The sequence below is a fragment of the Propionivibrio pelophilus DSM 12018 genome, assembly GCF_059569095.1.
The window spans coordinates 1-57,297 of record NZ_JCANUT010000015.1 but is presented as its reverse complement, the minus strand read 5'-3'; the positions used below and the strand labels follow the sequence as shown (position 1 = coordinate 57,297).

Annotated in this window: 52 protein-coding genes, 3 tRNA genes and 2 riboswitches (1 of these 57 only partly in view); of the genes, 30 read left to right on the top strand and 25 right to left on the bottom strand. The window is 63.1% G+C overall.

All coding sequences use genetic code 11. From position 1 onward, the window contains the following. The 3 genes in view from feoB to BO74_RS08730 are tightly spaced (at most 11 nt apart) and all read left to right on the top strand, a layout consistent with a single transcriptional unit that may run on beyond the window. Positions 1-378, top strand: partial view of a Fe(2+) transporter permease subunit FeoB gene (feoB, locus tag BO74_RS08740; protein WP_496441591.1) — the end only. The gene continues 1,959 nt to the left of window position 1, outside the view; 378 of the gene's 2,337 nt are visible here — the last part of the coding sequence; its start codon lies beyond the left edge, outside the window; the stop codon is at positions 376-378. 11 nt (positions 379-389) lie between these two features. Continuing rightward, positions 390-611 carry a FeoC-like transcriptional regulator gene (locus tag BO74_RS08735; protein WP_496441589.1) on the top strand — a complete coding sequence of 74 codons (222 nt, stop codon included), beginning with the start codon at positions 390-392 and terminating at the stop codon, positions 609-611. Beyond that, a complete protein-coding gene (locus BO74_RS08730; protein WP_496441587.1) occupies positions 569-1,099 on the top strand; it encodes a glutathione peroxidase in 531 nt (176 codons plus the stop codon). The genes BO74_RS08735 and BO74_RS08730 overlap by 43 nt, the downstream gene beginning before the upstream one ends. An 81-nt stretch (positions 1,100-1,180) precedes the next feature. On the opposite strand, the gene BO74_RS08725 is transcribed toward BO74_RS08730, so the two are convergent. The 6 genes from BO74_RS08725 to BO74_RS08700 form a co-directional block, all read right to left on the bottom strand. Next, a tRNA-Leu gene (locus BO74_RS08725) sits at positions 1,181-1,265 on the bottom strand. Between the two features lie 22 nt (positions 1,266-1,287). Then, positions 1,288-1,374: transfer RNA gene (locus BO74_RS08720), tRNA-Leu, on the bottom strand. A gap of 62 nt (positions 1,375-1,436) precedes the next feature. Further along, positions 1,437-1,862, bottom strand: coding sequence for an ExbD/TolR family protein (locus tag BO74_RS08715; RefSeq protein WP_496441585.1), 426 nt, complete (start codon positions 1,860-1,862; stop codon positions 1,437-1,439). Positions 1,863-1,864: 2 nt separating this feature from the next. Then, on the bottom strand, positions 1,865-2,599 hold the full coding sequence (locus BO74_RS08710; RefSeq protein ID WP_496441583.1) for a MotA/TolQ/ExbB proton channel family protein: 735 nt from the start codon (positions 2,597-2,599) through the stop codon (positions 1,865-1,867). Positions 2,600-2,602: 3 nt separating this feature from the next. Further along, positions 2,603-3,346, bottom strand: coding sequence for an energy transducer TonB (locus BO74_RS08705; protein WP_496441581.1), 744 nt, complete (start codon positions 3,344-3,346; stop codon positions 2,603-2,605). 22 nt (positions 3,347-3,368) lie between these two features. Continuing rightward, positions 3,369-4,175 (bottom strand): transporter, encoded by an 807-nt coding sequence (locus BO74_RS08700; protein ID WP_496441579.1) that lies wholly within the window; start codon positions 4,173-4,175, stop codon positions 3,369-3,371. Positions 4,176-4,339: 164 nt separating this feature from the next. Here BO74_RS08700 and BO74_RS08695 point away from each other — a divergent pair, with 164 nt between their 5' ends. The 4 genes from BO74_RS08695 to BO74_RS08680 all read left to right on the top strand — a co-directional run bounded on the left by BO74_RS08695 (position 4,340) and on the right by BO74_RS08680 (position 9,261). Beyond that, the gene (locus BO74_RS08695) at positions 4,340-6,565 is read left to right on the top strand and encodes a TonB-dependent receptor (protein ID WP_496441577.1); all 2,226 of its coding nucleotides are present in this window, start codon (positions 4,340-4,342) and stop codon (positions 6,563-6,565) included. A 7-nt stretch (positions 6,566-6,572) separates the two neighbouring features. Beyond that, complete coding sequence (locus BO74_RS08690) at positions 6,573-7,724, top strand: PepSY-associated TM helix domain-containing protein (protein WP_496441575.1); 1,152 nt, start codon at positions 6,573-6,575, stop codon at positions 7,722-7,724. Between the two features lie 251 nt (positions 7,725-7,975). Next, positions 7,976-8,863, top strand: a complete 888-nt coding sequence (gene zupT / locus BO74_RS08685; RefSeq protein ID WP_496441573.1) for a zinc transporter ZupT — start codon at positions 7,976-7,978, stop codon at positions 8,861-8,863. Between the two features lie 8 nt (positions 8,864-8,871). Next, positions 8,872-9,261, top strand: a complete 390-nt coding sequence (locus BO74_RS08680) for a VanZ family protein (RefSeq protein ID WP_496441572.1) — start codon at positions 8,872-8,874, stop codon at positions 9,259-9,261. A 36-nt stretch (positions 9,262-9,297) separates the two neighbouring features. Here the strand turns inward: BO74_RS08680 and BO74_RS08675 are convergent, their stop codons facing one another. From BO74_RS08675 to BO74_RS08665, 3 genes are all read right to left on the bottom strand, one after another. Next, positions 9,298-10,080 (bottom strand): energy transducer TonB, encoded by a 783-nt coding sequence (locus tag BO74_RS08675; protein ID WP_496441571.1) that lies wholly within the window; start codon positions 10,078-10,080, stop codon positions 9,298-9,300. Positions 10,081-10,650: 570 nt separating this feature from the next. Continuing rightward, positions 10,651-10,932: riboswitch (cobalamin riboswitch) on the bottom strand. 77 nt (positions 10,933-11,009) lie between these two features. Beyond that, positions 11,010-11,363 carry an energy-coupling factor ABC transporter substrate-binding protein gene (locus BO74_RS08670; RefSeq protein WP_496441569.1) on the bottom strand — a complete coding sequence of 118 codons (354 nt, stop codon included), beginning with the start codon at positions 11,361-11,363 and terminating at the stop codon, positions 11,010-11,012. Beyond that, positions 11,360-12,037, bottom strand: coding sequence for an energy-coupling factor ABC transporter permease (locus BO74_RS08665; protein WP_496441567.1), 678 nt, complete (start codon positions 12,035-12,037; stop codon positions 11,360-11,362). Before BO74_RS08665 ends, BO74_RS08670 begins: the two co-directional genes overlap by 4 nt. Positions 12,038-12,217: 180 nt before the next feature. After that, positions 12,218-12,459, bottom strand: a riboswitch (cobalamin riboswitch). Positions 12,460-12,690: 231 nt separating this feature from the next. On the opposite strand from BO74_RS08665, the gene BO74_RS08660 reads away from it, so the two are divergent. The 5 genes from BO74_RS08660 to BO74_RS08640 all read left to right on the top strand — a co-directional run bounded on the left by BO74_RS08660 (position 12,691) and on the right by BO74_RS08640 (position 21,944). After that, the gene (locus tag BO74_RS08660; RefSeq protein WP_496441566.1) at positions 12,691-15,012 is read left to right on the top strand and encodes a cyanophycin metabolism-associated ABC transporter; all 2,322 of its coding nucleotides are present in this window, start codon (positions 12,691-12,693) and stop codon (positions 15,010-15,012) included. Next, positions 15,009-15,479 (top strand): cyanophycin metabolism-associated DUF1854 family protein, encoded by a 471-nt coding sequence (locus BO74_RS08655; RefSeq protein WP_496441564.1) that lies wholly within the window; start codon positions 15,009-15,011, stop codon positions 15,477-15,479. The genes BO74_RS08660 and BO74_RS08655 overlap by 4 nt, the downstream gene beginning before the upstream one ends. Before the next feature lie 98 nt (positions 15,480-15,577). Next, positions 15,578-17,743 carry a cyanophycin synthetase gene (locus BO74_RS08650; RefSeq protein ID WP_496441562.1) on the top strand — a complete coding sequence of 722 codons (2,166 nt, stop codon included), beginning with the start codon at positions 15,578-15,580 and terminating at the stop codon, positions 17,741-17,743. Positions 17,744-17,760: 17 nt separating this feature from the next. After that, positions 17,761-20,361: a cyanophycin synthetase gene (cphA, locus tag BO74_RS08645; protein WP_496441561.1), complete on the top strand. Its 2,601-nt coding sequence runs from the start codon at positions 17,761-17,763 to the stop codon at positions 20,359-20,361. A gap of 506 nt (positions 20,362-20,867) precedes the next feature. After that, on the top strand, positions 20,868-21,944 hold the full coding sequence (locus BO74_RS08640) for a 3-deoxy-7-phosphoheptulonate synthase (protein WP_496441621.1): 1,077 nt from the start codon (positions 20,868-20,870) through the stop codon (positions 21,942-21,944). 212 nt (positions 21,945-22,156) lie between these two features. On the opposite strand, the gene BO74_RS08635 is transcribed toward BO74_RS08640, so the two are convergent. The 6 genes from BO74_RS08635 to BO74_RS08610 form a co-directional block, all read right to left on the bottom strand. Further along, a tRNA-Ser gene (locus tag BO74_RS08635) sits at positions 22,157-22,246 on the bottom strand. Between the two features lie 80 nt (positions 22,247-22,326). Further along, the gene (serS, locus tag BO74_RS08630; RefSeq protein ID WP_496441560.1) at positions 22,327-23,610 is read right to left on the bottom strand and encodes a serine--tRNA ligase; all 1,284 of its coding nucleotides are present in this window, start codon (positions 23,608-23,610) and stop codon (positions 22,327-22,329) included. Between the two features lie 29 nt (positions 23,611-23,639). After that, on the bottom strand, positions 23,640-24,956 hold the full coding sequence (locus tag BO74_RS08625) for a replication-associated recombination protein A (RefSeq protein WP_496441559.1): 1,317 nt from the start codon (positions 24,954-24,956) through the stop codon (positions 23,640-23,642). Next, entirely contained in the window at positions 24,949-25,557 is a 609-nt protein-coding gene (gene lolA, locus BO74_RS08620; RefSeq protein ID WP_496441558.1) for an outer membrane lipoprotein periplasmic chaperone LolA, read from the bottom strand. Before lolA ends, BO74_RS08625 begins: the two co-directional genes overlap by 8 nt. Then, a complete protein-coding gene (locus tag BO74_RS08615; protein ID WP_496441556.1) occupies positions 25,557-27,812 on the bottom strand; it encodes a DNA translocase FtsK in 2,256 nt (751 codons plus the stop codon). The genes lolA and BO74_RS08615 overlap by 1 nt, the downstream gene beginning before the upstream one ends. A 188-nt stretch (positions 27,813-28,000) precedes the next feature. Further along, entirely contained in the window at positions 28,001-28,675 is a 675-nt protein-coding gene (locus tag BO74_RS08610; RefSeq protein ID WP_496441555.1) for a Crp/Fnr family transcriptional regulator, read from the bottom strand. A gap of 157 nt (positions 28,676-28,832) precedes the next feature. Between BO74_RS08610 and trxB the strand changes: the two genes are divergently transcribed. The 4 genes from trxB to BO74_RS08590 all read left to right on the top strand — a co-directional run bounded on the left by trxB (position 28,833) and on the right by BO74_RS08590 (position 32,655). After that, positions 28,833-29,789: a thioredoxin-disulfide reductase gene (gene trxB / locus BO74_RS08605; RefSeq protein WP_496441554.1), complete on the top strand. Its 957-nt coding sequence runs from the start codon at positions 28,833-28,835 to the stop codon at positions 29,787-29,789. Positions 29,790-29,833: 44 nt separating this feature from the next. Further along, on the top strand, positions 29,834-30,388 hold the full coding sequence (locus BO74_RS08600) for a Smr/MutS family protein (RefSeq protein WP_496441552.1): 555 nt from the start codon (positions 29,834-29,836) through the stop codon (positions 30,386-30,388). Between the two features lie 144 nt (positions 30,389-30,532). Beyond that, the gene (locus BO74_RS08595) at positions 30,533-31,267 is read left to right on the top strand and encodes a response regulator (protein ID WP_496441551.1); all 735 of its coding nucleotides are present in this window, start codon (positions 30,533-30,535) and stop codon (positions 31,265-31,267) included. Further along, the gene (locus BO74_RS08590) at positions 31,264-32,655 is read left to right on the top strand and encodes an ATP-binding protein (protein ID WP_496441549.1); all 1,392 of its coding nucleotides are present in this window, start codon (positions 31,264-31,266) and stop codon (positions 32,653-32,655) included. Before BO74_RS08595 ends, BO74_RS08590 begins: the two co-directional genes overlap by 4 nt. Before the next feature lie 112 nt (positions 32,656-32,767). On the opposite strand, the gene BO74_RS08585 is transcribed toward BO74_RS08590, so the two are convergent. Further along, positions 32,768-33,100, bottom strand: coding sequence for a hypothetical protein (locus BO74_RS08585; RefSeq protein WP_496441547.1), 333 nt, complete (start codon positions 33,098-33,100; stop codon positions 32,768-32,770). Positions 33,101-33,186: 86 nt separating this feature from the next. After that, entirely contained in the window at positions 33,187-33,456 is a 270-nt protein-coding gene (locus BO74_RS08580; RefSeq protein ID WP_496441546.1) for a DUF2934 domain-containing protein, read from the bottom strand. Positions 33,457-33,770: 314 nt separating this feature from the next. Here BO74_RS08580 and BO74_RS08575 point away from each other — a divergent pair, with 314 nt between their 5' ends. The 3 genes from BO74_RS08575 (at position 33,771) to BO74_RS08565 (ending at position 37,919) form a co-directional block, all read left to right on the top strand. Next, on the top strand, positions 33,771-36,011 hold the full coding sequence (locus BO74_RS08575; protein ID WP_496441545.1) for a PAS domain-containing protein: 2,241 nt from the start codon (positions 33,771-33,773) through the stop codon (positions 36,009-36,011). A 5-nt stretch (positions 36,012-36,016) separates the two neighbouring features. After that, positions 36,017-36,661 (top strand): response regulator transcription factor, encoded by a 645-nt coding sequence (locus BO74_RS08570; protein ID WP_496441544.1) that lies wholly within the window; start codon positions 36,017-36,019, stop codon positions 36,659-36,661. A gap of 127 nt (positions 36,662-36,788) precedes the next feature. After that, positions 36,789-37,919 carry an MBL fold metallo-hydrolase gene (locus BO74_RS08565; RefSeq protein ID WP_496441542.1) on the top strand — a complete coding sequence of 377 codons (1,131 nt, stop codon included), beginning with the start codon at positions 36,789-36,791 and terminating at the stop codon, positions 37,917-37,919. 102 nt (positions 37,920-38,021) lie between these two features. On the opposite strand, the gene BO74_RS08560 is transcribed toward BO74_RS08565, so the two are convergent. Then, positions 38,022-38,675 (bottom strand): PEP-CTERM sorting domain-containing protein, encoded by a 654-nt coding sequence (locus tag BO74_RS08560; protein ID WP_496441540.1) that lies wholly within the window; start codon positions 38,673-38,675, stop codon positions 38,022-38,024. A gap of 273 nt (positions 38,676-38,948) precedes the next feature. Between BO74_RS08560 and BO74_RS08555 the strand changes: the two genes are divergently transcribed. From BO74_RS08555 to BO74_RS08540, 4 genes are read left to right on the top strand one after another with little or no spacing between them, the layout of a single operon-like run. Next, positions 38,949-40,061, top strand: a complete 1,113-nt coding sequence (locus BO74_RS08555; RefSeq protein ID WP_496441539.1) for a Glu/Leu/Phe/Val family dehydrogenase — start codon at positions 38,949-38,951, stop codon at positions 40,059-40,061. 15 nt (positions 40,062-40,076) lie between these two features. Continuing rightward, on the top strand, positions 40,077-40,985 hold the full coding sequence (locus BO74_RS08550; RefSeq protein WP_496441537.1) for a 2-oxoacid:acceptor oxidoreductase family protein: 909 nt from the start codon (positions 40,077-40,079) through the stop codon (positions 40,983-40,985). After that, entirely contained in the window at positions 40,982-42,226 is a 1,245-nt protein-coding gene (locus BO74_RS08545) for a hypothetical protein (protein WP_496441535.1), read from the top strand. The genes BO74_RS08550 and BO74_RS08545 overlap by 4 nt, the downstream gene beginning before the upstream one ends. Next, a complete protein-coding gene (locus BO74_RS08540) occupies positions 42,223-43,131 on the top strand; it encodes a thiamine pyrophosphate-dependent enzyme (protein ID WP_496441534.1) in 909 nt (302 codons plus the stop codon). The genes BO74_RS08545 and BO74_RS08540 overlap by 4 nt, the downstream gene beginning before the upstream one ends. A gap of 160 nt (positions 43,132-43,291) precedes the next feature. Here the strand turns inward: BO74_RS08540 and BO74_RS08535 are convergent, their stop codons facing one another. The 4 genes from BO74_RS08535 to ppnN all read right to left on the bottom strand — a co-directional run bounded on the left by BO74_RS08535 (position 43,292) and on the right by ppnN (position 47,593). After that, entirely contained in the window at positions 43,292-43,894 is a 603-nt protein-coding gene (locus tag BO74_RS08535) for a winged helix-turn-helix domain-containing protein (protein WP_496441533.1), read from the bottom strand. 47 nt (positions 43,895-43,941) lie between these two features. Continuing rightward, positions 43,942-45,570, bottom strand: a complete 1,629-nt coding sequence (locus BO74_RS08530) for a methyl-accepting chemotaxis protein (protein ID WP_496441532.1) — start codon at positions 45,568-45,570, stop codon at positions 43,942-43,944. Between the two features lie 99 nt (positions 45,571-45,669). Beyond that, positions 45,670-46,119, bottom strand: coding sequence for a CBS domain-containing protein (locus BO74_RS08525; protein ID WP_496441530.1), 450 nt, complete (start codon positions 46,117-46,119; stop codon positions 45,670-45,672). A 106-nt stretch (positions 46,120-46,225) separates the two neighbouring features. Further along, positions 46,226-47,593: a nucleotide 5'-monophosphate nucleosidase PpnN gene (ppnN, locus tag BO74_RS08520; RefSeq protein ID WP_496441529.1), complete on the bottom strand. Its 1,368-nt coding sequence runs from the start codon at positions 47,591-47,593 to the stop codon at positions 46,226-46,228. A gap of 279 nt (positions 47,594-47,872) precedes the next feature. On the opposite strand from ppnN, the gene BO74_RS08515 reads away from it, so the two are divergent. The 6 genes from BO74_RS08515 (at position 47,873) to BO74_RS08490 (ending at position 53,432) form a co-directional block, all read left to right on the top strand. Then, positions 47,873-48,997, top strand: coding sequence for a 2-keto-3-deoxygluconate permease (locus tag BO74_RS08515; protein ID WP_496441527.1), 1,125 nt, complete (start codon positions 47,873-47,875; stop codon positions 48,995-48,997). A gap of 27 nt (positions 48,998-49,024) precedes the next feature. Then, positions 49,025-50,458: a nickel-dependent lactate racemase family protein gene (locus BO74_RS08510; RefSeq protein ID WP_496441526.1), complete on the top strand. Its 1,434-nt coding sequence runs from the start codon at positions 49,025-49,027 to the stop codon at positions 50,456-50,458. Further along, positions 50,427-51,332, top strand: a complete 906-nt coding sequence (gene larC, locus BO74_RS08505; protein WP_496441525.1) for a nickel pincer cofactor biosynthesis protein LarC — start codon at positions 50,427-50,429, stop codon at positions 51,330-51,332. Before BO74_RS08510 ends, larC begins: the two co-directional genes overlap by 32 nt. Continuing rightward, positions 51,329-52,129 (top strand): ATP-dependent sacrificial sulfur transferase LarE, encoded by an 801-nt coding sequence (gene larE / locus BO74_RS08500; RefSeq protein WP_496441524.1) that lies wholly within the window; start codon positions 51,329-51,331, stop codon positions 52,127-52,129. The genes larC and larE overlap by 4 nt, the downstream gene beginning before the upstream one ends. After that, positions 52,126-52,785, top strand: coding sequence for a nickel pincer cofactor biosynthesis protein LarB (gene larB, locus BO74_RS08495; protein ID WP_496441522.1), 660 nt, complete (start codon positions 52,126-52,128; stop codon positions 52,783-52,785). The genes larE and larB overlap by 4 nt, the downstream gene beginning before the upstream one ends. Positions 52,786-52,868: 83 nt before the next feature. After that, positions 52,869-53,432, top strand: coding sequence for a HupE/UreJ family protein (locus BO74_RS08490; protein WP_496441521.1), 564 nt, complete (start codon positions 52,869-52,871; stop codon positions 53,430-53,432). Positions 53,433-53,478: 46 nt separating this feature from the next. On the opposite strand, the gene BO74_RS08485 is transcribed toward BO74_RS08490, so the two are convergent. Together BO74_RS08485 and larC2 are read right to left on the bottom strand one after the other, a co-directional pair. Then, positions 53,479-55,398, bottom strand: a complete 1,920-nt coding sequence (locus tag BO74_RS08485; RefSeq protein WP_496441520.1) for a sigma 54-interacting transcriptional regulator — start codon at positions 55,396-55,398, stop codon at positions 53,479-53,481. A gap of 96 nt (positions 55,399-55,494) precedes the next feature. Further along, positions 55,495-55,983, bottom strand: a complete 489-nt coding sequence (gene larC2 / locus BO74_RS08480; RefSeq protein ID WP_496441518.1) for a nickel pincer cofactor biosynthesis protein LarC2 — start codon at positions 55,981-55,983, stop codon at positions 55,495-55,497. Between the two features lie 276 nt (positions 55,984-56,259). On the opposite strand from larC2, the gene BO74_RS08475 reads away from it, so the two are divergent. Further along, a complete protein-coding gene (locus tag BO74_RS08475; RefSeq protein ID WP_496441516.1) occupies positions 56,260-56,952 on the top strand; it encodes a DUF3334 family protein in 693 nt (230 codons plus the stop codon). A gap of 33 nt (positions 56,953-56,985) precedes the next feature. Here BO74_RS08475 and BO74_RS08470 read toward each other — a convergent pair. Next, on the bottom strand, positions 56,986-57,297 hold a 312-nt coding region (locus tag BO74_RS08470; protein ID WP_496441514.1), incomplete at its 5' end, for a transposase.

Genomic DNA, 57,297 nt, shown 5'->3' with positions numbered 1-57,297 from the left:
GACAAGGACGCCGTCGCCGAGGAACAAGAGGTTTCCACCGGCACGTTCGGCGCCATGGCCGAACGCTTCGATGGTGCTGCCGGCGCCTTCGCCTACCTGCTGTTCATCCTGCTCTACTTCCCCTGCACCGCTGCCATCGCCGCGGTCTATCAGGAAAGCGGCACGCGCTGGACGATGTTCGTCGCGGCCTGGACGACCGGCACCGCCTACGGGCTCGCCACGCTCTACTACCAGGCTGCCAACTATGCCACCAACCCGCAAGGCGCCACCACATGGATCGTCGGCATCATCGCCGCGTTCGCCGTCGCCTTTCTCGCGCTGCGGCGGTACGGGCAGGAACCTCTGCCCGCCGTCATACCGCTGTCGCAAAAAGCCTGAGGAGAAGCGCCATGATCCTGTCTCGCGTTACCGACTACCTGAAAGCCCACCGCCGCGCCGCGCTCACCGACATGGCCATCGGACTCGATGCCACACCAGATGCCGTGCGCGGAATGCTCACCGTACTGGAAAGAAAAGGACGGGTGAACAAGCTCCCGGGTGGAACCGCCTGCGGCGGTGGCTGCTGCAAATGCAGCCCGGACAGCGTCGAGCTCTACGAGTGGATAGGCTGAGTCCGCTTCATTCACTGCATGCCCGGTCATTGCGCGGCGAGGAGATTTCCTTGTCGCGCTATGCCGGGCAAGTCGTATTGGTGGTCAACACCGCCAGCCAATGTGGCTTCACCTCGCAGTACGCCGGGCTCGAAACGCTCTACCGGAAATACGCCGGCAACGGCTTCGTCATCCTCGGCTTTCCCTGCAACCAGTTTGGCCGCCAGGAACCGGGCGATGCGGAAACCATAGCCGCGACCTGCGAGGTCAACTACGGAGTGACGTTCCCGATCTTCGAAAAAAGCGACGTCAACGGGCCAAACGCCCATCCCCTGTTCAACTGGTTGACCGAACGCCTGCCCGGTTTCCCCGGACGCCGGGTGAAATGGAACTTCACCAAATTCCTGATCGGTCGTGACGGAACTCCGCTACGCCGCTACGCACCGATCACGCCGCCGGAAAAGCTGGAAGCGGATATCCGTGCCGCGCTGAGCCTGCAGGGCGACTGAAAACTCGGAAACAGGAAGAAGATAAGCGAGGAAAATCCCCGTGAGGGATTCGAGATGCACCGGGTTATTCCCGGTAAATTCTGGTGCCGACGATGAGACTCGAACTCATACGACCGAAGTCACTACCCCCTCAAGATAGCGTGTCTACCAATTTCACCACGTCGGCGGGGCCATTTACAGCAATGGCATGGTGCCCAGGAGAAGACTCGAACTTCCACAGTGTTGCCACCACCAGGACCTGAACCTGGCGCGTCTACCAATTTCGCCACCTGGGCATCGCGGGAAAGCCGGGCATTCTACCGGCTTTTCTGTTTCCTGCAAAGCAATTTATGGAAATTCATGGAGTTCCCGCGACCGGCAGGGTCACGAAGCCGATCTTGCCCAAGCCGGCGCGGCGTGCAGCGCTCATCGTTTCGGCAACGGCTTCGTAGCGCGTGGTGCGATCCGCCATCAGATGCATCTCGACCCGCGCATCCCGGGCAACGGCATCGCGGAAGCGCGATTCCAGTTCGTGCCGGGAAACGACCTCCCCGGCAAGCAAGACGTTTCCATCGGCGTCTATGCTCACCCGCAGCGTCGTCGGCTTGTGCTCGGCCGGTGCGCTCGACGCTCGCGGCAGATTCACATTGACTGAATGCGTCAGCAAGGGCGCGGTGATGATGAAGATGATCAGCAAGACCAGCATCACGTCGACCAGCGGCGTGGTGTTGATCTCGGCCATCGGCGCCTGCGTACCGGAGCTGTTGAAACTACCCATCGCCATGATCAGGCGGCTCCGGCGGTGGCACGCGCGCGCATCGGATGAATCTGCGCGCTGTTCGCGACGAACGGCTTGCCGACGGTGAAGAAGGCGTGCAGGTCATGAGCAAAGGCGTCGAGGTCGGCCATGACGACCCGGTTGGCCCGGGTAAAGGCGTTGTAGGCGAACACTGCCGGCAGTGCCACGGCCAGGCCAGCGGCGGTCATGATCAGCGCCTCGCCGACCGGTCCGGCGACCTTTTCCAGCGCCGCCTGGCCGCTCATGCCGATCGCCACCAGTGCGTGGTAGATACCCCAGACCGTGCCGAACAGGCCGACGAACGGCGCCGTGGCCCCGGTCGTCGCCAGCAGCGTCAACCCGTTCTCCATGGTTGCCTGAGTGCTTTGCAGTTGCTGGCGCAGCGCCCGTTCCATCTGCTCGGCAGGATCGAAGCGTGACTGCAGGCGGCCGCTGGCCGCCTCGAACTCGCTGTTGCAGCAATGCGCCTGCGTGGCCAGCTGGGCGAACGGGCTGTCGAGGCCGGCTTCACTCAGATTGCGGATCCCGTCCGTAACGGATTGCGCCGCCCAGAAGCGGCCGACACTGCGCACCGCCCGGCGCATGCGCCACCAGTCCCACGCCTTGGCGAGGATCACATACCAGCTCGCCAGCGACATGACGAGCAGCGCGATGGCGACCGTATGCGACACACCGTCGCCGCTGGCCCACAAATGCGCCAGACCGAATGCGTTTTCCTGCATGACTTACTGCTCCAACTTGAAAATGACGGGAACCTGAACCCTGCTCGGTACAGCGACATTGCCGCGCCGCGCCGGGATGAATCTCCATTGACGAACCGTGCGCAGCGCGGCTTCATCCAGCCTTGTGCTGCCGGAAGAAACCTTGACCTCGACGCTCTCCGCCGTCCCCGCCGGCGTCACCGACACGCGCAGGACGACCTTGCCCTCCTCGCGCATGCGCCGCGAAATGGCTGGATACGGTGGCGCGGGATTGCGCAGATAGTCGGCGTCGAAACGCGCCTGCGACATGCCCTCGCCCTGCAGCGAGACCCCGGCGATCGAAATGCCGCCCGAGCCGCCTCCGCTTGTGGCCGGCGCACTGGCAGCAGCCGTCGCAGCCAGCGAACTCGACGACGGCGAAATGGCGGATTCGGCAGGCAAGGCATTGACCGTTGTCTCCGGTTGCGGATCGATAGCTTTCGCAACCGGTACGGACGCCTTGACCTCCGGTTTGCTGGCAGGACGCGGGCGTACCGGGGTCGGCCGGGGCGCTGCCGGCGAAGGGGCCAGCAGCGCGGACGTCGGCTGAGCCGCCGGCACGCCGGAAACCATCGGCAGGAGCTCGACCGTGATCGTGCGCGACTCAAGCACCGGAGCCTCGATACGGCCCAGAGTCAGCACTCCCAGCAACACCAGATGCGCGCCAACGACGATGCCGAACAAGCCACTTCGCTGCGCGAGGGTGGGCGCGGCAAGCGCTGCGCTCATACCGTCGCTACCGACTGGCTCATCAGAAGCGCCACGTCACGCCACCGGTCAGGGTATGCGTCGTCGACGTCGGACCTTCGTTGTCGATCGTGCGAATCAAACCCAGCGCCAGATCGACATCCTTGCTCGGCGAATAGATCGCACCGACTTCCGCGAATTTCGCGCGCACCGTATGGCCGTCGGCGCGTGCCGATTCGGTCCCGACATCGAGCGCCAGCTTCCACTGTTCCGAAACGTCCCACACCGGGGCCAGCGAGAACCGCCGGTAGTCAGTCCGCGGATTCTCGTTGGTATCGCGGAAACGATCGCGCCCGACACCAGCGTTGAAATGGATCGAGCCGAACGGCAGATCCTGGCTGAGGATGAAGGTCAGGCTACCGGAGGTCTTGCCGGTACCCAGCCCGTCCCGCTCGCGCGACGAACTGACCGGAATCGCCACCTCCGGCTTGATCGCCAGGCTGGTACCGGATCCCTCGCTCTCGAAGAAGCGCCACTTGGCGCCGACCACGGTGTTGCCCAAACCGCTCGCGTCATCTCCGGCAACGCGGATGCGCGACCAGGCGGTGCTGGCGTAGATATCGACCGAATCGGTCAGCCCGAAGGTATAGCCCAGGGGAACGGTGAGTACCCGTTCGGTGTCGCCGTCGACGCGCGTGCGATCCCTGTTGTATGACGCCTCGAGCTGATTGCCGCCCGCCCCCTGCGTGCCGGTGTCGTCGGTAATCAACGGCTGCAGTGCCGATGCCGAACCTGCGCCCCCCATGGCGACGGCACACAGACCAACGAAACGAAATAGCGTTTTTTTTCTTTTGCACTTCACAAATTTCACGAACCAATCTCCTGAAACAGAAAACTATAGATGACAACCGTTTTCATCTTACATGATAACCATTTTCATTGACAAGAAAAGAAATGATGTAGAGAATCCGCCGACGCATTCACCCCAGACACCCCTGACAGCGCCACCCAACCCGTTATCGAAAGATTGGAAAGATGAAACAAACCACCCCTGCTCCCTCCCGCACCTTGCGCCGCATCGCGCTCGGCGGCCTGATCGTCGGCACGCCGCTGCTAACTGCCATCACCGCGCACGCACAGGGTGCCCAACCGCTGGACAGCGCGGCGGACACCGAAGCGACGCTCGGCGCGGTGGTTGTGCAGGCCAGCGCCGACGCCTCCGCCGAAGGGCTGACGAAATCGTACGCGGGCGGCCAGGTAGCGCGCGGCGGGCGCGTCGGCCTGCTCGGCAACCGCGACATCATGGAGACGCCGTTCAGCACCACCGCCTACACCAGCGAGCTGATCCAGGACCAGCAGGCACGCAGCGTCGCCGATGTCGTCCAGAACGATCCGTCCGTCCGCGTCGCCCGCGGCTTCGGCAACTTCCAGGAAATGTACGTGATACGCGGCTTCCCGGTCGCCTCCGACGACACGGCCTACAACGGCCTCTACGGCCTGTTGCCGCGTCAGTACGTGGCGGCCGAACTGCTCGAACGCGTCGAGGTTTTCCGCGGCGCGAACACATTCCTCTCCGGTGGCGTCGGCGTCGCTTCCGGCTTCGGCATCGGCGGGACGATCAACGCGCTGCCCAAGCGCGCGCCGGCCGAGCCGCTGACGCAACTCACGGCCGGTATCGAATCGGCCGGCCAGACCTATCTCGCCGCCGACGTCGCGCGGCGCTTCGGCCCGGACGACCGCGGCGGCATCCGCGTCAACGCCGCGCGGCGCAACGGCGAAACAGCGGTCGATGGCGAGGAGCGCGAGCTCGGTGTTTTCTCGATCGGCGCCGACTACCGCGGCGACGGCTTCCGCCTCTCCGCCGACCTCGGCCACCAGAACCACCGCATCGACGAACCGCGCCCGAGCGTCACGCCGAGCGGCAGCATCCCGGACGCGCCCGACGCCAGCGACAACCATGCCCAGTCCTGGACCTATTCGCAGGAACGCCAGACCTTCGGCTCGCTGCGCGCAGAGGTGGACGTCAACGACAGCGTCACCGGCTGGATCACCGGCGGCATGCGTGACGGCAAGGAAAAAAACGTGCTGGCCAATCCGACGGCGACGGCCGACGGTACGACAAGTGCCTACCGCTTCGACAACGTGCGCGAGGACCACGTGAAGACGGCCGAGGTCGGTCTGCGCGGCAAGCTGGCTACCGGCAGTGTCGGGCACACCGTGGTCGTCTCGGCCGCCCTATTCGACAGCGAATCGCGCAATGCCTGGGCGATGTCGTCGTCGGCGGTACTGGGCGACTTGTACGACGCCGTCGATGCTGCGATGCCGGCCACCGCCTGGTCCGGCGGCACGATGAGTTCGCCGACGGTCACCGAGCGCATCCGCTCGAACAGCGTCGCCCTCGCGGACACGCTGGCCTTCGCCGACGAAACGGTGCTGCTCACGCTCGGCGCACGCCATCAGAACTTCGAGCAGAAGAGCTACAACTACAACACCGGCGCCGAGGCATCGGAATACGACGAGAGCCGCCTCACGCCGATGGCCGGTCTCGTCTTCAAGGCGACGCCGCAGGTTTCGTTCTACGCTAACTACATCGAGGGTCTGACCAAGGGTGACACCGCACCGAGCACCTACAACGGACTACCGGTCAGTAACGCCGGTACATCCCTCGAACCCTACGTCGCCAAGCAGAAGGAGATCGGCGTCAAGTACGACGGCGGCAAGATCGGTGGCAATCTGTCCTACTTCATCACCGACAAGCCGGTCGGCATGGTCGAGGACGGCACCTTCAAGGACGCCGGCCTGCAGCGTAACCAGGGCATCGAGATCACTGCCTTCGGCGAACCGCTGCGCGGCGTGCGCGTGCTCGGCGGCGCCAGCTTCCTCGATGCGCGGCTGACGAAGATGACCGACGAAAGCCTCGAAGGCAACCGCGCCATCGGCGTACCCAAGCGCCAGTTCAATCTTGGCGCCGAGTGGGACACTCCCGGGATCGCCGGGCTGACTCTGAGCAGTCGCGTGGTGCATACCTCGTCGCAGTACGCCAACGAAAGCAACACACTCAGCGTGCCATCGTGGACGCGCCTCGACCTCGGCGCGCGCTACGTGACAATAATCGCCGAACAGATGGTGACCTTCCGCGCCCGTGTCGACAACGTCACCGATCGGGACTACTGGGCCTCGGTCGGCGGCTATCCGGGCTACGGCTACCTCGTTCTCGGCGCCCCGCGCACCTTCACCCTGAGCGCCACCGTCAACTTCTGATGATCTGATGACCGCGCGTTCCCTGCGCTTGTGGACCTGGCTGCACCGCTGGAGCAGCCTCGTCTGCACGCTTTTTCTGCTGCTGCTGTGCCTGACCGGCCTGCCGCTGATCTTCACCGACGAGATCGGCGAACTGACCCGGCCGGGCCTGCATCCGCCGCCGATGGCGGCAGGTACGTCTCGCGCGCCCCTTGACGCCGTGGAAGCGACCGCCCGCGCAGCACGCCCGGGCCTCGTGCCGCTCTACTTCTTCGCCGAAGAGGACGAACCAAATCTCTGGTACGTCAAGCTCGACACTCGTACCGATACCGACGAGCGCAACGCCGTGCTGCTCGCGCTCGACGCGCGCAGCGGCGACCTGCTCGGCACGCCGGAATTCGGGACCGGCTTCATGGGGCTGACCTACCGGCTGCACGTCGACCTCTTCGCCGGTCTGCCGGGCAAGCTGTTCCTCGGCCTGATGGGCACGCTGTTCGTCGTCTCGCTGGTTTCCGGCACCGTGCTCTACGCCCCCTTCATGCGCAAGCTCGATTTCGGCACCGTGCGCCGCGATCGACCTGCACGCATCCGCTGGCTCGACCTGCACAACCTGCTTGGCATCATCACGCTGGTCTGGGCGCTCGTCGTCGGCGTCACCGGCGTGGTCAACACCTGGGCCGACCTGATTCTCAAATCCTGGCAACGTCAACAAATGGCGCAACTGGCCGCCGGCAACGCCACGCCGCTGCTGGCTGGCGAGCCCGACAGCATCCCGCCGGACCTGCGCGTGCAGCACGTCCTCGACCGCGCCCTCGCGGCGGCGCCGCACATGCGCCTGTCGATGCTCGCCTACCCCGGCACCCTGCTCGGCACACGCGAGCATTTCGCGGTGATCCTGCACGGCGACACGCCATTCACCGCTCGATTGCGCCAGTCGCTGCTCGTTCACCCCGAAACCGGTGAGGTGCTGCAGGCCAGCGCCCGCCCGTGGTATGTCACGCTGTTCCAGCTTTCGCAACCGTTGCACTTCGGCGACTATGGCGGTCTGCCGCTCAAAATCCTGTGGGCTCTGCTCGATCTGATCACGATCGTCGTACTCGGCAGCGGGCTCTATCTCTGGCTGGCGAAACAGGCCCGCAGCCACCGCACAAGCCCAATGGGGGCTGACGTTCATGGCTGAACTCTGGCGCGTCTTCCGCCTCCCGGCCCTGTTCGCTGCGCTCAACACCATTGGACTGTTGGGCGCCTTACTGAGCGATGGGATTGGCGATATGGTTTCGTGGCTGGCACTGAGCATCGTTGTTTGGTCCGCGCTGCGAATCCACAGTTCAGGACACCGTTCTGGACGCCCCCACCCTCTGCCCGTAAGATAAGCGCCACCCTCTGCCTTTCTCCACGCAGGCGGAAACCTTCGTACTGGACACAACAACAATGGATGTTTGGATCGCGCTGGGCATCACGCTGCTTGCTGGGCTAGCCACCGGCATCGGCAGCATCATCGCCTTCACCGCGCAACGCACGAATTACCGCTTCCTTTCAGTGGCCACCGGCTTTTCCGCCGGTGTCATGCTCTACGTGTCGTTTGTCGAAATCTTCTTCAAAGGTCAAACAGCCCTGACCGAGCGATTCGGCGACTACTGGGGAAACTGGGTCAACGTCGGTTCGTTCTTCGGCGGCATGCTGCTCATCGGTCTGATCGACAACCTGATTCCCGCCGGCGAGAATCCACACGAGATCCGTAGTGAGAGGGAAACCCGGCCGCTACATGACGAACACGCGCCACTGGCCCCGTCGCGAGAGGTCAAGGAGGCGTTGCATCTGGGTCACGACCACACGCACGATCACCACAAGCTGATGCGCATGGGGTTGTTTACCGCCCTGGCCATCGGCATCCACAATTTTCCCGAAGGACTCGCCACTTTCCTCGCCGCGCTCGAGAATCCTCACCTCGGCATTGCCATTGCCATCGCCATCGCGCTGCACAACATCCCGGAAGGCATCAGCGTCTCAGTGCCGATCTTCTACGCCACCGGCGACCGCAAGCGGGCGTTCCTCTACTCGCTGCTCAGTGGGCTGGCCGAGCCGATCGGCGCTGGAGTAGCCTACCTGATCCTGCTGCTCATTTCAGGCGGGCAAGGCATGGTGGTCCCGCCGGAACTGATGGGCATCCTCTTCGGCGGCGTCGCGGGGATCATGGTGTACATCAGCCTTGACGAACTCCTGCCGACCAGCCGCGCCTACGGCAAGGGACACGACAGCCTGTTCGGACTGGTCGCCGGAATGGGCGTGATGGCCGTCAGCCTTCTGTTGATGCGATAACTGCACCCATGCTGACACGAACATTACTCAACCCACGGTTCCAGGCCCACTGTACCTGGGCGGCCTACATCATCTACCTGCTGATCCTGGTGCTCGGCTCGATTCCGGGCGCCCGCCAGGAAATCGGCGAGTACGCACCTGGCGGGGTACTGCACTCCCTTGCCTACGCCGGGCTGACCATCCTGTTGTTCATCGGCCGAGGTAAGACGCTGGGCGAACGGGCGATAGGTGCGGTACTCATCGTGACGGCCATGGGCGCCGGTGATGAATTCGTGCAGAGTTTCCTTCCTTATCGCGGCGCTGCGCTGTTCGACTGGGGCGTCGATGTCACTGCATCATTGACGGCCGCGGCCGCGATGCTCGGCGTTTATCCCCGACTGACACGCCGAGTCGCGTAACGCCCCGTTTCCAGACCCGCCCCCTCCACTTGCCGTTCATTGCTCCAACCGGAAGAGCACCGGCACGAGCACCCAGCTCGCGACGGTGTCGCTGCCGCGCCGTGCCGGAAGGAACTGCCAGCGGCGTACGGTTTGCAGGGCGGATTCGTCGAGTCGGGTGCTGCCGGAGGACGCCTTGATTTCGACCTCTTCCGCATTTCCTTCGGACGACACCCGCACGCGCACGATCACCTTGCCTTCCTCGCCCAGTCGCCGCGACCGGGCTGGATAGGGCGGAGAGGGATTGTTCAGGTAACCGGCGTCGAAGCGGGCCGGAGTCAGGGGCCCGTTTCCTCCCCCCGGGGAGACTCCCGGGCCGGCCGCCGTTTTTCCGGCAGCGAGCCCCCCCGCACCGGAGTCCGGACCGCCTGAATGATTGCTTTCGCCTCCCGAACCATTTTCACGGACGGGGGACGGCGCCAACGACGGAAGCGACGGAGCCCTTGGGGAAACAGGCACCGGACGGGGCATTGTTTCGAGCGGCGACTGCCGCCCCTCGACTCGCTGCGTGAAAGGCTTGCGAACCACGACCGGCGCCGGGGCGGGAACGCCCCCCCGTGCTGGAGCCCCCACAACCCCGCCCCCCGACGACGGCTCTGTCGCCGAGCCGGAATGTCGCACCGGAGCAATCAGAGCGGCCATGATCGCAGGCTTCGCGGGCTGCAAGGAAGGCTGAACTCGCGACGGGAATGCAGCGAACAGGAGCGCATGGGCGAGCAACGAACTCGCCAGCGCCCACACCGGAAGCGCCTCTATTGCATGATCATTCGTGAAGCTCACGGATCGCGCCTCTCCGGTGCTCCGGGCTCCGAGCTCCGGGCTCCGGGCTCCGGGCTCCGGGCTCCGGAAGATACTCCGCAAGGCAAAGGACAACGCCGGCGGCCATGCCCCAAAGCGCCAACACGGCGAGGAAGGCTATGCGCAGCATGTCGGGGCTACGGAACGTAGGGAAATCGGCAGAAACACGCCGAGAACAACGAGGAAACTAGGCCCTCCTTCTCTTCGCCGTTCCACCGGAATGGGCGCCGCGTCCACCACCGCCGCCGTCATGTCCAGTGAAGCATTGGCGGTTTCTGCGACATTGATCGGGAATGCGCGTCCCGACAACAGCCGGGCAACGTGCGGGATTCGTGACATTCGGGAGAGAGCGCCGACGCTGTCGCGAAACTGGATGCTGCGTAACGTGCAGGACTCGCGCTGCATGATCAGACCTCTTTAAAACCACTTGATCCGACCTTCTGCCCGGCGGGCGGAGAAGAGGATCGGGAGAGGAAAAGCACAAAACCCCGGTCGATTTCTGGCCGCCCCCCGCACCCCACGGAAGGTCAATTGCACACGCCGCCTAACTGCTCGCGGCACCTGCATCAGGCCGGTCTCCGGGCTTGCGGGTGAATGCCGGAACCGGCATCCGGTGCTTCGCCTTCCCGGGCCGTTCGCGCACGTCATGACTGACGCCACGTGGCGGCCCAGTGACTGGCTCCGTCCGGGGAGGAGAAGCCATGAAGCACTTTGACTCGCTTACCGTTGCGGGGGCAGCCGGGGCATTGCGGCGGATTCGTTATTCGCCGCGCACCCCGTTCCCGTTTAACCCGTCAACGACGCTGAGCGGGCACCTGCTGCATTGTTGCGATCGCCCGGGCCAACTGGCTCGGACGTCGCGGCATTACGTTTCTACTGCGTTTCTACGCTCGTGGAACAATCGACGCGTATCAGGACTCACGCTTCGATTTCTTCTTTTCCGCCTCTTCCATTTCGCGACGCATCTTCTCGCGCATGCGCGCGCCGCCGATGTAGTAGCCGATAAACCCGGCGCCCAAGGCTGCCTGCAAGGCAAAAAGCATCGACGCGATCTCGCCGCTGGCCGGTTCGAGCAGCGGTTCGAACCACGGCTGATAATCCGGCCGGATTTCGGCAATGACGCCCTTGGCCTGATCGTCGGCACCGCCGAAAATCGCCACTTCCTCGCCATCCGGCCCGGCCGCCGGACGCTCGACGATCCACAGCGGCACCAGCGCAAGGAACACCACGCCGAGAATCAGCAAAATGTTCTGCGTCCGTTTCATGCCCGTACCTCCTGCGGCTCGGCCAGTTTCATGTCCTGCAACTCCTTCGGGTTGAAGCGGGCCAGCGCATTGAAGACGAGCACCGTCAGCAGGCCTTCGCTGATCGCCAGCGGGATCTGCGTGACCGCGAAGATGCCGGCGAACTTGGCCAGCGACGCGGCGAAACCGCCGGCCGGGTCGGGGAAGGCCCACGCCAGCTGCACCGAGGTGGTGACGTAGGTCATCAGGTCGGCAAGGCTTGCGGCGAGGAAAACGCCCACGGCCAGCGAGGCGCCGAGCGAACGCGCCAGCTTGAACACGCCGTAGGCGACGAACGGTCCGACGATGGCCATCGAAAAGATGTTGGCACCGAGCGTGGTCAAACCGCCGTGGGCGAGCAGCAGCGCCTGGAAGAGCAGGACGACCGCGCCGATCGGCGCCATCGCCGCCGGCCCGAACAACAGTGCGCCGAGGCCGGTTCCGGTCGGGTGCGAGCAACTGCCGGTCACCGAAGGAATCTTCAAGGCCGAGAGAACGAAGGAGAAGGCGGCGGAAACGCCGAGCAGGATGCGCTGCTCCGGGTTCGCGGCGACGCGCTTCTTGATTGATTGGACGCCCCAGGCAACAAATGGCAACGAAGCCACGCTCCAGCCGATGGCGTGTTCGACGGGCAGGAAGCCCTCCATGATGTGCATTATGTTTCCCTCGCAAAACAACGCTGCAGCGACAGTGCTGCAATGACACGCGTGTTCGACGGGGAAGAATGCAGGCGCAATAAAACGATAGCGCGAGCGCTGGAAGCCTGGAATGCGAGAGTAAAGACCTGGAACTGCCCTGCTCGCCGCCAGACGGCCGGCTTCACCCCACCCCGGGGAACACCTAACCAATTCTGGGCCGGTCTTCTGACTCGCCTTCGTCCTCCTCCGGCGCCTTCCCATGCGCATACAGATACGCCGCACAGTGGCATTTGCCGGAATCGTCAGGCCTACAGCAGCGGGGGGCTGTGCCGGAATGGCTGCACCAAGGGTACAAAAATACAAAGGTACAGAATCACCGGCTTCCCGTTTCACCCGGCTCCACTGTCGCGAAGCTGGGCACCCAAAACAGGAGGCGATTCTATGCCCCGTTTTTGCCGATGACAAGGAAAAAGGGGGAAACTGCACAAATCCGAAACGGCAGCCTCTTGCCGACATCGACACCCGGATGTGCGTTTTTTACATCAGGTCATCGGATTTGCCTTTCGATCGTTACGAGATTTCAACAAATCACCGCCGGCATGACTCGTTATACTCCGGCAATTCCGCCAGCCGCCTCCAGCGGTCACAAAAAACGCGACGAATCAAGGACCATGACCCCGAGCCCTGCCACGCCGACCTCCCCCCAGGCCATTCTCCCGACACATTCCCAGATCCCCTTGCCCGAAGCCTGGCAGCCCGTCGTCGAGGCGCAACTCGCGAAAGAGGAGAGGCTCCTGAGCTGGCTGGAGATCGACCTCAATACCAACCTGCACTTTGCCAAGGGAGTGGTCGCCCTGACCGACCGCAGGTTGCTCGCCCGCACCGGCGACAGCCCGGAATGGCAGAGTCACCCGCTGCGCGAGGGATTGCGTCTGACGCGACGCGACCATGCCGGCGTCGGCAGTCTCGAACTTTTCGACGCCACCGGCCGGCAGGCGCAGTGGCGCTATACCCTCGGCCAGGACGTCGCCGCCGGGCGGCTGATCGACCACGTCAACCGCCAACTGGATTTCGTCGTCACCGGGATCGCTCCGGCACCATCGGCGCAGGCCGTCTGCCCGAAATGCGAAACGCCGCTGCTCGCCGGACAGGATGAATGCCCGGTGTGCAGCAAGGAAGAGCTGACGCCGCCTTCGACCTGGACCCTGTTCCGCCTGTGGCGCTTTGCCCGCCCGTACCGCTGGCAGCTTCTCGCCGGCTTCCTGCTCTCGCTGGCGACCACGGCGGCGACGCTGGTGCCGCCGTACATGACCATGCCGCTGATGGACAAGGTACTGATCCCGTACCAGAACGGCAAACCGATCGACACGGGCCTCGTCACGCTCTACCTCTCCGGCCTGCTCGGCGCAGCGCTGCTGGCCTGGGTGCTTGGCTGGGCGCGCACCTACATCCTCGCCCTCGTTTCCGAGCGCATCGGCCGCGACCTGCGCACGACGACCTATGAGCATCTCCTGAAGCTCTCGCAGGAATACTTCGGCGGCAAGCGTACCGGCGACCTGATGGCACGAATCGGTTCGGAAACCGACCGCATCAACATCTTCATCTCGCTGCATTTCCTCGACTTCGCCACCGACGTGTTGATGATCAGCATGACGACGCTGATCCTCGTTTCGATCAACCCGTGGCTGGCGCTGGTCACGCTGCTGCCGCTGCCGGTCATCGCCTTCCTGATCCACACCGTGCGCGAGCGACTGCGCACCGGCTTCGAGAAGGTCGACCGCATCTGGGCCGAGGTCACCAACGTGCTCGCCGACACCATTCCCGGCATCCGCGTGGTCAAGGCCTTCGCCCAGGAGAGCCGCGAGGCCGCGCGCTTCCGCGCCGCAAACCAGCACAACCTGGAAGTCAACGACAAGGTCAACAAGGTCTGGTCGCTGTTCGGCCCCACGGTAACGCTGCTCACCGAGGTCGGCCTGCTGATCATCTGGGGCTTCGGCATCTGGCAGATCTCGCGCAACGACATCTCGGTCGGCGTACTCACCGCCTTCCTCGCCTACATCGGCCGCTTCTACACCCGCCTCGACTCGATGAGCCGCATCGTTTCGGTGACGCAAAAAGCTGCGGCGGGGGCCAAGCGCATCTTCGACATTCTCGACCACGTCTCCAGTGTGCCGGAGCCCGCCACGCCGGTGCATCTTCCCGCCGTCGCCGGACGCATCGAACTGCGCAACGTCGGCTTCCGCTACGGCACGCGCAGCGTCACGCGCGACATCAGCCTGACCATCGAGCCGGGCGAGATGGTCGGCCTGGTCGGCCACAGCGGTTCAGGCAAGAGCACCATGGTGAACCTGATCTGCCGCTTCTACGATGTCTCGGAAGGGGCGATCCTGATCGACGGCGTCGATATCCGCTCGGTGCCGGTCGCCGAATACCGCAGAAACATCGGTCTGGTGCTGCAGGAGCCGTTCCTGTTCTTCGGCACGATCGCCGAGAACATCGCCTACGGCAAGCCCGGCGCCACGCGCGAGGAGATCATCGCCGCGGCGCGCGCCGCGCATGCGCACGAGTTCATCCTGCGCCTGCCGCACGGCTACGACTCGCTGGTCGGCGAACGCGGCCAGGCGCTCTCGGGCGGCGAACGCCAGCGCATCTCGATTGCTCGCGCGCTGCTCATCGATCCTAAGATCCTGATCCTCGACGAGGCGACTTCCTCGGTCGACACGACGACCGAGAAGGAAATCCAGAAGGCGCTCGACAACCTGGTGCGCGGCCGCACCACGATTGCCATCGCCCACCGCCTGTCCACGCTGCGCGAGGCCAATCGTCTGGTGGTTCTCGACCGCGGCAGCGTCGTCGAGGTCGGCAACCACGATGAACTGATGGCCAGGGAAGGCCATTACTACCGCCTGTACCAGGCGCAGGCCCGCAACGTCGATACCGAGGGCGGCTCGGATCTCGAAGCAGGCGGCGATGACAAGGGAGACCGCGAATGAACACGACGCCTGACTTCCACCTCCACCGCGACAGTTTCGGGAAACTGATCTTCACGGGCAGCGACGGCGAGACGCACGAGGCCGTACCGGTACGTGCCTTCCCGATCGGCGCGCCAGACAACGGCATCGCGCTGGTCGATCCACACGGCCATGAACTGGCGTGGATCGACACGCTCGCCGAACTGCCCGCCGAGTTGCGCCAGTTGGTTGAAAGCGAACTCGCCAGCCGCGAATTCATGCCGGTCATCGAACGCATCATCGACGTCTCAAGCTACGCCACCCCGAGCACCTGGACGATCGTCACCAATCGCGGCGAGACGAAGCTGATCCTGAAGGGCGAGGAGGACATCCGCCGCCTCGCCGCGCCGGCGCTGCTGATTGCCGACAGCAACGGCATCCAGTACCTGATTCGCGACCGCGGCGCCCTCGACGCGCACAGCCGGAAAATCCTCGACCGCTTCCTTTGACACCCCGGGTCAGCCGAATGGCGCCTGCCGCGTTATTCGGCCCATAATTGCCTGTCCATTCTTACCTTCGCAACTCACTGCCCCGCGCAGGAAAACACATGACAAAAAAAGACATCATCTTCCGGGAAATCCGCCATCTGCGCGGACCGAGCATGTGGACCTACCGTCCGGTCCTCGAAGCGATCGTCGACATCGGCGACCTCGAGGACTGCCCGTCCAACACCATTCCCGGCTACTACCAACGCCTGAAGGCGATGCTGCCATCCCTGTACGAGCACCGCTGCAGCTACGGCGAACCCGGCGGCTTCCTGCGCCGCGTCGAGGAAGGCACCTGGCCGGCACACATCCTCGAACACGTCACGCTTGAGCTGCAGAATCTCGCCGGGCTGCCCGGCGGCTTCGGCAAGGCGCGGGAGACTTCCGAACGCGGCGTGTACAAGGTCATCGTCCGCGCCTGGGAAGAACAGGTCACCCGCGCCGCGCTGCATGAAGCGCGCGAGCTGATCATGGCGGCGATGGAAGACCGCCCCTTCGACGTCGACGCCGCCGTCGAACGCCTCGCCGACCTCGCCGACTCGCGCTGCCTCGGCCCCTCGACCGCAAGCATCGTCGATGCTGCGGACGACCGCGACATTCCCTGCATCCGTATGCTGGAAACCGGCAACCTGGTGCAACTCGGTTACGGCGCCGCCATGCGCCGCATCTGGACAGCCGAGACCGACCGCACCAGCGCCATCGCCGAGGGCATCTCGCGTGACAAGGACCTGACCAAGAGTCTGCTGCAATCCTGCGGTGTGCCGGTGCCCGAAGGACGCGAAGTCGACAGCGCGGAAGACGCCTGGGACGCGGCCGAGGACATCGGCCTGCCGGTGTGCGTCAAGCCGATCGACGGCAACCACGGCCGCGGCGTGTTCATCGACATCCACAGCCGCGAGGACGTCGAGATGGCCTACGGCATCGCCGTCGACGAAGGCAGCGGCGTGCTCGTCGAACGTTCGATCCCCGGCTCCGAACACCGCCTGCTGGTCATCGGCGGCAAGCTCGTCGCCGCCAACCGCGGCGACGTGGTGAAAGTCACCGGCGATGGAAAGCACACGGTGCGCGAGCTGATCGATCTGCAGATCAACTGCGACCCGCGCCGCGGCTCGAGCGAGAACCATCCGCTGTCCAACATCCGCATCGATTCCGCGGCTCGCATCGAACTCTCGCGCCAGAAGCTCGACGCCGATTCGATTCCCGAGGACGGGCGCGAAGTGCTGATCCAGCGCAACGCCAACCACGAGTTCGACGTGACCGACGAGGTGCATCCGGATACCGCCGAAATCGCCGCGCTCGCCGCGCGCATCGTCGGGCTGGACATCGCCGGCATCGACCTCGTCTGCGAGGACATCTCGAAGCCGCTGGCCGCACAGGGCGGCGCCATCGTCGAGGTCAACGCCGGCCCCGGCCTGCTGATGCACCTGAAACCCGGCGTCGGCAAGCCGCGCCCGGTCGGCCAGGCGATCGTCGACCACCTCTTCCCGAACGGCAGCAGCGGCCGCATTCCGGTCGTCGGCATCACCGGCAGCTACGGCAAAACGACCGTCGGTGAACTCCTCGCACGCCTGCTCACGCTGTCCGGAAAACACACCGGCCTGGCCTGCAGCAAAGGCGTATTTTTCGACCGCCGCCAGTCCGAGAAAGGCGACTGCGCGCGCTGGGAATACGCCAATCGCACCCTGATGAACCGGGCCATCGAAGCCGCGGTCTTCGAGAACGGCACCGACGCCATCGCCACCGAAGGCCTGGCCTACGACCGCTGCCAGGTCGGCATCATCACCAACATCGAGGCGGCCCGCCACACCGGCCGCAACTACATCGACACGCCGGGACAGGTGTACAACGTCATGCGCACCCAGGTCGACCTGGTACTCAGGAACGGAGCAGCCGTCCTCAACGCCCGCGAGCCCGACCTCGTGGAAATGGCCGAGCTGTGCGACGGCGAGGTCATCTACTTCGCCTACGATCCGTCGCTGGCGGTCATCACGGAGCATCTCGAAAAAGACCGGCGCGCGGTCATCGTGCGCTACGGCCAGATCATGCTGGCCTGCGCCGAGGGCGAGATTTCGCTGGCCAAGCTCAAGGACGTCCCCCTCACCGACGGCGGCAAGGACGTCGCGCAGACCGAGAACGTGCTGGCCGCCGTCGCCGCGGCCTGGGCGCTCGGCGTATCGCAGGACGTGATGCGTACCGGCATCGAAACCTATTTCATCGAACAGCAATAACGCGAGGAACACGAACAATGGACGTATCACGCATCCGCGCGCTGCGCGGCCCCAACCTGTGGAGCCGGCACACCGCCATCGAAGCCATCGTTTCCTGCAGCGAGGCCGAGCGCGACATCGCCAACATCCCGGGGTTCGAAGCCCGTCTGCGCGCACGCTTCCCGGAAATCGCCCTGCTCCAGCCGGTCGTCGACGGCGACATCAACAGCATGGCGCACATGCTCGAGTTCGCCACGCTCGGCCTGCAGTCACAGGCAGGCAGCCCGGTCACCTTCAGCCGCACCGCGCAAACCATCGAAGCCGGCGTCTATCAGGTGGTGGTCGAATACAGCGAGGAAGAAGTCGGCCGGCTCGCCCTCGAACTGGCGCAGGCCTTGTGCCAGGCGGCGATCGACGACACGCCGTTCGATCTGTCCGACGCGCTGCACCGCCTGCGCGAACTCGACGAGGACGTGCGCCTCGGCCCGAGCACCGGCTCGATCGTCTATGCCGCCGTTGCGCGTGGAATCCCCTTCCGCCGGCTGACCCAGGGCAGCCTCGTGCAGTTCGGCTGGGGCAGCAAGCAGCGGCGCATCCAGGCCGCGGAGAGCGATCTGACCAGCGCCGTCGCCGAAGCGATCGCGCAGGACAAGGAACTGACCAAACGCTTGCTTCAATCGGCCGGCGTACCCGTGCCGACCGGCCGTCCGGTCAAGGATGCCGACGATGCGTGGGCGGCCGCCTGCGAGATCGGCATCGAGAACGGCGTGGCCGTCGTCGTCAAGCCACAGGACGGCAACCAGGGCAAAGGTGTTGCGGTCAATCTGACCACGAAGGAGCAGGTACTCGCCGCCTACGCCGTGGCCTTCAAGATCAGCGACGACGTGCTCGTCGAGCGCTTTATCAGCGGGCAGGACCACCGTTTCCTGGTCGTCGGCGACAAACTCGTCGCCGCCGCCCGCCGTGAGCCGCCGATGGTGCTGGGCGACGGCGTGCATACGGTCCGCGAACTGGTCGACCAGGTCAACGCCGACCCGCGCCGCGGCACCGGCCACGCCACCTCGCTGACCAGGATCCGCTTCGACGATATTGCGCTCGCCCGCCTCGCCGAGGAGGGCCTCACCGCCGAATCGGTCCCGGCCAAGGGCCAGCGCGTGATCCTGCGCAACAACGCCAACCTGTCGACCGGCGGCTCGGCCACCGACGTCACCGACGACGTGCATCCGGACTTCGCCGCCCGCGCCATCGCCGCCGCGCAGATGGTCGGCCTGGACATCGCCGGCGTCGACATCGTCTGCAAGAACGTCCACCGTCCGCTGGAAGAACAGGGCGGCGGCATCGTCGAACTCAACGCTGCGCCCGGCCTGCGCATGCACCTGCAGCCGTCGTACGGCAAGGGCCGCGCGGTCGGAGAAGCGATCATCGCCAACATGTTCGCCGACGGCGACGACGCACGCATCCCGCTGGTCGCCGTCGCCGGCACCAACGGCAAGACAACCACCGTGCGCCTGATCGCCAGCATCCTTGGCAACAACGGACTCCGCGTCGGGATGACCAGCACCGATGGCGTCTATGTCCAGGGCAAACGCATCGACACCGGCGACTGCAGTGGCCCGAAGAGCGCGCGCAACGTGCTGATGCACCCCTGCGTCGACGCCGCCGTACTCGAAACGGCGCGCGGCGGCGTGCTGCGGGAAGGGCTCGGCTTCGACCGCTGCGACGTGGCCGTGGTCACCAACATCGGCAAGGGCGACCACCTCGGCCTGTCCTACATCAGCACCGTCGAGGATCTTTCGGTAGTCAAGCGCGTCATCGTGCAGAACGTCAAGCCGGACACCGGCTACGCGGTGCTCAACGCCGCCGACCCGATGGTCGCGCGCATGGGCGACGCCTGCCCGGGCAAGGTCATCTACTTCGCCTGCGACCGCAATCATCCGGTGATGGCCATGCACCGGGCCCAAGGCAAACGCATCGTCTTCCTCGACGACAAGGAAATCGTCGCCATGGAAGGCGGGGTGGAAGAGCGCATTGCACTGAAGGACGTTCCCGTTACCGTCAATGGCGCCATCGGCTTCCAGATCGAGAACGCCATGGCCGCCGTCGGTGCCGGCTGGGCGCTGGGACTCGGCTGGAGCGTCATCCGCGCCGGACTCAAGTCGTTCGTCAATGACGCGGCGACGGTTCCCGGCCGCTTCAACCTCTTCGACTACCGCAGTGCCACGCTGATCGCCGACTACGGCCACAATCCCGACGCAATCCGCGCGCTGGTGCAGGCGATCGACGCGATGCCCGAGAAGTCGGGCAAACGCCGCTCGGTGGTCATCAGCGGTGCCGGTGACCGGCGTGACGAGGACATCCGCGAGCAGACCGAAATCCTCGGCGATGCCTTCGACACGGTGGTCCTCTATCAGGACCAGTGCCAGCGCGGCCGCGCCGACGGCGAGGTGCTCGCCCTGCTGCGCGACGGCTTGAAGGACGCCCGACGCACGCGCGACGTGAAGGAAATCCGCGGGGAATTCCTGGCCATCGACACGGCGCTGGCCGACCTTAACGCCGGCGACCTCTGCCTGGTTCTGGTAGACCAGGTAGATGAAGCGCTGGCGCACATCGCAAAAAGAGTCGCCGAAGCCTCAAAGTAATTTATCCCGGATTGTCCATTCGCCATTTCCTATGGCTGTTTGCGATCTCGGGCGGGGGTTGCTGGGCCGCTTTGTTCCGCGCGTGACGCGCGGGCATTCTTTTTTTGCGTCGCCTGTCCGAAAAATACTTAAACGAGGCATCGACAAACTGTTGGTTTAAACCGATGTGGTAATGGATTCCCGGTTGAAAATAACGCAGCACGCCCTCAACCTCCGCCGGAAATCCCTGTCCCGCCAACTGGAGTGAATGAATGGCACATTGCCGCACCCCAGCTCCTGCCAGGCTGCCGCGAAGACCTTTTCAAGCCGAAACCAAGCAGTACTTGCCGACCTCAACCCGCAGACCATGGTGATTGCCCCCCTGCCGTCAACTGGCCAAGCGCGACGAGACAACGCTAAAATCCCGCCACTCTGCTCACACCATACGAGTTCTCGGCACAGGCTCCCAAACGCAATTCAGAAGGTTACGCGCCCTGCCGCCAAATAATTCTCGGGAAGAAACCGCCATCGCAAATCAGTCTGGGGCCGTAATAACGCCCGTCGAAATCCAGAACGCACAACCGCTCACCCCGGAGGTCGCGCACATGGTCGGAGCTTCGCGTGAAACCGTGAGGCGCATTCTCGATCGTGCAGACCACAGACTGATGGTTGTTGTGGGTCCGTGCACGATCCATGATCCGGTCGCGGGACTCGACTACGCACGGCGACTGAAGAAACTGGCGGACGAGGTCAGCTCGACGCTCTTCCTCGTAATGCGCGTTTTTCTCGAAAAATCACTGACAACCAAGGGTTGGAAGGGGTACATAAACGACCCTGACCTGAACGAGTCCTTCGATATCAACAAAGGGCTGAAAAAGGCGCGCACTTTTCTGCACAAGGTGAACGAGATCGGCTTGCCCGTCGCAACCGAAGCCGTCAGCCCCCTTTCGCAGCAGTACTACGGCGACCTGATCACCTGGACCATCATCGGCGTCCGCTCCATCGAATCACAAACGCACCGGGAAATGGCTTCAGGACTACCCACCCCCGTTGCATTCAAGAATGGCACCAATGGCAGCCTCGACAATGCCATCAATGCGATTCTTGCCACTCGATTACCGCACAGGTTTGTCACCGTCGATAACCATGGCCACCCCTGCACGGCCCACACCATCGGCAACCACTATGGACATCTGGTGTTGAGAGGCGGCGATGGAAAGCCGAACTACGACGCGGCCAGCGTTCAGAATGCCGAGCGCGCCATGCGCAGCGCCGGACTGCTAGACAGCATCGTTGTTGATTGCTCTCACGCCAACAGCTTCGGCAAGCCGGAACTACAGGCATCGGTCCTGGCCAACGTAATTGGTCAGATTCACGCAGGAAATCGGTCATTGATCGGTGTCATGCTCGAATCGAATTTGTTGGCGGGAAATCAGCGAATTGCCGACAGTCGCCGGCTACTAGACTATGGCCGCTCGATTACAGACCCATGCATTGATTGGAAAACGACTGAATCGGTGCTTCGCAGTGCAGCCCAATCGCTGCAAACCGCGCTGGAAAAGCGAACAAACCGCACTCTTCCTCAGCGACTCCCGCCGATATAAGTGCCCCTTCTCTCAAACGCGGAGCAACAACGTGCAATGTTCAGTTGATCATTAACAACGCTGGACACTCGACACCGGCACGTCCGGAGGAGATGTCACCGACGACCGTGTCTCACGCCGTGTCATTCAATCGCACCGTACATTTGGGGGGGGGGGCTTATTGGGGGGTAAAAACAAAAAAACGCCGTAAAGGCGCTTGATTGCTTGATACTTGGCGGAGAGGGAGGGATTCGAACCCTCGGTAGGCTTGCACCTACGCCTGATTTCGAGTCAGGTACATTCGACCACTCTGCCACCTCTCCGACAGAGCGCCGAATTCTAGCACAGCTCTTTGCGCTGGCACGCATTTCACCCCTATTTCTTTCACTATTTTGTCGTTTTCTCACGCAGCCGTGATCTTTTCCGCGCCTCCCATATAGGAACGCAACGCCATCGGCACGGTGATACTGCCATCGGCGTTCTGGTAGTTTTCCAGGATTGCCACCAACGTGCGGCCAACGGCGAGGCCCGAGCCGTTCAGGGTATGCACCAACTCGGTCTTGTTCTTCTCGTTGCGGCAACGCGCTTGCATGCGCCGTGCCTGGAAGGCTTCGAAGTTCGAGCAAGAGGAGATTTCGCGGTAGGCATTCTGCCCCGGCAGCCACACTTCGAGGTCGTAGGTCTTGGCCGAGGAGAAACCCATGTCGCCCGTGCACAGCACGACACGGCGGTACGGCAGGTCGAGCTTTTCGAGGATGGCTTCGGCGTGGCGCGTCAGTTCCTCGTGCGCTTCGTTCGACTTCTCGGCAGCGACGATCTGCACCAACTCAACCTTGTCGAACTGGTGTTGTCGGATCATGCCACGGGTGTCCTTGCCGTAGGAACCGGCCTCGGAGCGGAAGCACGGGGTGTGGCAGACGAGCTTGAGGGGCAGTTCACCCTGCGCCAGGATTTCGTTGCGGACGATGTTGGTCACCGGCACTTCGGCGGTCGGGATCAGGTACAGCGGGTCGGCGTCGGCGCGCGGAATCTTGAACAGGTCGGCCTCGAACTTCGGCAACTGGCCGGTACCGTACATGCTGTCGGCGTTGACCAGGTACGGCGCATAGACTTCGGTGTAGCCGTGCTCGGCAGTATGCACATCAAGCATGAACTGCGCGAGGGCACGGTGCATGCGGGCGATCGGCCCCTTCAGCAGCGAGAAGCGGGCACCGGCGATCTTGGCCGCCGTGGCGAAATCGATCTGGCCAAGTCCTTCGCCGAGGTCGACGTGGTCCTTGACCGGGAAATCGAAGGTACGCGGTGCGCCCCACTTCTTGAGTTCAACGTTGTCCGTTTCGGACTTGCCGACCGGCACGCTCTCCTGCGGCGTGTTGGGAATCGTGGCGATGAAGGTCTCCATTTCCTTCAGCAGCTCGCCCAGACGTTGCTCGTTGGCGTCGAGTTCTGCCTTCAGCGCGGCGACTTCGGCCATTACCGCCGAGGCGTCCTCGCCCTTGCTCTTCAACTGGCCGACCTGCTTCGACAGGGTGTTGCGCTTGGCCTGCAGGTCCTGCGTCTGCGTCTGCAGTGTTTTGCGCTCGGCTTCGAGCTTCTGGAAGGTAGCGACGTCGAGCGTGTAGCCACGCGTGGCGAGTCGTTGGCAAGCCGCGTCGATATTGGTCCGCAGCAATTGGATGTCTAGCATGGTCGGTCCTTTGAGTTTTTCAGTTCTTGCTATTTCTTTGCGTTCTTCAGTGCCTGGCGGTCGAGTTCTTGCAGGTGCGCCAACTTCTCGCCGATCTTGATTTCCAGCCCGCGGTCGACCGGCTTGTACCAGGCGATCGACGGCATGCCGTCGGGAAAGTAGTTCTCGCCCGCCGCGTAACCGCCCGCCTCATCGTGCGCGTAGCGGTAGTCCTTGCCGTAGTCGAGTTCTTTCATGAGCTTGGTCGGCGCATTGCGCAAGTGCAGCGGCACGGGCCGGGAACCGTCCTTGGCGACGAACGCCCGCGCGGCATTATACGCGACGTAGGCAGCGTTCGATTTGGCGGCCATGGCCAGGTAGATCACCGCTTCGGCCAGCGCCAGCTCGCCTTCGGGCGAGCCGAGGCGTTCGTAGGTTTCCGCGGCGGTGCCGGCCACCTGCGCGGCGCGCGGGTCGGCCAGGCCGATGTCTTCCCAGGCCATACGCACGATGCGCCGGGCCAGGTAGCGCGGATCGGTGCCTCCGTCGAGCATGCGACAGAACCAGTACAGTGCGGCGTCCGGATTCGAGCCGCGCACCGATTTGTGCAGCGCCGAAATCTGGTCGTAAAACGCTTCGCCGCCCTTGTCGAAGCGGCGCAGGCTCTGTGCCAGAGTGTTGTCGATGAAGGCGCCGTCGATGTGCGTGCGCTTGGCCGTGGTTGCGGCGGTGCGCGTCTGTTCGAGCAGATTGATCAGGCGCCGGGCGTCGCCGTCGGCCTGACCGATCAGCCGGTCACGCGCATCGTCGTCGAAGGTAAAGCCCTGCAGCGCCTTGGCGCAGGCGCGCTCGAACAGCAGCCCCATCTCGTCCGTCGACAGCGGGTTGAGCACATAGACCGAGGCGCGCGAAAGCAGCGCGGAATTGACCTCGAACGACGGGTTCTCGGTCGTCGCACCAACCAGCGTCAGCAGGCCTTCCTCGACGTAGGGCAAAAAAGCGTCCTGCTGCGCCTTGTTGAAGCGGTGAACCTCGTCGACGAACAGGATCGTCGGCCGTCCGCGTTGCGCGCGCACCGCCTCGGCGTGTGCGACGGCCTCGCGAATGTCCTTGACCCCGGAAAACACGGCCGATAGCGCGACGAACTCGGCGTCGAAGGCGTCGGCCATCAACCGCGCCAGCGTGGTCTTGCCGACGCCTGGCGGCCCCCAGAAAATCAGCGAATGCAGCTTTCGCGCTTCAAAGGCGAGGCGTAGCGGCTTGCCCGGACCGAGCAGGTGCTGCTGGCCGATCACGTCGTCGAGCGTCTTCGGCCGCAGCGCCTCGGCGAGCGGAACCGCGTGCTCCTGGGCGAACAGATCACTCACCGATGACATCTGCGCCGGCGGGCGGCGTAAAGCGGAACTGCGCAGCCGGCAATGCCGGGTTGAGCTGCACGTTGGAGAAAGCCAGCGAAGTCGTCTGGCCGAAATTGTCGAACAGTTCCATGGCTTTCAGCTCATCGCCGGAAAAACCGAGCTGCAGCTTCTCGAAGCCGCTGTCTGCGGACTTGGGCGTTGCCTCCAGCCATTCCAAGCCCTCACGCTCGCCGAGTTCACGCAGGTTGAAGTTCTTCTCCAGGTTGTTCGAGCCGATCAGCAGGGCCGCCGGCGTGCTGCCCAGCGCGGCGTCCATTTTCCTGACCGTCACCTGGCGCAGGTCGGGATCGTACATCCAGATCTTCTCGCCGTCGCCGACGAGCAACTGGCTGTAAGGCTTCTCGATCTGCCAGCGGAACTTGCCCGGCCGCGAGATCATCATCACCCCGACCGACTGCTGCGGACGTTTGCCATTTTTGGCGACGACGATCTGCGCGAAATCGGCGCGGAGCATCTTGGTCGTTTCCAGAAAACGGTGCAGCTTGTCGATCGCTCCCGCGTGGGCCGAAACGGCCAAGCACATAGCCAGCGAGAAAAAAATACGTTTCATCAACCTTCTTCCCTGCGCGCGAGGACTTCCCGTCCGCCACGCGCGTCCATTGCCGACACGAGGCCGGCCTTTTCCATCGCTTCGATCAGCCGCGCCGAGCGGTTGTAGCCAATGCGCAGGTGCCGCTGCACCAGCGAAATCGAGGCGCGGCGGTTTTTCAGTACAATCTCGACGGCCTGATCGTAGAGCGGATCGGATTCCGGGTCGCCGCCGTTCTCGCCGTCGCCATTTCCGTTGCCGCCCTCCTCCTCGTCGAAGCCGGCTCCGGAGAGTACGCCCTCGACATAGTCGGGTTCCCCGGACTTTTTCAGGTGATCGACGACGTGATGCACTTCCTCGTCGGCGACGAAGGCACCGTGCACCCGGGTCGGATAGCCGGTTCCCGGCGCGAGGTAGAGCATGTCGCCCTGACCGAGCAGCGCTTCCGCGCCCATCTGGTCGAGAATCGTGCGCGAGTCGATCTTCGACGACACCTGGAAGGAGATGCGCGTCGGGATGTTGGCCTTGATCAGCCCGGTAATCACATCCACCGACGGCCGCTGCGTGGCGAGGATCAGGTGAACGCCGGCGGCCCGCGCCTTCTGCGCCAGACGCGCAATCAGCTGCTCGACCTTCTTCCCGGCGACCATCATCAGATCGGCCAGCTCGTCGATGATCACCACGATGTAGGGCATCGGCGTCAGCGGCTCGGGCGTTTCCGGCGTCAGCGACAGCGGGTTGGGCAGCTTGTTGCCAGCCTTTTCGGCGTCCTTGATGCGGTGGTTCAAGCCAGCGATGTTGCGCACGCCCATTGCCGACATCAGCTTGTAGCGCTTTTCCATCTCGCCGACGCACCAGTTGAGCGCGTTGGCCGCCTGCTTCATATCGACCACGACCGGCGCCAGAAGGTGCGGGATGCCTTCGTAGATCGACAGCTCCAGCATCTTCGGATCGACCAAGATCAGGCGTACCTTGTCCGGTTCCGACTTGTAGAGCAGCGACAGGATCATCGCGTTGATCCCCACCGACTTGCCGGAACCGGTCGTACCGGCGACCAGCAGGTGCGGCATCTTGGCCAGATCGACGACCACCGGATGCCCGCCGATGTCCTTGCCGAGCGTCATCGCCAGCGGCGACGACATGGCGTGGTACTCATGGCTGGAGATGATCTCGGAGAGGCGCACGGTCTGCCGCTTCGGATTGGGCAGCTCCAGCGCCATGCACGACTTGCCCGGCACCGTCTCGACGACACGAATGGAGACCATCGACAGCGAACGCGCCACGTCCTTGGCCAGATTGACGATCTGCGAACCCTTGACCCCGACGGCCGGCTCGATCTCGTAGCGCGTGATCACCGGCCCCGGATAAGCGGCCAGCACCTTGACCTGCACGCCGAAGTCGGCGAGCTTGCGCTCGATCAGGCGCGAGGTGTATTCCAGCGTCTCGGCGCTGACCACTTCGGTTGTCGCCGCCGCAGGCTCAAGCAAATGCAGCGGCGGCAGCATGCCGCCCACAATGGCCTCGGGGAACAGCGGCGTCTGGCGCTCGCGTTCGATGCGCTTCTCGACCTTCGCCGGCACCGGCAGTTCCGGCGGTGGCGCCTGGATGATGATCGGCTCGCGCGCTTCCTCGCGCTTCTTTTCATCCTCGACCACCGCTTCGCGTTCGCGCGCGACTTCGCGTCCGATGCGCCGATCCTTCCAGCTGTCGATCAGGTTGCGCGTACCGAAAATCAGCCGCTCGATGAGGGCGCCGAGACGTTCGGCCGCGGAAAGCCAGGACATCCCGGAGAAGATGCTCCAGCCGAGCGCCCACAGGGCGATCAGCGCCAGCGTCGCGCCCGTGTAGCCGAAGTAGCGCACACTCAGGCCGCCCAACCCCCTGCCGAGGACGCCCCCTGGCGCCAGCGGCAATTGCGCCTGGTGCGAATAGAAACGCAGCGCTTCGAGTGCGCTGCTCGACACGATGACCAACAGGAAACCGGTCAGCGCAATGTACAAGGGGCGACGATCCGCGTGCCGGAACCCGTCCAGCCTGCGGTAGCCCCACCACACCATTGCCAGCATGAGCACCACCCACCACCACGCCGACAATCCGAAAATGTAGAGCAGCAAATCAGCCAGCCAGGCACCGCCGCGCCCGGCGGGGTTGTGCAGGATCGGCGTGGCAACCGCGTGTGACCAGCCCGGATCGGCGCGGTGAAATCCCCACAGCGCCAGGCTCAGAAACGCCGCCACGGCAACCAGCGCGATCCAGCGTGATTCCTGCAGAAGCATGCCGATCTTCTCGGGAAGCGGACTCGGTGGTTCGGAGGTTCGGCCAAGCCGGGACGAGGATTTGTACTGCGCAGCCATCAATATCTGTTTCTGTTGCGACGGGGACAAAATGCGATTATAGCCGGCACCGGCAACATCCTGCGTTCGCGCGCAATCCGCCCGCATAAACACCCACACAACGCGGCGGATCAGTCCTCATGCAGGATTACACGCCCGCCGTCGACGTGGAGATAACCGCTCTGTTCAAGATCCTTCATCACCCGGCTGACCATCTCACGCGAAGCGCCGACCATCTTGGCCATGTCGAGTTTGGTGATCTTGCGCTTGACGACGCGCACGCCGTTTTCCTTTTCGGAGAACTCCAGAAGCAATTTGGCGACCCGGCCGTAGACGTCCATCAACGCCAGGCTTTCGATCTTGTGGTTGGCCTCGCGCAGGCGCAACACCAGGCTTTTCATGATGTTCAGGCACAGATCGACGTTTTCGGAGAGAACCCGCATGAAATCGGTCTTGGCAATGATCAACAGGTCGCACGGTTCGTTGGTCACCACGTCGGCCGAGCGCGGCGAGCCGTCGATCAGGCCCATTTCGCCGAAGCACTCGCCCGCCTCCAGAATCGACAGGATCACTTCCCGCCCGTCAGCATCGCGGTTCAGCACCTTGGCACTGCCGGTAACGATCACAAACAGGCTATCGGTCTCCGCGCCGACGAACACGATCGTCTTGTGCCGCGGCACCTGGCGCAGCACGGCAATCCGTGCAATCTGTTCCAGTTGGGCGTCGGAAAAGCCGGCGAACAGGGGAATCGTCTGCAACAATGCCCGCACCGGATGTCCGGCGACCGCGTCATTGACTCCCTGCATGCGCTCCTCCCTCTTTATCGAATCGCACTCATCATGATAATCATCGATTTTTACAGTCGAATTATAGGCGCCAGCGCCGGGAGCATTCAGTACATTAGAAAATGCTAATTTATTTCAGGCTATAATCGAGCGTCAATTTCAACGAAAAGGAACCGACATGTCGCAAGCACGTCACTGCAAGCTGCTCATCCTCGGCTCGGGCCCGGCCGGCTACACGGCTGCCGTCTATGCGGCACGCGCCAACCTCAAGCCGGTTCTGATCACCGGCATGGCCCAGGGCGGCCAACTGATGACGACCACCGAGGTCGACAACTGGCCGGCCGCAGCCGAAGGCATCCAGGGTCCGGAACTGATGCAGAAGTTCGAAGAGCATGCCCGGCGTTTCGATACCGAGATCATCTTCGACCACATCCACACCGCGAAGCTGACCGAGAAGCCCTTCACGCTGATCGGCGACTCGGGCACCTACACCTGCGACGCGCTGATCATCGCCACCGGCGCGTCGGCGCAATACCTCGGGCTGCCTTCCGAGGAAGAATTCTCCGGCCGCGGCGTTTCGGCCTGCGCGACCTGCGACGGCTTTTTCTACAAGAACAAGCCGGTGGCGGTCATCGGCGGCGGCAACACCGCCGTGGAAGAAGCGCTTTACCTCGCCAACATCGCCAGCCACGTCACCCTGGTGCATCGCCGCGACAAGCTGCGCAGCGAAAAGATCATGCAGGACAAGCTGTTCGAGAAGGAAAAGGCCGGCAAGGTCACCATCAAGTGGAACTGCACGCTGGACGAAGTGCTCGGCGACCAGACCGGCGTTACCGGCATGCGTGTGAAAAACGTGCAGACCGGCGAAGCCGAGGACATTCCGCTGCTCGGCGTGTTCGTCGCCATCGGCCACAAGCCGAATACCGACCTGTTCGTCGGCCAGCTGGAAATGGAAAACGGCTATCTGATCACCCAGGGCGGGCACCACGGCAATGCGACGGCCACCTCGATTCCCGGCGTCTTCGCCGCGGGGGACGTGCAGGACCACATCTACCGCCAGGCCTGTACCTCCGCCGGCACCGGCTGCATGGCCGCGCTGGACGCGGAGAAATACCTCGACAGCCTGGAGGGATAACACCGCCGGGAAGCCCTTGCGCCGCACCTTGCAGGACCGTCAGGATGAGCCAGCGCCAGCAGCCGACGCCGGAGGACATCGCCGCGTTCCAGGGCGCCGTGGCCGACGCCACGCCGCTCAAGGCGCCGGCGCGTGTGCTGCACGAGCGCCCCAAGCCCAGCCCGCGACCACGACAGCGGGAACTCGACGAGGCCGCGGCCGTCGTCGAGTCGCTGCACGGCCCGTTCGAGATCGACGACCTGCTGGCCATCGGCGATGCTGATTCCTTCCTCCGCACCGGCCTGCCGCGCAGCGTGCTGCGCGACCTGCGGCGGGGCCGCTGGACGATCCAGAATCACACCGACCTGCACGGCCTGAACCGGCACGAGGCGCACGAGGAAGTCTCGCGCTTCCTCGCCGAGTCCCTGCTCGCCGGCAAGCGCTGCGTGCGCATCGTGCATGGCCGCGGCCTCGGCTCCCCCGGCCGCGAAGGCATCCTGCGGCAGTTCGTCAAATGCTGGCTTTCGCGCAGCAAGGACGTGCTGGCGTTTTGTCATGCGCCAGCCTTCGACGGTGGCGAGGGCGTGCTGTGGGTCTTGCTTCGGGCTCCCGGTCGTTGACGGAACAGGCATCGGTCGATTCGACCAGGCGGAATGAATCGCAGCGTTGCAACCACCTGCAGCGTTACACTGGGTTACACACCGGGCGCCACGTTCCGGAAAAAGGCGCTTTAATGGGCGAATTCCACTCGCAAGCCTCCACACATGGACAAGACGGACTGCATCCTCATCGTTGACGACGACCTGGAAATCCGGCGGTTGCTCGTCGACTACCTCGCCCGCAACGGCTTCGAAGCCATCGCCGCGCGCGACGGTCGCGAAATGTGGCAGGCGCTCGAACGGCACGCCATCGACCTGATCGTGCTCGACCTGATGTTGCCGGACACCGACGGCCTGACGCTATGCCGCGACCTGCGCGCCAAGCCGGGAAAACCGAACCTGCCGGTGCTGATGCTGACCGCCCGCGGCGAGGAGACCGACCGGATCATCGGCATCGAAATGGGTGCCGACGACTACCTGGTCAAGCCGTTCAATCCGCGCGAACTGCTCGCACGGATCAAGAGCATCCTCCGCCGCACGCGCGCCCTGCCGCCCAACCTGGCGCCTGACAGCGCGCGCTACCTCGCTTTTGCCGGATGGACACTGGACACCGCGGAACGCCTGCTGACCGCGCCCGACGGGGTGGCAACACCGCTCTCGGGCGGCGAATACCGCCTGTTGCGGATCCTGCTCGACCATCCCAACCGCGTGCTCACGCGCGACCAGTTGACCGAAATGATCCACGGCCGGGAAGCCGAGCCGTTCGACCGCGCCATCGACGTGCAGGTCAGCCGCCTGCGCCAGCGCTTGCGCGACGACAGCCGCGAACCGACGCTGCTGAAGACCGTGCGCGGCGAAGGCTACGTCCTCGCCGCCGCCGTGGAGCGACAGGAAAGATGATCCGCTCCCCGGCATCCCTGCTGCCCTCCAGCCTCTTTGCCCGCATGGCGCTGATCCTGCTCGCGGGGCTGCTGGCGGCGCAATCGCTGAGTCTCTGGCTGCACTGGGGCGAACGTGCCGAAGTCGTCACGGAGGCACGCGGCCTGCACATGGCCGACCGCATCGCCGACGCCATTCGCCGCCTTGAGGCCGACCCGACACCGGAGCATCGGCGCGCCGTCGCGCAGATGCAGTCGAACGACTTGCGCGTCTCCTTGATCGACGAGAGCGAGGCCAACCCGGCTGCGCCGCGCGGCCAGATCCAGTCCACCATCGCCGCAAGACTTGGCAGCGGACGCGAAGTCCGTTCGCCCGGCGGAATGGGCGGCGGCATGATGGGCCGGGGGATGGGCTACGGCGCAGGGCAAGGTATGGGCTATGGCATGGGCCGCATGGCACAGGACACCACCGCGCGCAGTTTCGACGTGCGTCTGGACGACGGCCAGTGGGTACGCATCACCGCCACGCTGGTTCCCGACGCACCGGCACTGCCGCGCGACTTCTACATTCACCTGCTCCTCTCGCTGGCGATCGTCGTCGCCGTCGTCATGCTGGTCGTCCGGCAGGCGACCCGGCCTCTGCGGCATCTGGCACAGGCCGCCGACAATCTCGGCCAGAATCTCGACGCTCCCCCGCTCGTCGAGGCCGGATCGACCGAAGTGCGCACCGCGGCGCAAGCCTTCAACCGGATGCGCGACAAGCTGCGCCGGCTGATCGACGAGCGCTCGCGCGCCCTGGCCGCGGTTTCGCACGATCTGCGCACCCCGCTGACCCGCCTGCGCCTGCGCAGCGAACTGATCGACGACGACCGCTTGCGCGAACAGATGACCGCCGACATCGACGCCATGGCGCAAATGATCGACGCCACGCTCGACTACCTGCGCGGATTACGGGAGAACGAACCGGTCCGCCCGATCGACATCAACGCCCTGCTCGCCAGCCTGGCCGAGGATTTCGCTGCGCTCGGCCGCACGATCGCCATCGAGGGTCTCGCGAACGACGCATATAACGGCCGACTCTCGGCCTTGCGCCGGGCGATCCAGAACCTGATGGACAACGCGTTCAAATACGGCCAGAACCCGCGCATCGTCGTGAATGACGATGCAGTCACCCTCTGTATCAGCGTCGAAGATGAAGGCCCCGGCATCCCGCCGGAAGTCCTGGATCGTGTCACCGAACCGTATTACCGCCCCGATGCGGCACGGGCCACCGACACTGGAGGCGTCGGTCTCGGCCTGTCGATCGTCAGGGATGTCGCGCTGCTTCACGGCGGCGAACTGATGCTCGCCAACCGCCCGCGAGGTGGGCTCACCGCCTCATTGCGCCTGCCTAGAAAGTTGCCGGTGTAGGCAAACAGGAGGCCGGCCACACCCCGTCATCTGCACTTTCGGCGGGCATTGTCTTACAGGACAGAACATTGAGCCGCCATCCCTGCGGCCCTCAACAAGCGGCCCGATGGCCTTAATTGATCATCGCGCTGACGCCGTTCACTGGCGAAGCTTGCAGATCGGCACAGCGCCGGACGGCGACAATCACCGACGTAAACCCGAACAGCAGGCAATGCCAGTTGCGCGATGCAGCCATGGCATCGAGCGTCTTGTCGAAACACACCAGGAACCCCCAGTCATCGTCGCCCAGCCCCGGCATCTGCGGCAGAGGCATGATCGCGGTGATCTTGCCGAACGTGCTGGCATACTTGCCCAGCTGCCCGGTAATTTCCTCCGCGGAGCCCAGTCTTCCAAGCGACTCGATTTCCGGTGATGGTCTGAGACGTTCCCAGTTAACGTGTGTCATATTCAACCGCTCCAGAGAACCATCAACGCGACAGGGCGGGACAGTCGAGACCGTACGCCGCCCGGACAAGGGTCACACCAAGGGAGTTACACCGCGACGCAGGCTACCTGCCCGCCCGAGGCGGCATCGAACTCGCGTTCGGCGGCCAGCCAGTCCTCGACCTCGTTGCCCGGCGCGAAGCCGCGCTGCGCGGCCTTGAAGTAGGCGGCAACGGCGATCAACTCCTCGCGCAAGGCGCCTTCGACGACCTGAGTGAGTTCTGAGAGTTCGTTGACTTCGGCGACCGCTGCAGCTTGCTCCTTGGCCTTGGTTTTTCTGGTTTTTCCCGTCGTTGGCTTCGTGCTTTTTTCCGCCATGCTTTTTCTCCGTAGAAAGGGGACATCGATAGCCGGAAAACCGGGAGGCGGAGATCTCACCGCCACAATCGATCCCGATGCGTTTTCCAACAAGGCAACGTTATCAAACTGCTCAGGCCGTTCAATACGTGACACCGCGTATAACGCGTGCCAAGCAGGTAAAGCGGTGTAAGGGAATGGCACCCCATTGACCACCCTCCGCGAATGTTCCAGCTTCAGGATAAAATCGGTCGCAGGCGATGCAAACGCCCCGGGAGGGAAAATTGGTCGATCTGTCACGCAAGAAACCGCCGCGGGCCGAGTCTGCGAAAAACATGCCCGCCCCCGCCAACCGGCCGCCACTGAACGAGAACCTGTACCACCCACTGGTCGAATATGCGCTGCCCGACGCGCTGTTCGTTCACGACGCCGCCGGCCGCTTTGTCGATGTCAATCAGCGTGCGTGTGAAAGCGTCGGTTATACGAAAACCGAATTGCTGACGATGGGCGTGACCGACATCGAGCGCGATTTCGATTTCGCGGCGATACAGATGCAATGGAAACGCCTGCGCCCGGGAATGACGATGGTGCTGTTCGGGCGGCAACAGCGCAAGGACGGCAGTTGCTTCCCAGTCGAGATTCACTGCGGCTGTCACAACACGGGCGGATTGCGGCTCTATATTTCCGTCGTCCGCGACATCACGCGGCGTAAGCAGGCGGAGGAGGCGCTGCTGCGCAGCGAGGAGCGTTTCCGCGAAATTTTCCGCAACGCCTCGATCGGCATCGCCATTTCCGGCTGGAACGGACGTTTACAGCAATGCAATCCCGCTTTTTGCCGCCTGACCGGCTACACGGAAGACGAACTCCGGACAATCGCCTTCAGCTCCCTGGTTCATCCCGATGACCGGGAGGCCAACCTCGCCGAAGTCGAACGCCTCAAGCGCGGCGAAGTGCCGCATTTCCAGTTTGAAAACCGTTACCTGCGCAAGGATGGACAGATCGTCTGGGCGCACAAATACGTCTCGGTCCTGCCCGGAGACAACGGCGAACCGGCTCACTTGATGGCGCTGGTGAACGACATCACCGAACGCAAACGGACCGAACTGGCCCTGGCCGAGCGGGAAGCGCAGTACCGGGCAGTGATCGAGACGGCCGCCGACGGCTTCTGGATGCTCGACGAGACGGGCCACATTCTCGCAACGAACGAAGCGTACGCGCGGCGCTCCGGCTATAGCCAGGGCGAGCTTCTGGGCATGAGCATCGCCAACCTGGAAGCACAGGAATTGCCCGGTGAAGTGAAGAAGCACGTTGCGCGGGTCCGGCAGCATGGCAGCGACCTGTTCGAGACCTGGCACATCACCAGGCACGGCGAGCCCTGGCCGGTCGAAGTCAACACCTCGTACTGGCCTGCCGCCGGCGGTCGGTTTTTCGCCTTCCTGCGGGACATCAGCGAGCGCCGGCAGGCGGCGATCGCCCTGCAGGAAAGTGAAGCGCGCTTCCGCGCCACGTTCGAGCAGGCCGCCGTCGGCATCGCCCACGTCTCGACGGAAGGCCGCTGGCTGCGCGTCAACCGCAAGCTCTGCGAAATCCTCGGCTATTCGCCCGAGGAACTGATCTCCCGGGAGTTCCGGGTCATCACCCATCCCGAAGACATCGACGCCGACCTGGGGCTATTGCATCGGATGCTGGCCGGCGAGATACCGACGCTGTCGCTGGAAAAGCGCTACCTGCACAAGAACGGAAGCACCGTCTGGACCAAACTCACCGTGGTGTTGACACGCACGGCGAGCGGCACCCCGGATTATTTCATTTCGGTCATCGAGGACATCAGCGAGCGCAAACAGACCGAGGCGGCGCTGCATGCGCTCTATGCCGAGATGGAACAGCTCACCCATTTCCAGATCGCCAACCAGACCGCCGCGGCCTTCGCCCATGAATTGAACCAGCCGCTCAACGCCGTCGCCTCCTATTCCGAGGCGGCGCTGCGCCTGTTGCGCGCCGGCAACCCCCGGCCGGAGCGGCTGATCTACGCCATCGAGAACAGTGCGCAACAGGCGCAACGGGCGGGCCGCGTGGTCCGTGAATTCGTGGCGTTCATGACCGAAAAGGAAGTACAGACCGAGCCGCACGACCTCAACGATATCGTCCGCCACGTGCTCGCCCGGGTGGAAAAGGACGGCTTCGACGCCAACCGCCTTCAGGTCGATCTCAAACCCGACCTCAAGCCTGTCATGGCCAACCGTCTGCAGGTGGAGAAGGTGTTGATCAATCTCGTCGAGAACAGCATCGAGGCCATGCGCGACGCGGGGGTCGATACGCAAACCATCGCTGTCACGGTCCGGACCAGTGCCGATACGACCATGGCCCAGGTGACGGTCACCGACAAAGGCCCGGGCATTGACCGGGAAACACTGCGCCGCATCTTCGATCCGTTCTTCACCACGAAGGCCAAAGGGCTCGGCATGGGCCTGGCCATCAGCCGCACGATCATCGAAGCACACGGCGGCCAGCTCTGGGTCGATTCGGAACCCGGCACCGGCGCCACCTTTCATTTCACCTTGCCTTTCGCGGAGTGAGCAGAATGAGCGAACCGACCGTATTCATCGTCGATGACGACCCCGCCGTCCGCGACAGCCTCGGGCTGCTGCTCGAAACCACCGGGCTGGCGACCGACTGTTACGACAGCGCCGAGTCCTTCCTCGCCGCCTACGACGGCAAACGCCCCGCTTGCCTGATCCTCGACGTACGCATGCAGCAGATGAGCGGACCGGAACTGCAAGGCGAACTGATCCGGCGGGGGTTCAATCTGCCGATCATCTTCCTGACCGCCCACGGCGACATTCCCATGACGGTGCGGGCGATGAAGGCCGGTGCGAAGGATTTCCTCACCAAGCCGATCGACGGCACGGAATTGCTCGAACGCGTGCACGCCGTGCTTGAGGACGAAAAGAGCGTCGCCAGCCAGCGCAAGACCTATGACCGGACCTGCCGCTGCCTCGAGGAGCTGACCCAGCGCGAACACGAAGTCATGACGCTCGCCCTCGCCGGCCACACCAACAAAACCATCGCCCGGCAACTCGGCATCAGCCATCGCACGGTTGAACTGCATCGCTCGCACATCCTGCAGAAGACCGGGGCCGCCAACATGCTGGAACTCGCGCAACTCGCCAGCCACTGCGGCCTCACGTTCGCCAACGGCGGCGAACCCAATTCCGGACGAAACTGAGCCCGCGCGAATTCGCCCTCAGGCGAGATCGCCGGGAACCACGACGAATGGCGACCGGTCAGCACCGGTAGTGATATCAGCCTCCGGTGCCGCAAGGCACATCATCCGATGTCCGTGAGAGTGCCCCATGTCTGCAGCGAAAAATCTCCGCCGTCTATTTGTCCTGTTCGTAGTGTTCGCGCTGGGCGGCTGCGCCAGCCAGAACGCCCATTACGACCCGCAGAAAGCGCACCACCGCCCGGAGGGATTTTCCAACCCCGACGCCCCGCCCCGCGTAATTCCCTGGTACGAGGCCATCATTCGCCGCTGGCGCGGCGACTTCGAGCCGACCTCCGAACCGGAAGGAGGCTACACGGCGTTTGCCCGGAAATGGCAGGGCGCGGTCAACCACGCCCTGCTCGCCGGGCGCCATGACGCGCCGGTCATCACCTGGCTGGGCCACGCCGGCATGCTGCTGCAGGTCGGCGGCAGGAACATCCTTCTCGACCCGCATCTCGGCGACTATGCCGGCCCGGTCAGTTGGCTGTCCTCGCGCCGGCGGATGCCCGCACCGCTCTCCGTCGCCGAACTGCCGCCGATCGACCTCGTGCTGATTTCGCACAACCATTACGATCACCTCGATCACGCCACGGTGACGGCGCTGGCCAAGCGGTTCAAGACGCGATGGCTGGTTCCGCTCGGACTCAAGCGCTGGTTCGACGCGGAGGGCATCAGCGGCGTCGAGGAAATCGACTGGTGGGACAGCCGCGACGCCACACCGCTGAAGATCACCCTGGTTCCGGCGCAGCATTGGAGCAAGCGCACCCCGTTCGACACCAACGCCACGCTGTGGGGCGGGTTCGCCGTCGAATGGACAGCCGCATCGCCGGGAGCGCCGTGGCGCTTCCTGTACACCGGCGATACCGGCTACTCCCCGGTATTTAGCCAGATCCGCCAGCGTCTGGGGCCGGTCGATTTCCTGGCCGTCCCGGTAGGCTCCTACCTGCCGCGCGACTTCATGCGCCCGCAGCACGTCAATCCGGACGAAGCCGTGCAGATTTTCCGCGACCTCGACGCCGGCCTGGCGCTCGGCGTGCACTGGGGCACGTTCGAACTGACGCAGGAAGCGTTCGACCAGCCACCGAAGGATCTGGCACAGGCGTTGGAGGAGCGCGCCGTTTCACCGGAGCGTTTCTGGATGTTCAAACATGGCGAGAGTCGGCGGATCACTCTGCCGCCCCGTCCGACAGATCCCATAAGGGAGGATCAACGTCGATAAACAGCGAACGCGCTTACGCGTAAAAAATCCCTCCGGCCGACGGGCATGAGGGATTTCTCATCGACACGTCAGCTACGTGAGGACGTAGCTGGGTGCAAAAAATCAGGCGCTACGGCGACGCGAGACAGCAAGCCCCAGAAGTGCGGCACCAAGCAGCCCCATGGTCGCCGGCTCGGGAACCTGACCGTCCGGGTTGGTGGAACCAAATGTAATGTTGTCGTAACCAACCTGATTCACGGTGCCGCCGAAATCAATCGACATCGCAGTGCCGCCAAATGCAAGAGAACCGATCGCCCAGTTGCTGAAATCACCACTGGGATCTCCGGTTCCAGCGCCCAACACCGAAAGATCGATCGTACCAAGCAGGTTACCCGTGGCATTCAGACCGTCGTAAACATTTACCAACCCACCGTAACTGACAGTTGTGTAGTAGAACGAGAAGCCTGTAGTGAAGCCCGGCGCATAGTTCAGAACGGCCGACCCCGTCAGGAAGAACAGGATCGTGTCCGGCGTCGGCTCGTTTCCGAAGTTACCGGTTCCACCTGCGTCAGAATCGATGATCCCCAAGGCGTTGGAATTGAAAGCCACTCCGTAGTTAACCCCGGAGTTTCCCTGGCTGTCCGTCCCACCGTTGTAGAAGCTATTGACGGAAGCCTCGTTTCCAACACCTTCGAAATCCAGGGTAATAACGGCCGACGTAGCGCTGGCAGCGTAGAAGGACAATGCAACAGCAGCAGTGCTTAGGATTTTTTTCATAATGATCTTTCAATAACAGGTTGGCTTTGGTCAAACAGAACCCGGAAACCCACAGCAAAAACCAGGCCACAATAAATACTAAGCGCATATTCCATATGGAATTCAATTACTTGAACAACAAATGACAATGGGCAACCGCTGCGCCACTCCATGCTTGTGTAAAGAAAGCCGACACTCATATCTTCAGCGTACCCACTCGCCAGAACTCATAGAAGAAGCACCAGGACAAGTCATAAACTAGAGTGAAAGCATCCCGCCCCGGAAAGGCATGCCATGGACAGCGCATTCGGATTCGCCGACGATCTCGGTCCGGCCAAGGTCATCGTGGTTCATGAGCCCACCTGCGCGCTGAAAGCCGTGCTGGTGGTCGACAACGTCGCGGCGGGGCCGGCGATCGGCGGCCTGCGCATGGCGCCGGACGTCAGCGTCGAGGAATGTGCCCGTCTGGCGCGGGCGATGACGCTGAAGAACGCGGCGGCCGGACTGGCGCATGGCGGCGGAAAATCGGTCCTGTTCGGCGACCCGCGCATGCCGCGCGCGGATAAGGAGCGCTTGATCCGCGCCTTCGCCTGCGCGCTGGCCGATGAGCGCGATTACATCTTCGGACCGGACATGGGCACCGACGAGCAATGCATGGCCTGGGTGCACGACGAGATCGGGCGTGCGGTCGGTCTGCCGCGCGAACTGGGCGGTATCCCGCTCGACGAGATCGGCGCCACCGGCTGGGGCTTGGCGCGCGCCACGGAGGTGGCGTTGCAGTACACCGGCTTCCCGCTGGCCGGCGCGCGGGTGGCGATCCAGGGCTTCGGCGCGGTGGGCCGCCACGCCATGCGTTTTCTTGGCGAACGCGGCGCCGTGCTGGTCGCCGCCGCGGATACCGGCGGCACGTTGCACGACCCGCGCGGCATCGACATCGCCGCGCTGACGGCGCTGAAAAAAGGCGGCCGCAGCGTCGTCACACACGAACAGGGCGAGGCGCTGACCGGCGCGGCCATCCTCGACGTTGCCTGCGACATCTGGATTCCGGCCGCCCGTCCGGACGTGATCAACGAGGGCAACGCGGACCGGCTGAACACCCGACTGGTCGTCGAGGGCGCCAACATTCCGGCGACGGACGCCGCCGAACGCCGCCTGCATCAACGCGGAATTCTCTGCGTGCCGGACTTCATCGCCAACGCCGGCGGGGTCATCTGCGCCGCGATCGAGTACCACGGCGGTACGCAGAGCACGGCCTTCGCGGCCATCGAGGAGAAACTGCGGCGCAACACCGACGAGGTATTGGGCAGGGCCCGCGAACTTGGGGTGACGCCACGCGAAGCCGCCGTGCAACTCGCTGCCGGGCGCGTGCGCAAGGCCATGGCCAGCCGCCGCTGGGGTGTCTTCTAGAAGAGGGGCAACGGCATGTTCCGCATCCGTTTTCATGGCCGCGGCGGACAGGGCATGAAGACCGCCAGCCGGATTCTCGGCAGCGCATTCTTCCATGCCGGCTACGAGGTGCAGGACGCGCCGCACTACGGTGCGGAACGGCGCGGCGCGCCGGTGTCGGCGTACGTGCGTGCCGATCGCCGCCCAATCGACGAACGCGGCATCGTTCGCCGCCCGGATCTGGTGGTCGTTGCCGACGACAGCCTGCTGGCCGTCGCCGCCCGCCCGATTCTCGCGGGACTCGACAGCCACTGCGTCCTGCTCATCACCAGCCATGAGGCGGAAACAGTCTGGCGGGATCGGCTGAACATCGCGGGCACGGTGCTGACGCTGCCACCCGCAGTGCTTCCGGCAGAAGTGCAGCGCTATTCCGGTGTCTCCTGCGCTGGCGCTGCCGCCCGCCTCGTCGGCGTGCTGGACCACGAGGCGTTGACTGAGGGCCTCCACGCCGAGCTGACCGGCTTCGGCGACAAGGCCGTCTCCGACGGTCTGTTGCTGGCTGACGCGGTCTGGCAGGCGATGGCGCCGCATGCCGGCTGCGTAACAGAAGAAGCCGAGCCGCCGGCAGGCGGCCACACGCGACCGGAATGGATCGACCTGTCGTCCGACCCGGTCGACGCGGCTACGCCCGCCATCCACGCCGGGGCGACCAGCGCCGCAGTCAATACTGGCCTGTGGCGGACCCAACGCCCGGTGATCGATCACGAGCACTGCAACCGCTGCTGGTGGATCTGCAGCGAGTTCTGCCCCGACAGCGCCATCACTGTGGCCGCCGACGGCACGCCGCAGATCGACTACGACCATTGCAAGGGCTGCCTGATCTGCGTCGCACAATGTCCGCCGCACGCCATCCGCGCCATCCCCGAACACGGAGCGAAACCATGACCCGCCGGTTGCTCAGCGGCAATGCGGCCGCCGCTTGGGGCGCCCGTCTGGCACGCGCCGATTACGTGCCGGCGTTCCCGATCACGCCACAGACCGAGATCATCGAAACACTCGCCAACTGGCTTGAATCCGGTGCCATGCCCGGGCGGCTCACGCTGCTCGAATCGGAACATTCGATGCTCACCGCAGCCTGCGCCGCGGCGGTCGCCGGCGTGCGCGTCTTTACCGCCACGTCCAGCCAGGGGCTGCTTTACGCGTTGGAGATGATCTACGCCGCGCCCGGGCTGCGCGCGCCGTTCGTGCTGGTCAACGTCTCGCGCGGCGTGCAGACGCCGATCACGCTGGAACCGGACCACACTGACGTGCTGGCGGCGCGCGACAGCGGCTTCCTGCAACTGCATTGCGCGACCTGCCAGGAGGTGCTGGACAGCATCCTCATCGCCTACCGACTGGCCGAGCACCCCGACGTCCGCCTGCCGGTCCTCGTCAATCTGGACGGCTTCTACCTGTCGTTCACCCGCGAGCCGGTGCTGCTGCCGAGCGCGGAGCAGGCCACACGCTTCCTGCCACCGTTCGCGCCGGAAAACCTCCGCTTCCGCGCCGGCCAGCCCGTGGCGGAGGGCGCGGCCGTACTCGGCAGCGCCGCGTACAGCTATTTCCGCTACCAGTCGCACCTCGCTGCACTGGCGGCCCTGCCGGCGTTCGAGGCGATCTGCGGGGAGTTCGGCACGGTATTCGGCCGTGCCTATTCCGCAGTGGAGGCCTACCAAATGGAGGATGCCGACGACGTCTTCCTGATGATCGGCTGCTTCGCCACCAAGGCCCGGGCCGCCATCGACCACCTGCGCGACGCCGGCCGGCGCGTCGGGCTGCTGCGCCCGCGCTTGACCCGCCCGTGGCCCGAAGCCGGGTTGCAGCGCTGGCTGCTCGGACGGCGAACGGTGATGGTGGTCGACCAGAACCTGTCGATGGGCAAGGGCGGCGTCCTGGCCACGGAGCTGGCATCGAGCCTCTACGGAAGCCCCGACGCCCCGCGGCTGCTCAGCTTCATCGGCGGCCTTGGCGGCCGCGACATCAGCGCCGAGGAGTTCTACGAGATGGCGGCAATCGCGCAACGAAGCGCCGAGACCGGCGAAACGCCGCCGCCCCGCCTGCTCTACACCGCCGACGAACTGCGCGAGGTGCGCAAGCTGCAGGCAATTGCCCACAACGGCCCACGCCGCGCTGGAGAGACGTCATGACTGACACGGCCTTCGCCCACCTGAAGAACCTGCCGAAGGCCCGCCAACTGGCTGGCGGCACGCCGATGTGCGCCGGCTGTGGCGGACTGCAGGTGCTGCACCAGGTGCTGGACGTCCTCGGCGAAAACACGGTGGTGGTCAACGCCGCCGGCTGCATGACCCTGCTCGCCAACTATCCGTACACGCCGTTGCGCGGTTCCTGGCTCTACACCGCGATGGCGTCGGCACCGGCCGGCGCGCAGGGCGTGCGCGACGCGCTGGATATCCTCCTCGAGCGCGGCATGCCGCTGGCGCAGGATCTCACCGTCGTCGTCCTGTGCGGCGATGGCGCGGCCGGCGGCATCGGCCTCTCCGCTGCGTCGGCCGCCATCGAACGCGGTCTCGACTTCATCTATCTCGTTTACGACAACGAAGGCTACGGCAACACCGGCCAGCAACAATCGGCCTCGACGCCGCACGGCGCGCACACCGCCACCTGTCGCGATCTGCGGGGCTGGAAGAAGGATCTGTTCGCCATCTGGAGCGCTCACCGCCCCGCCTACGCCGCCACGCTGATTGGCAGCGAACCGCTCGATCTGGCGCGCAAGGTGGAAAAAGCGGCGACGCTGAAAGGACCCCGCCTGCTCCTGGCGCTCGCCCCCTGCCCGACCGGCTGGGACTTCGATCCCGCGGAAACCGCCGAAATCGGCCGTCTGGCGGTCAGGACCGGGATCTGGCCATTGAAGGAATACGCCGACGGCCGGGTGACGCACACCCGCGCGCCACACGAGCGCTTGCCGGTGGATGATTACCTGAGCCGACAGGGACGTTTCCGGCACCTGTTCGAACCACAGCGCGATGCCGTCCAGCTCGGCGAAATCCAGGCCGCGGTGGACGCCTACTGGAACGAAAACAAGGACTATTGATTCGGCGAGACAATGTTCGAAGTCGTCGCCCCGGCGAAGGCCGGGGGCCAGTCGGCTATTGCTCTCCGATACTGGATACCGGCCGACGCCGGCATGACGAGGTCTTCATACTTCATCGTGCCGAAGCAATAAGCAGACGAGCCGGCAACCGGCTCAGGAATTACAACCGCGCCAGTTGGACGACAAGACCGCGATCCGCCGACAGGGCCCGGCCCTTCTCGCGGAAGCGCTGATTCTTTTCGGAAGCCGACAGTGGCGCGGGCTTGGGCGCAGCGGCGGCGTAACCCGCCGCGTGCACGGCAGTCATCGGCCCGGCGCGGTTGCGTGCCCAGTCGCAGACATGAATCCGCTTCTGCTTGACCAGAATGTCCATGTAGCGTGCGTTCTTGATCGTGTTCGGCGACAGGCCGGTTGCCTCCGCCAGCTCGCGATACGTCATCGGTCCGTTTTGTTCCAGTGCGGCGACGATGCGGTTCATCCCCTCCGAATCGCGATCCTCGTCCTTGAACACCGGCCGCGGCAGATCCGGACGGTCGCCCAAGCTGAACAACGGTGTCACAAAGCCCTTGCGCGTCTTGCGCCAGCCGCTGACGTGAATCAGCCGTTTGGCCCGCAGCGCTTTCAGGTAACCGCCGCACGCCAGGGTGGTCAGGCCGACGAAAGCCTCACGCGACAGGTCGCTCGCCGACATGCCGGCCTTTTCGGCCAGCAGGGCAAGGATGCGCTGCATCGCGGGACTGGTGGTTGGGTGCGGAACGATCATGCGCGCATTTTCCGGTGTTCATTCATCTGCCACAAGCCCGCCCTGAACTAAATGCGAAAACGTGCCACCAGTTGTTGCAGGCCGTGCGCAGTCTGCGACATCGATTCCGCAGCCAGCGACGTCTGCTGGGCGATCGAGGACGCCTCATCGGCCTGGGTGGCGACCTCCTCCACTTTTTTCGCGACATCGTTCGATGCGGACGCCTGTTCGTGCAGTGCTTCGTCCACCTCGGCAACAATCTGCGCGACCTTGCGCGCCATCTCCTGCAAGCTGGCGATGGCCTCGCCGGCTTCACGGGCGTCGACAACCCCCGCATCGACCAGCGCCACACCGTGACGGACCTCGGCCACAACATCGTGCGTGGACTGCTGGATAGCGCCGATCGTCGTGGCGATTTCGCCGGTGGAAACCGCCGTACGTTCGGACAGCTTGCGCACTTCATCGGCCACGACGGCAAAGCCGCGGCCCTGCTCGCCCGCCCGCGCTGCTTCAATGGCGGCATTGAGCGCCAGCAAGTTGGTCTGATCCGCGATGTCCTTGATGACGCCAACGATATTGGAGATCTTCTCCGATTCGCCTTCGAGCCGGTCGATCTGCTCGGCCGCTCCGCGAATGACCTCCGCCACACTGCCGATCCGCTCAATCAGTTTTTCGATCCGGTCATGCCCTTCCTGCGCCCTCCGATCCGAATCCCGCGCAAACCGCGCCGCCTCGCCGGTGCTCTCCGAGACATGGTTGATCGATACCGTGACCTCTTCCACGTTCGCCGCGATCGCCGAGGCGACCGAGCTCTGCACGCTCGCCGACTCCTCCATCTGGCGTACCGAGCCGTGCAGATCCGTCGAGCAGGACAGAATCGAATCGGCGCCGTCCCGGGTCTCCTGCATCGCGCGACGCAGTGCCTGTTGCATCTCGGTCATCGCCTTGACCAACTGTCCCACCTCGTCCTTGCTCGGCGCCGGCATCAGCCCGCCCAGTTCGCCACTGGCGATCTGCTGCGCGGCCCCGACGCTCTCGGCCAAGCGACGGCTCAGGCTGCGCGCAACCATCACGGTGGCGGCAATGGCAACCACGACACCGGCAAGCAACGCCAACAACCCCGCCCTCATCGCCATACCGACATCCTTGTCCGCCTGTTCCGCGGCTTTTTCGGAGCCGCTCCGGTTCAACTTGACCAAGGCGTCCACCTGATCGCGCACCTCATCCGCGGCCTTGACCCACGTCGTCCGGCGCAGATTCTGGGCGCCGTCCATGTTTCCGGCCTTCGCCAAGGTGACCGCTTCCTGCACCGTGCCGCGATAGGATGCGACGGCAGCCACCGCCGCCTGATAGATCTTCCGCTCCTCCTCACTGGAAATCAGTGGCTCGTACTTTTTCAGCGCCTCCGTCAGCGATGCATCGAGCGAATTGAGCGATTTTTCAATCTTTACGCGTTCGTCGTCATCGCCCGCCAGCATCAGTTCCAGGCTGCGTACCCGGTAACGCAGACGCAACTGGCTGATTCCCGCCGCCTGCTGAACGGCAGGCAGCCAGTTGCTGGCAATTTCCGCGGTAGCCTGACCCACCGAGCGAATCTGGAGAAGACAAAAAACAATCGCCGCAATCAGTACGCCTCCGCTCACGAGAAAATTGAGCATGAGCTTCGCGCGCAAGCTGATATCGTTGATTTGTGGCATAGAAAGACACTCCCAAAATGTGCGGCCCGGATTCTATTACTTTCGGCATAAGCCGCCGAAACTTGAGCAGCTCGCGCCTTTATTATGTTCCGACCCGTTTCAACGCCGACTGACAGCCTCCTTTTGCTGCTCCTTGCGCAGCAGGCCGGACAGCTCATAGAACTCCTCGGCGAGTACCGCCAACAGGTCGTCGAGTGTCACGATGCCGACCAGGGCGCCGTCCGCGGCGACCACCGGCATCCGTCGAACCCCCTTGCCGCGCATGAATTCGATCGTCTCGAAGACACCGGTTTCCTCCCCGACGGTCGCCAAACCGGGCAGCATGATGTCGCCGATGGTCAGTGTTTCGGGGTCGAGGCCCAGGGCGACGATCTCGACCACCACGTCCCGGTCGGTAACGATGCCGATCGGCACGCTTTTCCCCTCGCGCTCCTCGACGACGACCACGTTGCCCACATGGTGCTCGCGCATCAGCCGGGCGGCGTCCTGCACCGTCTCCTCGACCTGCGCAATGACGACGTCGCGACAACAGATTTCACCGATTGCCATGATGCCCTCCCTCTCGACCATTGGTTTGCGGGAACATCCATGCGCCGCAACTTCCTCGGCGCAATTTCATTCTAGTCAGGCAATCGGCCGGCTTCCACGACAACCGTCAACGCACCACGCGGTAGCAGGGGTTGTACTCCTTGCCCGGCAGCTTCATGCGCTGTTGCGCCACGAACGAAGCCAGCAATTCGTCGAGCGGCTGCATGATCGCCGCGTCGCCGTGGATCTCGAACGGCCCGTGCCGTTCGATCTCGTGGATGCCATCGGCCTTGACGTTCCCCGCGACGATGCCCGAGAACGCCCGGCGCAGCGCGGCGGCAAGGCGATGGCCCGGCTGGTTGCGGTGCAGGTCCAGCCCGCGCATCGCCTCGTGCGTCGGTCGGAACGGTTGCTGGAACTCGCCATCGACGTGCAGCAGCCAGTTGAAGTGATAGGCGTCGTGGCGGCTCTTGCGAAAGTCGCGCACCGTTTGCAGGCCGGACTTCAGTTCGCGGGCCACGCCCGCCGCGTCGTCGATGACGATCTTGTACAGGCGCTGCGCCGCGCTGCCCAGCGTTTCGCCGATGAAGCGGTCGATCCGTTCGAAGTAGCCGGCCGCGCTGCGTGGCCCGGAAAAGACCACGGGCAACGGCAACCCGGCGTTGTCCGGGTGCAGCAGGATGCCGAGCAGGTAGAGGATTTCCTCCGCCGTCCCGACGCCGCCGGGAAAGACGACGATGCCATGGCCGACGCGGACGAACGCTTCCAGCCGCTTTTCGATGTCAGGAAAGATGACGAGCGCGTTGACGATCGGGTTCGGCGATTCCGAGGCGATGATTCCCGGCTCGGAAAACCCGAGGTAGCGCCCGCCGATGCGCTGCTTGGCGTGGGCGATCGCCGCGCCCTTCATCGGCCCCTTCATCGCCCCCGGCCCGCACCCGGTGCAGATGTCCAGCCCGCGCAAACCCAGTTCATAGCCGACGTACTTGGAATAGTCGTATTCCTCGCGCGAGATCGAATGCCCGCCCCAGCAGACGACCAGATTGGTATCTTCCATCGGCTCCAGGATGCCGGCGTTGCGCAGGATGTGGAAGACGGCATCGGTCACGGCCTCCGGCGTCGCCGCGTCGAAGCGCGAATTGCCGCGGATTTCGTCCCAGACGTAAACCACGTCGCGCAGGACGGCGAAAAGATGCTCGCGGATGCCGGCGATCATTTTCCCGTCGACAAAGGCGCTGGCCGGCGCCCCCTGGATGTCCAGCTTGATGCCGCGCTCGCGGCGCAAAAGGCGGATGGCGAAACTCTCGTAACGTTCCAGCAGTTCCTTGCCATCGTCGAGTTCGTTGCCACAGTTGAGCACGGCCAGCGCGCAATTGCGGAAGAGCTCATGCAGCCCGCCCTGGCTGCGATCGAGCAGGCTGGCGACTTCGGCACGGGAAAGGACTTCCAGCGTTCCGCTGGGGGAAACCTGGGTATCGACTACGTCGTGGGACATATTTTTTGTATCTCTCTCTATTTTGAAAACTCAGCGACAGTAAATGCACAGCATCAACCGCCATCGGCCTCGCCTGAGGCAAAACACATCAGAGCCCCGTGCATTTTCCATCACTCACCTCAACGCTTCCTGCTAAAACCTAATGAAACCAGCAACTTAGCAAATGGCACTGTTATTGCTGACAGCCTTGCCTAAGCCCGGAAGACATATTCGGGTGGGTATTTGCTTTTTGCTTTTAATGCAGGCCTGATCATATTTAACCCAAAAAACGAGAAAGGGATGGGAATTATGCAAATCAAACGAACGATAGAGAAAGTTCCGGGCGGGCTAATGGTAGTTCCACTCTTCCTTGGTGCACTTCTCAACACCATTGACCAGATGCACATTCCGTTCATCATGGATTTTCTGAAGTCGCTGGGAGTTGCTCAGTTCAAGCCTGGCATCTATGAGTTCTTGCGGATTGGCGGCTTCTCGCAATGGTTGTTCAAGGACGGCGCCCTATGCCTTATTGCCCTTTTCCTGTTCTGCTGCGGCAGCCAGATGAACCTGCGCGTCGGCGGCATCGCGATGAAGAAAGGCATCCTCCTGACGGCAAGCAAGTATTTCACCGGTGTTGGCGTCGGATTTCTCTGGGGCTATCTCTCTGGCGACATGATGAACGGCTTTCTCGGTTTGTCTGCCGTGGCCATCATCGCCGCGATGACCAATGGCAACGGCGGCATGTATGCCGCATTGACCGGGCAGTATGGCAACCGCTCGGACGTGGGGGCCGTGGCAGTTCTGTCTCTGAACGACGGTCCATTCTTCACACTCATGGCACTGGGAATGTTGGGCGCAAACTTCCCGATCATCGCCTTTGTCGCAGTTCTCTTACCGATCGCTATCGGAATGCTGCTTGGAAACCTCGATCAGGACATTCGCGATTTCCTGAAACCCGGCGAATATCTCCCGGTGCCCTTCTTCGCTTTTGCACTGGGCGCGGGGATGAATTTCGCCACCTTCTTGAATCCTAATGTGGTCGTGGCCGGACTGACGCTGGGCCTCATGACCACCGTCCTTACCGCTTTGACCGGCATGGTGGTTTTCCGCCTGTTTGGCGAGAAAAGCCGGATTGCCCCGGTAGCAGAGGCATCCACGGCCGGAAATGCGGTTGGCACCCCGGCAGCAATCGCCGCTGCGGCTTCTGTGGCCATGGGGGCCGGCATGATGACGGCAGCCGAGGCGCAGGCCTACAAGAGTCTGGTGGAAATCGCCACGCTGCAGGTTTCGATTTCCACACTGACCACGGCCATCCTTTGCCCGATCGCCGTCATTCTCGTGGACAGATGGCAAAAGAGCCGCGGAATCAACGCGAAGGATGAGCCTTTCGAGATCGATGCAGTACCCGCCCAGCAAGAGGCCTGACGGAAGATAAAACCCACTGGCGGCGGCTTGCTGCCGCCAGAAACACATGGCTCGCCATCGAAAAAAATCAGCAGAAAAAGGCAATCCGGTCCTACCGAACTACGCATAACCGGAGAACAATCAAACACTCCGCTCTGCGGAAAAAACTGGAATTGGAGACATCGCGTAATGAGTCATTTGGTCGATATCGCCTACGGACGTAGTCATTTAGACGTGCACCTGCCGCCCAACGTCAAACCGACTGTAATCCGCAAGGTCGTTCTGCCGAAACTCGCCAACCAGCAAGGCGCCGTTCGGCAGGCACTGGAAAAACCAGTGGCCGCACCGCCCTTGGCCTGGCTGGCCGAGGGACGAAAGAGCGCCTGCATACTGATCTGCGACATCACGCGCCCCGTCCCCAACAAGCTGTTCCTGCGCCCGATGATTGAAACGCTGATGGCGGCCGGAATTGCACCGGCGAACATTTCAATCGTGGTAGCCACCGGGTTGCATCGTCCCAACGAGGGAGACGAACTACTGGAGTTGGTTGGCGACCCTTGGGTGATGAACACAGTGCGCGTGGAAAACCATTTCGCCCGCAACGATGCCGACCACATCGATCTCGGCGCGACGAACCGCGGCACACCGGTCAAGATCGATCGACGCTTTGTCGAAGCCGATCTGCGCATTGTGTCCGGCCTGATCGAACCCCATTTCATGGCAGGCTGGTCGGGCGGACGCAAGGTCATCGCTCCGGGAGTTGCACATCACGAAACAATCCGCACATTTCATTCTGCACGTTTCATGGAGGACCCTCTGGCCGTTCAGTGCAACCTGGCGAAAAACCCGTTGCACGAAGAGCAGCTGGAAATCGTGCGCAAAGTTGGCGAAGTGTACGCCATCAACACCGTACTGGATGAAGACCGCGATCTTGTTTACGTAAACTTCGGCGAGGTTATCGCCAGCCATCTCGCGGCTGTCGAATTCATCTCTGACGCGACGATCATCAAGGTACCGCGACGTTTCAAGACGGTTGTAACCTCATCGGCCGGTTACCCTCTCGACAAGACGTATTACCAGACCATCAAAGGGATGGTCACGCCGATGGACATCCTGGAACCCGGCGGCACCCTGATCATCGCTTCGGAATGCTCGGAAGGTTTTGGATCAAGCGAATTCCGCGAAGCGCAGAGCAAGATGGTTGACCTCGGGCCGGAACGCTTCCTGGCCACCCTGAAAGCAAAGACCTTCGCCGAAATCGACGAATGGCAGACGGAAATGCAACTCAAGCCGATGCGCATCAGCAATGTACAGTTGTACACAACAGGACTGAGCGACGAAGAACGACGCATTACGGGCGTGGAAATGGTTAGCTCCGTCGAACAAGCCATCGCCGAAAGCGTGCTGCGGCATAACGACCCCGAGGTAGCCATCATTCCCGAAGGGCCCTATGTTATTCCGGTGTGTGCGCATCGTGACTGAGTACAGCCATATCCACCTCGATGCTGTCGGCGGACTTGCCGGCGACATGTTTGTCGCCGCCGTGCTCGACGCGCTGCCCGATCTGCGCCAACGCGTTTTTGCCGACCTGGCCGCAGCCCTTCCTCCCCACTGCGGCCAACCGACACTCAGCGAAGGTTTGAGCAGCGGCATTGCCGTATGCCGCTTCACCTTGAAGGAAGCCCACGAAGATCATCACGAAGAAGAAAATCTCGCCGGACACAGACACGACCACGCGGTCTTCTATCCCGAGATTGCTTCGTGCATCGCACGTTCCAAGTTACAACCCGGCACGGAAGAGCACGCTCTCGCCATCTTGCGACGGCTCGCCGAGGCCGAAAGCCGGACACACCGGGTTCCTGTCGAAGAGGTCCATTTCCACGAAATCGCCGACTGGGATTCGCTGATGGACGTAGTGGCGGCCGGCAGTATTTCTGCCGCATTGGAACATTGTTCATGGAGCGTATCGGAACTGCCACGCGGCAACGGCCTGATACGCACACGCCATGGACTGCTCCCTGTTCCAACGCCGGCCACCGTGGAAATACTGCGCGGCTTTCGCTGGCGGGACGACGGCATCGGAGGAGAACGCGTCACCCCAACCGGAGCCGCCATTCTTGCGCACGTAGCAAAGACGAACCAGGTCGCAGCGGCGCACGGGACGCTATGCGCCGCCGGAACCGGCGCTGGCACACGCGAACTGGCGGGCATGCCGAACATTCTGCGTGCGCTCGTTTTTTCTTCGTCCCGGGTGGAAATCAAGGCGCCATCGGTCGGGGTCACCAGCGCACACAGCCAAGTTCCCGCCAAACACAATCATCGACACGAGAAAAAGCAGGCCAAGGAACACACATGATTGCCATTCAGGAAAAGCTGGCTCGTCTGGTAGCCGTACTTGACACACATGACGATCTCGCTATCGCCGTCAGCGGCGGGCTAGACAGCATGGTTCTCGCGCATGTTGCCCACACCCATTCACGAACCGCCATGACCGCAGTTCATGCCGTATCGCCAGCCGTCCCCCGGAGCGCAACGGAACGCGTTCAGGCGCACGCCGCGCACCACGGCTGGAACCTGTCACTCGTCGACGCCCATGAACTGGACGACCCGAACTACCGGGAAAACCCCGTAGACCGCTGTTTCTATTGCAAATCTCGACTGTACCTGCGCATTCAGACCCTTACCGGACTGCGCATCGCGTCCGGCACCAACGTCGACGACCTCAGCGATTACCGCCCCGGACTGGAGGCGGCGGCCCGTCATGAAGTACTGCACCCCTTCGTGGAGTCTGGACTGTACAAGTCCGACATTTATGAAATCGCGAGGCTCTTTGGTCTGCGCGATCTCGCGGCCTTGCCGGCTCAACCTTGCCTCGCCAGCCGTATTGAGACGGGCATCCGCGTTGACGGAAGTGCCTTGCGCTTCATCGAAACGGCCGAAGCAGCACTGAACGATCTCTTGCCCGACGCCGGAGCGATACGTTGCCGGATTACCGCAAAAGGAGTCTTTGTCGAATGCGAAAGATTGCCAACGGGTAATGACCAGAGCCGTGTCGAACAACTGCTCCAGACCTTGTGCGATGAGAAATGCAGGAGTTTCGCCGGAGTTCGACCCTACCGGCGCGGCGCCGCCTTTCTGCGAATCGCAGCATGAGCGAGTTCGAAATGGACTGGGAGAGGGAGGCGAGAACCGGAATAGCGGAAGCGGTTTTCTGCGAAAACAAGACGCCAGAGCAAATAGCAGCGATTCTGACTGCTGCCGGGGAAATGCCCCTTCTCCTGACCCGGATTGGTGTGGAAAAACATTTTTCGCTCCCCGAGGCATTGCGCGAAAAACTCGATCACGATGCCGCATCGCGCACCGCCTTTCACTGTCTGGGTGAAAAACCGAACATACGCGGGCCAGGCATCGTGTGCGCCGGCACATCGGATCTACCGGTCGCGCGCGAAGCGCAACGCACATTGGCGTTCCATGGCTACGCAGCACCAATCGTGAGTGATGTCGGCGTAGCCGGACTCTGGCGATTGATGAAGCGATTGCCGGAGATTCGTACCTTTTCCGTCGTGATCGCCATCGCCGGGATGGAAGGCGCCTTGTTCAGCGTCCTGTCGGGACTCGTCGACGCCCCGGTCATCGCCGTCCCGACGTCGATCGGTTACGGAGTTGCCGAACGCGGGCAAGCCGCCTTGACCAGTGCGCTGGCTTCGTGCGCCCAAGGCCTGGTCAGTGTCAATATCGACAACGGATTCGGTGCCGCGTGTGCCGCCTTGCGAATGATCGGCTGCCGGCCATCTATCCAGCCTGGATAGCTTCATCAAACGATGGATCCAACCCTCAGTAATTTTATTCGCCGCACACCCCTCATTGATCAACAAATTCCAAGGAGCCACTCATGACAAAACGTATCGCCATCCTTCTGCTCGCGACGCTCCCTCTCGCCGCCTTCGCCCACACCGGTCATGGCGAACAAGGTTTCGTTGACGGATTCACCCACCCCTTCCTCGGCCTCGACCACCTGCTGGCAATGCTGCTCGTCGGCGTCTGGAGTGTGCTGCATGCACGCCACGTCTGGCTGGCGCCGGCCACGTTCGTCATGCTGCTCGCCGCCGGTGCCGCACTCGGCCAGCATGGCCTCATCGTGCCGCAACTGGAACCGCTCGTCGCCGCCTCCGTACTGGTGCTCGGCGTAATGCTCACACTACCGTTCCGGCTCGGTCTTTCTGCGGCACTGGCCGTCATCGGCGGGTTCGCCCTGTTCCACGGCATGGCGCACGGCGGCGAACTGGAACAAGGCTCGACGATCATGGCCGGCATCGTCCTCGGCTCGGCCGTGCTGCATGGTCTTGGCATGGGCTTCGCCCACTTCGTACTGAAGAGTCGCCCAATGCTCGCTCTGCGTCTCGGCCAATTCGTCGCCATCGTTGGCAGTGGCCTCGTCCTGTCTGCCGTTTTGTAAGGATGCTCCAACGACGGTTCCGAACGGCGCTATCGACCGCGAACCTTTACTGTTGCTTCAGCCAACGGTTCAAGGTCGTGCGGTCGACGCCTAGCCGCTTCGCCGCGTGAGTCTTCGACTGGCCTTCCTCGACCAGAATCTTGGTGACCACTTTCAGGCGGATGTCGTCCATGCTCCCGGTCGTCAATTGGCAGTTGCGGCAATTGGCAGTCTTCTCGCTACGCGGTGAAAAAAGGTCGGCCAGAACCGGAACGGCATGGTCAAGGCGGACGACCGGGGTTGTCGCGATGATTGCCAAGCGCTCCATTACGTTGCCGAGTTGGCGGAAGTTCCCTGGCCAATCGTAATCTAGCAACAGACGGCGTAAATCAGCGTCGAGATCGATGGCGATCTTGTTATGGACGCGCGCATAGCTGCGCAGCAATTTCAAAGCGCTGGGGATAATGTCGTTGCGGCGCCGGCGTAGCGGCAGCATATCGATCTGGAGCACGTTCAGGCGGTAATAAAGATCCTCGCGAAACGCTCCCGAGCTCACCATGTCTTCAAGGTTGCGATTTGATGCGGCAACGATTCGAATATCCACAGGGATCGAACTCTCGGAACCGAGTCGCATGAGTTCTCGCTCTTGAATGACTCGCAACAGCCTTGTCTGCAAAAGTTTGTCTAGCTCGCCAATCTCGTCAAGGAACAATGTCCCCTGGTGCGCCAACTCGAACAACCCCTTTTTTCCCTTGCGCAATGCGCCAGTAAAGGCCCCCTCGACATAGCCGAACAATTCACTTTCCAGAAGACTGGGCGGCAGTGCACCGCAGTTGACGGCGACGAAAGGCCCGTGTGCTCGATGGTTCGCGTTGTGAATACCCTGCGCGAGCAGTTCCTTGCCGGTTCCGCTTTCACCCGTGATCAGGATCGTGGCATCGGTCTGCGCATATTTATGCAGTAGTGCCAGTCGCCCCTGCATCTCCGGCTCGTGCGTGACGTATTCGTCGAGGGTATGGCGCGCCGTAAACCGGCTCTTGCGCTGCTCCTGATGGCGGACTTTCTGTTCAAGCGTATAAATCCGCTCAACCTGCTCAAGCGCGAAAACGATGCTCGTGCAATCGCCTTCGCGGTTAATCGGGTACAGATAGCAGACCATGTTGCCCTGACTTGTCTCCACCACCTGCCCGACTTCCCAGATCCGGTCGGCGATCGTGTCGTGCGCGATGACCAGGGCCGGATCGATCGCCTCGATCGGCAAACCGATCATTTCGGCCCTGCTCATCTTGAAGAGCGTGGTGGCCGCCTGATTGGCATGCGTGATCAAACCCGAGTGATCAAGCGAAAACACCGCCTTCTCGAACATGTCCAGCACGGTCGACAAATGGTCGCGGTTGGCCCGCTCCAGCCGCATCGCGTTGAGCAGCGTTATGGCATTTTCCAGCGCATCCCTGACGCTCTCCGTCCCCGACGTAACCAGGCGAAACTCAGCGCACAAGGGGGCAAAGCGGCTTTGCGGAATGGTATCGCCGATCATGACGTCGATTGGCTCTCGCGCAAGCCGTTCGCTCACCATGCTCTGCAATTTTTCGTACTGATCGACATCCGTCTGCTCGAAAAGGATCGAGTGCGAGGGAATCTTCAGCGTATCGGCAACCCGCGTACAGTCACGCATTATGTCGGCATAGCCGACTATTCCGACGCGACGGTTTTTTCCAACCAAATCGGCCAGTACGCCGAGGATGTCGTAAGCGTTTATCTTGATATCGACGACGGGAATGCGCGTATGTCTGCGGATCAATTGCGCCGTCTTGCCCCGGCTAACCAACACCTGATACCCCTTCTCCTCGAGCTTGGGCAGAAGCGTCAGGGCATCCTCAAGATTGGCGGTTTCGATATCAAAATCGCCACTGACGAGACTCCGGGTCGCCTGAGCGATTTCGGAAAGCGCCTTGTAGGGCGCAACCAAGCAGATTTGGGCGGTCATGATCGTCAAAGAATGATCTGCAGCTTTTCCTGCAGAAACCGTACCTGGCAAGACAAGAGGGCAATCCTAACAGTTTTGCCTCGTCGAAACGAGTTGCTACTTATCGTCCGGCTGTTCCCCGAGAACCTTCAGCCTGCGTCTTTCCGACAAACCTTCACAATCATCCAGATCATCGCTTTCGACCTTGCAGGAGAACGATCCATCAGGGCGCACAACCCGCTTGCGGCGCAAAGTGCGCCCCTCAAACAAGAGAGACTCATGACTGCGTTCCAGGCAGTAACGTTGCTCACGATGCCAGCGCATACCGATCGTCGATGTCTCGACAAAACATGCGCGACTCACCACCTCAAGCGCCTCGGGCGCAATCAACAAACGAAAATCGATGACCGGACGCCCTTTCTTGCCCTGCCGGTTCCCGATACTGAGATCCAGCACGCCTTGGAGCGCGCGTAAACGATCCGCGGCAAGGCCGATTTCCTCGCCACTCATATCGTCAACATCGAAGCTGAGGACGATCACCTCGTCAGCGCCTCCCGTCCGCATACGCTTGTCCGCATCACGATGAATGTGGCCGCAATCTTTCATGGCATCAGGAATAATCGGGTGGAAAAATGGGGATGACCGCCTCGTCAGACGACGGTAGCGAGCAGACGAATCATAGCGTAGTCCGTCTGGACATCTTTCCCAAAACGAGTACTCCACTCATAGAGCGCTACGCCCTCACTCATTCATGGTCGGGCAAAGGCAGGATCGTGGAGAAAAACAACCTCGATTTCATCTATTTCCCCACGCACGCCCCAACCTTTTCCAGATCACCTGTGCTATAGATAATTCGATTCCCCAACAACAAGCGATAACACCATGAGCCCAATAGAAAAAACCGTCGTGTTCGGCACCGAGGATGTGCTCGTCAGCCTGTGCGATTCGGTCACCAAGGTTCTCACCCTGGCCACGCACAGCCAGATCCGCTATTCGGCGATGGTGCAACGGATCAGCAAGACCTGCCTGAAGCCGGACATCGGCTGCTTCGTGCTCTTCGACGGCGGCTTCTCCGGGCTGGTGATCATCAATTTGTCGGCGCAGGCGGCGATGGAGTTGTACACCAGCTACATGCGCAACATGGGCATTCCGGAGGACAGTCTGGCCAGTTCCTTCACCTCCGACGAGGTGGCCAACGTCATGGGCGAGCTGATGAACCAGATCGTCGGCGACTTCACCGGCAAGGTCGGGCGCGAACTGCAGACGCACATCACCCAGAACCAGCCGAAGATGCTGGCGATCAACAAGCAGGTGATGCTCAGCGTCGACGCCAACCTCGACCAGGCCGAAGCGCGGCGGGTCACCTTCTACACCGGCGGCGGCAACATCTTCTACCTCGAACTGGCGATCGACCGCACCGAGTTCATCAAGCTGTACGACTTCGAGCCGAACGAGGCTCCCGACCCCGACGCACTGATCGCGCAGGCCGCCAACGGCGGCGCCGTGACCGGCGAACGGCCGGACGTGCAAAGCAATGACGACAACGACGAGCTCCTGAAGTCGCTCGGCATGTAACGATGTAACTATTGATCAGGCCCGAATAAGTTTTTACGCGGCATAGCGAACCTGTTTGTCCTGAAAGAAGGCCTTGATGCGTTCAGGCGAACGCTCAAGTTCGGTCATGTGCTGGGTCGCGGCGGAGCGGAGTTTGGCTTTGGTACGGGCTGGGACTTTTGACCCCATCGCCTGTTTGAGATCGGCATTCAATCGTTCCTCGGGGTTTAATTCCGGGCTGTAGCTCGGCAGGTAAAACAGTTCGATCTGCTCGGCGTGTTCGGTCACCCATTTTTTCACCGGCTTGCTGTGATGGACACGCAAGTTGTCGAGGATCAGGAAGACCTTCTTCTTGCCGGCGTCTTT

Excerpts from the sequence above, each read along its gene's own strand:
- BO74_RS08615 (WP_496441556.1), bottom strand. The coding sequence starts at position 27,812 with ATGCTTCTGCAGGAATCACGCTGGATCGCGCTGGTTGCCGTGGCGGCG.
- BO74_RS08560 (WP_496441540.1), bottom strand. The coding sequence starts at position 38,675 with ATGAAAAAAATCCTAAGCACTGCTGCTGTTGCATTGTCCTTCTACGCT.
- BO74_RS08555 (WP_496441539.1), top strand. The coding sequence starts at position 38,949 with ATGGACAGCGCATTCGGATTCGCCGACGATCTCGGTCCGGCCAAGGTC.
- BO74_RS08490 (WP_496441521.1), top strand. The coding sequence starts at position 52,869 with ATGACAAAACGTATCGCCATCCTTCTGCTCGCGACGCTCCCTCTCGCC.
- BO74_RS08515 (WP_496441527.1), top strand. The coding sequence starts at position 47,873 with ATGGGAATTATGCAAATCAAACGAACGATAGAGAAAGTTCCGGGCGGG.
- BO74_RS08485 (WP_496441520.1), bottom strand. The coding sequence starts at position 55,398 with ATGACCGCCCAAATCTGCTTGGTTGCGCCCTACAAGGCGCTTTCCGAA.
- BO74_RS08735 (WP_496441589.1), top strand. The coding sequence starts at position 390 with ATGATCCTGTCTCGCGTTACCGACTACCTGAAAGCCCACCGCCGCGCC.
- BO74_RS08525 (WP_496441530.1), bottom strand. The coding sequence starts at position 46,119 with ATGGCAATCGGTGAAATCTGTTGTCGCGACGTCGTCATTGCGCAGGTC.
- BO74_RS08565 (WP_496441542.1), top strand. The coding sequence starts at position 36,789 with ATGTCTGCAGCGAAAAATCTCCGCCGTCTATTTGTCCTGTTCGTAGTG.
- BO74_RS08570 (WP_496441544.1), top strand. The coding sequence starts at position 36,017 with ATGAGCGAACCGACCGTATTCATCGTCGATGACGACCCCGCCGTCCGC.
- BO74_RS08530 (WP_496441532.1), bottom strand. The coding sequence starts at position 45,570 with ATGCCACAAATCAACGATATCAGCTTGCGCGCGAAGCTCATGCTCAAT.
- BO74_RS08580 (WP_496441546.1), bottom strand. The coding sequence starts at position 33,456 with ATGGCGGAAAAAAGCACGAAGCCAACGACGGGAAAAACCAGAAAAACC.
- BO74_RS08670 (WP_496441569.1), bottom strand. The coding sequence starts at position 11,363 with ATGAAACGGACGCAGAACATTTTGCTGATTCTCGGCGTGGTGTTCCTT.
- ppnN (WP_496441529.1), bottom strand. The coding sequence starts at position 47,593 with ATGTCCCACGACGTAGTCGATACCCAGGTTTCCCCCAGCGGAACGCTG.
- larB (WP_496441522.1), top strand. The coding sequence starts at position 52,126 with ATGAGCGAGTTCGAAATGGACTGGGAGAGGGAGGCGAGAACCGGAATA.
- BO74_RS08705 (WP_496441581.1), bottom strand. The coding sequence starts at position 3,346 with ATGAGCGCAGCGCTTGCCGCGCCCACCCTCGCGCAGCGAAGTGGCTTG.
- BO74_RS08595 (WP_496441551.1), top strand. The coding sequence starts at position 30,533 with ATGGACAAGACGGACTGCATCCTCATCGTTGACGACGACCTGGAAATC.
- BO74_RS08730 (WP_496441587.1), top strand. The coding sequence starts at position 569 with ATGCAGCCCGGACAGCGTCGAGCTCTACGAGTGGATAGGCTGAGTCCG.
- larE (WP_496441524.1), top strand. The coding sequence starts at position 51,329 with ATGATTGCCATTCAGGAAAAGCTGGCTCGTCTGGTAGCCGTACTTGAC.
- BO74_RS08655 (WP_496441564.1), top strand. The coding sequence starts at position 15,009 with ATGAACACGACGCCTGACTTCCACCTCCACCGCGACAGTTTCGGGAAA.
- BO74_RS08665 (WP_496441567.1), bottom strand. The coding sequence starts at position 12,037 with ATGCACATCATGGAGGGCTTCCTGCCCGTCGAACACGCCATCGGCTGG.
- zupT (WP_496441573.1), top strand. The coding sequence starts at position 7,976 with ATGGATGTTTGGATCGCGCTGGGCATCACGCTGCTTGCTGGGCTAGCC.
- BO74_RS08545 (WP_496441535.1), top strand. The coding sequence starts at position 40,982 with ATGACCCGCCGGTTGCTCAGCGGCAATGCGGCCGCCGCTTGGGGCGCC.
- lolA (WP_496441558.1), bottom strand. The coding sequence starts at position 25,557 with ATGAAACGTATTTTTTTCTCGCTGGCTATGTGCTTGGCCGTTTCGGCC.
- BO74_RS08590 (WP_496441549.1), top strand. The coding sequence starts at position 31,264 with ATGATCCGCTCCCCGGCATCCCTGCTGCCCTCCAGCCTCTTTGCCCGC.
- BO74_RS08695 (WP_496441577.1), top strand. The coding sequence starts at position 4,340 with ATGAAACAAACCACCCCTGCTCCCTCCCGCACCTTGCGCCGCATCGCG.
- BO74_RS08600 (WP_496441552.1), top strand. The coding sequence starts at position 29,834 with ATGAGCCAGCGCCAGCAGCCGACGCCGGAGGACATCGCCGCGTTCCAG.
- BO74_RS08585 (WP_496441547.1), bottom strand. The coding sequence starts at position 33,100 with ATGACACACGTTAACTGGGAACGTCTCAGACCATCACCGGAAATCGAG.
- BO74_RS08610 (WP_496441555.1), bottom strand. The coding sequence starts at position 28,675 with ATGCAGGGAGTCAATGACGCGGTCGCCGGACATCCGGTGCGGGCATTG.
- BO74_RS08550 (WP_496441537.1), top strand. The coding sequence starts at position 40,077 with ATGTTCCGCATCCGTTTTCATGGCCGCGGCGGACAGGGCATGAAGACC.
- BO74_RS08715 (WP_496441585.1), bottom strand. The coding sequence starts at position 1,862 with ATGGCGATGGGTAGTTTCAACAGCTCCGGTACGCAGGCGCCGATGGCC.
- serS (WP_496441560.1), bottom strand. The coding sequence starts at position 23,610 with ATGCTAGACATCCAATTGCTGCGGACCAATATCGACGCGGCTTGCCAA.
- BO74_RS08475 (WP_496441516.1), top strand. The coding sequence starts at position 56,260 with ATGAGCCCAATAGAAAAAACCGTCGTGTTCGGCACCGAGGATGTGCTC.
- larC (WP_496441525.1), top strand. The coding sequence starts at position 50,427 with ATGTTATTCCGGTGTGTGCGCATCGTGACTGAGTACAGCCATATCCAC.
- larC2 (WP_496441518.1), bottom strand. The coding sequence starts at position 55,983 with ATGAAAGATTGCGGCCACATTCATCGTGATGCGGACAAGCGTATGCGG.
- BO74_RS08680 (WP_496441572.1), top strand. The coding sequence starts at position 8,872 with ATGCTGACACGAACATTACTCAACCCACGGTTCCAGGCCCACTGTACC.
- BO74_RS08650 (WP_496441562.1), top strand. The coding sequence starts at position 15,578 with ATGACAAAAAAAGACATCATCTTCCGGGAAATCCGCCATCTGCGCGGA.
- BO74_RS08710 (WP_496441583.1), bottom strand. The coding sequence starts at position 2,599 with ATGCAGGAAAACGCATTCGGTCTGGCGCATTTGTGGGCCAGCGGCGAC.
- cphA (WP_496441561.1), top strand. The coding sequence starts at position 17,761 with ATGGACGTATCACGCATCCGCGCGCTGCGCGGCCCCAACCTGTGGAGC.
- BO74_RS08660 (WP_496441566.1), top strand. The coding sequence starts at position 12,691 with ATGACCCCGAGCCCTGCCACGCCGACCTCCCCCCAGGCCATTCTCCCG.
- trxB (WP_496441554.1), top strand. The coding sequence starts at position 28,833 with ATGTCGCAAGCACGTCACTGCAAGCTGCTCATCCTCGGCTCGGGCCCG.
- BO74_RS08690 (WP_496441575.1), top strand. The coding sequence starts at position 6,573 with ATGACCGCGCGTTCCCTGCGCTTGTGGACCTGGCTGCACCGCTGGAGC.
- BO74_RS08540 (WP_496441534.1), top strand. The coding sequence starts at position 42,223 with ATGACTGACACGGCCTTCGCCCACCTGAAGAACCTGCCGAAGGCCCGC.
- BO74_RS08575 (WP_496441545.1), top strand. The coding sequence starts at position 33,771 with ATGCCCGCCCCCGCCAACCGGCCGCCACTGAACGAGAACCTGTACCAC.
- BO74_RS08535 (WP_496441533.1), bottom strand. The coding sequence starts at position 43,894 with ATGATCGTTCCGCACCCAACCACCAGTCCCGCGATGCAGCGCATCCTT.